The organism is Mesorhizobium sp. WSM4808 (assembly GCF_055811675.1).
On the sequence record NZ_JBVVQX010000001.1, the window covers coordinates 507701 to 553084 of the forward strand.

Here is a 45384-nt window from a genome sequence, read left to right on the forward strand (position 1 = left end):
TCGCCACCTACTTCGATGCGGTGGCATAGCAAAGGGAAAGTGACGGAGTGGCGGAGACATTGGAAAGCAAGGCCTCGAAGGCCGCACCGATGGACCGTCTGTGGGCCGAGAATGACGATTCACGCGTTACCGGCGACCCGTCGCTGGTTGTCGACGTGGCCGGCTTCGAAGGTCCGCTCGACCTGCTGCTGCATCTTGCCCGCACCCAGAAGGTCGATCTGGCGCGCATTTCGATCCTGGCGCTGGTCGAGCAGTATCTGACCTTTGTCGAGACGGCGAGGGCGCTCAGGCTGGAGCTTGCCGCCGACTATCTGGTGATGGCGGCGTGGCTGGCCTTCCTCAAGTCCAAGCTCCTGATTCCCAAGCAACCCGGCGACGAGGGCGAAAGCGGTGAGGAACTGGCGGCGGTGCTGCAGTTCCGCCTGAAGCGGCTGGAAGCCATGCGCGACGCCTCGGCGCGTCTGGTCAACCGCAACCGGCTCGGCCGCGATGTGTTCGCGCGCGGCATGCCGGAAATGGTCATCGTCGAAAAGCGTAACGCCTATTCGGCCTCGCTCTACGATCTCTTGACCGCCTATGCCCAGCAACGCCAGAAGCAGGCGATCAACCATGTGACGATCGCCAGGCGCGGTGTCTGGTCGCTCAAGGACGCGCGCGACATCCTGACCCGCCTGGTCGGGGCTGCAAGCGACTGGACGGCGCTGGAAAGTTTTCTGATCGCATACATGACCAGCCCCGAGGAGCGGCGCACGGCAATCGCCAGTTCGTTCGCGGCAACATTGGAACTGGTGCGCGACGGCACGATGGACGTGCGGCAGGATCAGACGTTCGCGCCGATCTACCTGCGCGGGCGCACGCAGGCAATCAAGGCAGTCGAGGTGGCATCATGAGCGAACGCGCCAACGCTTCGGTTATCCCGTTCAAGGTCGGCGATGCACCCGAAGAGGAGTCGCTTTCCCGGGATCCGGCCGAGCAGCTACAGAACCCGGCCGAGCGGCTGTATCTGGCCGAGGCCGTGCGCATGGCCGAGGCGATCGTGTTCGCCAGCGCCGAACCCGTCAGCGAAAAGCAGCTCGCGGCACGCCTCCCTGACGGCATCAACATTGCCCTAGCCATGGCCGAGCTGCAGCAGATCTATGCGCGGCGCGGCGTCAATCTGGTGCGTGTCGGCGACGCCTGGGCGTTCCGCACCGCCGGCGACCTGGCTTTCCTGATGAGCCGCGATACCGTCCAGCAAAGGAAGCTCTCCCGCGCGGCTCTCGAAGTGCTGGCGATCATTGCCTATCACCAGCCGGTGACGCGTGCCGAGATCGAGGACATCCGCGGCGTCGAAACCTCGAAAGGTACGCTCGACACGCTGCTGGAAACGGAATGGGTGCGCATGCGCGGCCGGCGAAAGACGCCCGGACGCCCTGTGACCTACGGCACGACGGAGACCTTCCTCGACCATTTCGCGCTGGAAGAGATCCGCGATCTTCCTGGCATGGAGGAACTGAAGGGGGCTGGACTGCTTTCGGGCCGCATGCCGTCGAATTTCTCCATTCCGCAGCCGCCGGCCGATCCCGACGCATTGACCGACGACGAGGATGCGCTGACCGACATCGATCTCGAGGAACTCGGCCTGCTGACGCCGCGCGTCACGGAAGATTGACTGGCATTGGCGGCCAACTTGATGAGGATGCGCGGATTCGTAGCGGGCGTTCCCGTCGAAAATGCGTGACATCCGTCACCCTTTCATAAACTCTGTCGCAGTTGTGTTTGAATCCCAACGCGAAAACGCATAGATCATCGCCAGGGAAAACATTCGAGAGAGATTTGCTATGGGTTCATTTTCGATTTGGCATTGGCTGATCGTGCTGGTGATCGTGCTTTTGGTGTTCGGCCGCGGCAAGATTCCCGAGCTGATGGGCGATATGGCCAAGGGCATCAAGAGCTTCAAGAAGGGCATGGCCGACGACGAGGTTGCCGAAGACAAGCGCACCGTCGAACATCGTGCCGACGAGACCGTTGCGGCCGCGAAGGAAAAAGCCAGCAAGAGCTGAGCCCAAGGTTCTAGTCGGAACAGAGTGCCATGTTTGAAGTCGGCTGGACCGAAATGCTGGTCATCGCGATCGTCATGATCGTGGTCGTCGGACCCAAGGATTTGCCCAATATGCTGCGCACCTTCGGCCGCACGACGGCGAAGCTGCGCGCCATGGCGTCCGATTTCCAGAAACAGTTCAACGAGGCGCTGAAGGAAGCCGAGCTCGACGACGTCAAGAAGTCCGTCGACGAGCTCAGGGGCATGAGCCCGATGGCTGAGATCAGGAAGCAGCTCAATCCGTTCGAACAGGCCGCGGCCGACGTTCGCTCCGGCGTCGATGCGGCGATGAAGCCGAAGCCGGCAGCCGATCCGGCAAGCTCTGTCGCTTCGACCCCGCAAGCGGCCGAGCCGTTGAAGAACGGTGCAACGACCATGCCTGGCGTCAACGGGCCGGGAGCAGCGCCAGCAGCGCCGGTTTTTCCGGCAATGACCGACGAATCGGTGGTGACCTCGTCAGCGCCGGCGGAACCCGTTGCGGCGCCGAAGGCGTCCGCGGCGAAGAAACTAATCAAGCCTGCACCGGCAAAAGCGACGCCGGCTGCAAAAGCTTCGGCAAATGGTGCAAAGGTTGCCGCGAAGGCAGCGTCTGCGTCCAAGACGCAGGCGAAGGCCATGACGGCGGCACAGCCTGAAGCGCCCAGGGCCAAGACGCCCGCTGAGGCCAAGGCTGTCGCGGCCAAAGCCGTGGCGACCAAGACTGTAGCGACCAAGATGGGGGCGAAAGCCGAACCGAAGCTTGCAGCGGTGAAGAAGCCGGTGGCCAAGAAGACGGCGGGAGCCGCCAAGTGAGCGTTTCGGACACCGAAAAGGACGAGATCGAGAAATCGTCCGCGCCGCTGATGGAGCATCTGATCGAGTTGCGCCGGCGGCTGATCTGGTCGCTGGGCGGCTTCTTCGTTGCCTTCCTGGTCTGTTTCTTCTTCGCCAAGAAACTGTTCAACCTCCTGGTCGTGCCGTTCAAATGGGCGACGCAGTGGGCAGGGCTCGATCCGCACAAGGTCGAGCTGATCTACACGGCGCCACAGGAATTCTTCTTCACCCAGGTCAAGCTCGCCATGTTCGGCGGCATGGTGATCGCCTTTCCGCTGATCGCCACGCAGATCTACAAGTTCATCGCGCCCGGCCTGTACAAGAACGAGCGCAACGCCTTCCTGCCGTTCCTGATCGCATCGCCGATCCTGTTCCTGATGGGCGCATCGCTGGTCTATTTCTTCTTCACGCCGATGGTGATGTGGTTCTTCCTCGCCATGCAGCAGGCCGGCACCGACGATCAGGTGCAGATTTCGCTGCTGCCGAAGGTGTCGGAATATCTCAGCCTGATCATGACGCTGATCTTCTCCTTCGGCCTGGTGTTCCAGCTGCCGGTGGTGACCAGCCTGATGACACGGGTCGGCATGCTCTCGTCCAAGGGACTGGCCGAGAAGCGCAAATGGGCGATCGTCATTGCCTTCGTCGTCGCGGCGATACTGACGCCGCCCGATCCGATGAGTCAGATCGGCCTGGCCATCCCGACCATCCTTCTCTACGAGGTGTCCATCTGGGCTGCCCGGCTGATCGAGCGCGATCGGGAAAAGCAGCGCGTGGCACGCGAGAAGCAGGACGCGGCGGAAGAGGTGGCGGACAAAGCACCGGACGAGCCCCCGGCACCTGCCTCCTCATAGGCGACAGAGCGGCTGCAGCGGCGGAAAAACACAGTCGTCGCCCCGTCCTCTTGCATCGATCTCGGATGCGGTTTACGCCCTCTGGCTGAAACGCATCGCGCTCAAAGCGATGCGTTTCAGTTTTGTTTTGAGCATGTCGTTGTCCCAAATCGCTGTGCACTTTTGGGCGACATGCTACCCAGGAGCGTTTCAAACCATGCTTGACATCAAATGGATTCGCGACAACCCGAAGGCCCTTGTCGAGGCGCTGGTGAAGCGCTCGTGGTCGGCCGGTGAGGCGCAGTCCATGGTCGACGGGCTGATCGCCTCGGACGAGGCCCGGCGCGAGCACGTCACCGAGCTGCAGACCAAGCAGGAGCGCCGTAATGCCGCGTCGAAGGAGATCGGCAACGCCATGCGTTCGGGCGATGCCGCCTTGGCCGAGAAGCTGAAAGCCGAAGTCGGCGAGATCAAGGTCTTCATCCAGAACGGCGAGGCGCGCGAACGCGAGCTCGACAAGGCGCTGACCGATGCGCTGGCGGTGCTGCCCAATGTGCCGTTCGACGACGTGCCTGTCGGCAAGGACGAGCACGACAATGTCGTCAAGCACCTCGTCGGCAAGGTGCCGACGCGGCCGAACTGGGTGAAGGAGCATTTTGAGATCGGCGAAGCGCTCGGCATGATGGATTTCGAGCGCGCGGCAAAGCTGTCGGGCTCGCGCTTTACGGTGCTGAAAAGCGGACTGGCCCGGATGGAACGTGCGCTCGGCCAGTTCATGCTGGACCTGCATACGACCGAACATGGCTACGAAGAAGTCATCCCGCCGTTGATGGTCAAGGACGATGTTCTGTTCGGCACCAACCAATTGCCGAAGTTCGAGGAAGATCTGTTCTTCGCGCCGCACGGGGAGGGCAGGCTTGGCCTGATTCCCACCGCCGAGGTCCCACTCACCAACCTTGTGCGTGAAGAAATCACCGCGCATGAAAAACTGCCGCTGCGCTATACCGCGCTGACGCCGTGCTTCCGCTCGGAAGCGGGTTCGGCCGGGCGCGACACGCGCGGCATGCTGCGCCAGCATCAGTTCTACAAGGTCGAGCTGGTGTCGATCACCGATCAGGAGTCGTCACTTGCCGAGCACGAGCGGATGACGCAATGCGCCGAGGAAGTGCTGAAGCGGCTCGGCCTGCCGTTCCGCACCATGACGCTGTGCACCGGCGACATGGGGTTTGGCGCGCGCAAGACCTACGATATCGAGGTCTGGTTGCCCGGCCAGAACGCCTATCGTGAGATCTCGTCCTGCTCGGTGTGCGGCGATTTCCAGGCGCGCCGCATGGACGCGCGCTACAAGGACAGAGACGGCAAGGGCAACCGCTTCGTCCACACCCTCAACGGCTCGGGCACAGCCATTGGCCGCGCGCTCATCGCCGTCATCGAAAACTACCAGAACGAGGATGGCAGCGTAACCATTCCTGAAGTGCTGCGGCCTTACATGGGCGGCCTGGAAAAGATCGAAGCGAAATAATGCGTATCCTCCTGACCAATGACGACGGCATTCATGCCGAGGGCCTGGCGTCGCTCGAACGCGTCGCGCGCACGCTGTCCGACGATGTCTGGGTGGTGGCGCCCGAGCAGGACCAGTCCGGCTACGCGCATTCGCTGTCGATCTCGGAGCCGCTGCGGCTGCGCAAGATCGGCGAGAAGCATTTCGCCGTGCGCGGCACGCCGACGGATTGCGTCATCATGGGCGTCAAGAAAATCCTGCCTGGCGCACCCGACCTGATCCTGTCCGGCATCAATTCGGGCGCCAATATCGCCGATGACGTCACGTATTCGGGCACCGTCGCCGGCGCCATGGAAGGCGCGCTGCTCGGTATCCGCTCGATCGCGCTCAGCCAGGGCTACAGCTATGTCGGCGAAGATCGCGTCGTGCCCTACGAGACGACAGAGGTGCTGGCGCCGGCGCTGCTGAAGAAGCTTGTCGCGACGCCGTTGCCGGACGGCGTGCTGCTCAACGTCAATTTTCCCAATTGCACGCCCGAAGAGGTCGCCGGCACGGTGGTCACCACGCAAGGCAAGCTCGTGCACTCCCTGTGGGTCGACGAGCGCCGCGACGGGCGCGGCCTGCCATACTACTGGCTGCGCTTCGGCGGCGAGCCGGTCGAGGGCAAGCAAGGCACCGATCTCTACGCCTTGCGCAACAGGCTGGTGTCGGTGACGCCGCTGCAGCTCGATCTGACCGCGCATGAAATCCGTGACCAATTGAGCAAGGCGCTTGCATGAACCAGGGCCTCCCGATCGATGACCGCGAAGGTTTTGCCGCCTTTCTGCTGCGTCTGCGCGGTCGGGGGACTGTACCGAAAGCGCTGATCGCGGCCTTCGAGGCGACGCCGCGGCGCGGCTTCCTGGCGGCCCAGTTCCATCAGATCGCCTGGTCGGACCGAATGCTGCCGATCGAATGCGGCGAGGCGATCGAAGGTGCCGATATGCAGGCGGCGGTGATCGCGGCGCTCGCTATCGAGCAGGGCAACCGCGTGCTCGAGATCGGTACCGGTTCGGGCTACACCTCGGCGGTGATGTCGCGGCTGGCGGCGCGGGTCATCACCACCGATCGCTACAAGACGCTCGCCGAGCAGGCTAGGCAGCGCTTCGAGGCGCTCGGCATCGGCAATGTCATCGTGCGCCACGCCGATGGTTCCGGTGGCCTGCCGAATGAAGGGCCGTTCGATCGCATCGTTGCATGGGCGTCCTTCGACAGCCTGCCGCGTTTCCTGCTCGACCAATTGTCGAGCGGCGGCATCGTCATCGCGCCGATCGGCCCCGAAGAGGGCGAACAGGTGCTGGCCAAGCTGACCAAGGTCGGCAGCCGCTTCGAGCGTGAAGACATCGGCCTCGTTCGCCTGCAGCCGATCCTGCGCGGTGTCGCCGCTATCATCTAGCGCGTATGCCGATGATCAGGCCGCGCCGCGTCGGGTGCGCGCCCGTCTTCGGCCCCGGCCGGCATGACCTGAAAATCTCCCCTGGGCTCGCTCTCTAATATTTTAAGAAAAATTGCGCCGGATTCCATGGGGTTAACCGTCGAGTAACATTAACGCGCTTTAATCATGCCTAGTTTGTACCGGGTATGTGCGGGTTAGTGCGATGCAACTCAGTGTTTTGAAGACAAGCGGTCGCAATCTGGCGCGAGGCTGCGCCATACTGATGGTCGCGGGTGCTGCTGCGGGGTGCAGTTCCCAGGTTTCGCGGTTCAATGGCGTCGACGACGTCTTTACATCCTCGACCAACAATCAGCGCACCATCATCAACAAGCAGGATGCCGTACAGCAGCCTTATCCGGGCGATGTCGCCGCCGCTCCGATCGATGGCAGCCATACACAGTCGGTCAGCCGCTCCAGCCTCGATCCGGTCTCGACGCGGCCGCTGCCTCCGCCCGTTGCCCAGGCTCCCGAAGTGGCGCCGGTATCGAAGCCGGTGCGCACCGCATTGGCCCCCGCACCGCATGTCGACAGGACCACGACCGGCACGGTCGCCCCGGTGGCATCGCCTTTCAAGGTTTCGCAACCTGACGAACCCCGCGTGGCTGCTTCCGGCACTCCGCATGCAACCGAGATCGTCGTCAGGGACGGCGAAACGATCGGCGGCCTGGCGCAGCGCTACAAGGTGCCGTCCGACGTGATCATGAAGGTCAACGGGCTGAGCGCGACCAAGGGGCTGAAGACCGGCCAGAAGCTGGTCATCCCGGCCTACGCCTATTCGAGCAAGAGCGAGCCGAAGCTCGCGGATGCCAAGCCGGCGAAAGACACCAAGCACAACCTGCCGGCCACTGCGCCGGACAAGGTCGCCGTCCTGCCGCAGCAGCCGAAGCCTAGGGAGGGCAAATCCACCGCTCAGGTCGACACGTCGGCCGCCGCGAGCCAGCCCAAGGAGCCCAAGCCGCAGGTAGCCGCGGCCAAGGCGACCAATGCAGCTGGCACCTATACGGTTCAGTCGGGCGACACGCTTTCCTCGATTGCCAGGAAAACCGGTGTCGGAGTCGTTGCCATCAAGCAGGCCAACGGCATGCAGGATGGCTTGCTCAAGATCGGCCAGACCCTGAAGGTGCCCGCCGGCGGAACCGCGACCGTCGCCGCCGCCAAGCCGGCCAAGGTCGATCCGGTGACGACGGCCACGACACAGCCCGCGGCAAAGACCACGCCGTCGGAAACGCTGGCGTCCTACACGCCGCCGAAGAAGGATTCGAAGGTCATCCAGCAGGCCGAGGCCGACGATGCCGTCGCGCCTGACGCCACCGGCATCGGCAAGATGCGCTGGCCGGTGCGCGGTCGCGTGATCTCCGGTTTCGGCTCCGGCAAAGACGGCGTCGACATCGCCGTGCCCTCGGGCACACCGGTCAAGGCAGCCGAGAACGGTGTCGTCATCTATGCCGGCGACGGCCTCAAGGAATTCGGCAACACGGTGCTGGTGCGCCACGAGAATGGCCTGGTCACCGTCTACGGCCACGCCAGCTCGATCGAGGTGCAGCGCGGCCAGAAGGTCAAGCGCGGCCAGGAAATCGCGCTGTCGGGCATGAGCGGCACGACGGACTCGCCGAAGCTGCACTTCGAAGTGCGCAAGAACTCGGCCCCGGTCGATCCCTCGGGTTACCTCGAATAGAAGAAAAAAAGCAATTTGCGGGCCGTCTGACCTCCAGTCCGGCCCGCCGGCTCAGCCCGTTCCGAAAGGAGCGGGCTTTTTCAGTTTCAACGCGACGCGCCAGTCTTCAAGCTTCAAAGACGATCACGCAGAGTGTCGGCGATCATGACGTCAAGGCCGCTGGCCTTGATTCCGAGAAGCGTCTCCGCGTCGGAGGAATCGACCAGCAAGGGATTGTCGAAGAGATAGCTCATCTCGATGAGTTCATGCATGCCCAATGCTTCCATTTCGGGGATGGAATAGGAACGTGTTTCTGGAATTTCACGGTGAAGCATTGCCGCCGTCGTCAGGATGAGTTCCCGGGGTGAGGCGTGTTGCGATGGAGCATGGAACGCCCGTCGCCATTCGCCCGTGTAGCGGGAAGCGGCGACCAGCGTCCTGGCCACGTCCTTCGTGAAGGACCAGGCATGAGTCGCGTCGAGGTTTCCAATGAAAGCAGTCGGCTTCCCCTCGATTATTGAGGGCAGCGCGACCAGTGAGAAAGAGCTGATCGCGCCATGTCCAAGATAATCGCTGGACCGCACTTCGATTGCCGGCACGTCCGCACGGACCGCCCGCTGCCACATGATCGTGCGGGCGGTCCCTTTCTTCGAAGTCGGATCCAGAGACAGGTCGGAGTGAAGCGGGGTATCGGCATGTTTCCCATAGCCATAGAGGTTTCCGAGAACCACAAGCTTCGCGCCGACCGCTTCCGCGGCACGCACGGTGCCGTCGATGATTGGGAAGAAGTCGGTCGGCCACCGGTGATAGGCGGCCATGGCACACATGAAAATGGCGTCGGCGTTTCGGCAGATACGCGCCAGTTCAACGGCATCGGTGGCATCGGCCTGCACCGCCCGGACGTTCCGCAACGCGTTTGAGCCGACACTCCGGCTCGTGAGAACGACATCATGTCCTTCTTCGCCCAGAAGGCGCGCGGTCTCGTGCCCGACCGGGCCTGCTCCGACAACTACATAAAAACTCATGGCTAACCTCTCGTCCAAGCTCGATGGAGAGGCGTAGGTACATGTCCATGGCATTGAAAATCGCGCGGGAATTGCCAATTCTTGGACAGGTTTTGCCAGGAAGCGAGAGAGCATGCATTCGCAGTCTGTTCCGGCCCGATTTCCGCCCGACGTCACAATGGCCTTCTGGCATATCGAAGCGGGCGTCCATCGTCTCTCCAGGGCGGCCCATCATCGCATCATGGTGCATGCAAGCGCGGCGACGCGTTCCTACTGCAATGAGGTTGGTCGATATTTCGTGAGGCGCGCCGGCGATATTGACCTGGTGCCCGCTGGCCAAGAGGGCGGCTTCGAGACCGAAACCCCGTTCGACACGATCGAGATCGCGTTACAACCAGCCCTGATGGAAAGGGTGGCGGCTGAGCTAGGTGGCAAGGCGCGCGCGTTGCCGCTCGACACACGTCATCTGCTTCGTGATCAGCGCATCCAACATCTCGCCCGTGCACTCGAGAGCGATCTCGGCGCAAACTCACCGAGTGGATCTTTGTTTGCCGACAGCATTGGCGCCGCTCTGGCGGTGAGGCTGCTCGGTCTTGAGAATTCCGATGTCGAGCGAACAAACCGGTTGTCAGATGCCCAGCTCAAGCGCGTGTTGGAGCATATCGAAGCTGGCTTGCACGAGCCCCTTTCAATCCAGCGATTGAGCCGAGTTGCCGGGGCGAGCAGCTCGCACTTGCGGGCTTGGTTCAAGGCGGCGACGGGCGTCACCCTGCACCGCTACGTGGTGCGACGTCGCGTCGAACGCGCACGCGCCCTGCTGCAGCGAGGCGATCTCAGCACAAGCGAGGTGGCGGAATTGACGGGCTTTGCGCACCAGTCACATCTGGCGCACTGGATGCGCCGCGAGATCGGCCAAACGCCGCGTGATTTGCGCCGGGCGCAGCCCAAATGATCTTGTCATTGGATGGCGTTGGCGACGCCACCCAACGTGTCAGTCCCTCAGTGGCTTGCCGAGCCGTCCAGCCAGGTCCTGGGTGAACTGCCAGGCGACGCGGCCCGAGCGGCTGCCGCGGGTGGTCGCCCATTCCAGTGCTTCGGCGCGCAGTTGCTCGGGATCCATGACAAGGCCATGGTGCCTGATATAGCCGTCGATCATGTCGAGATATTCATCCTGCGAACATTTGTGGAAGCCGAGCCACAGCCCGAAGCGGTCGGACAGCGACACTTTCTCCTCCACCGCCTCGGACGGGTTGATGGCGGTCGAGCGCTCATTGTCGATCATGTCGCGCGGCAATAGATGGCGGCGGTTCGAAGTGGCATAGAATATGACATTCGCCGGCCGGCCTTCGACGCCGCCTTCGAGCGCGGCTTTGAGCGACTTGTACGAAGTGTCGTCGTGGTCGAAGGAGAGGTCGTCGCAAAACAGGATGAAGCGGAAGGGGGCTGCCTTGAGCAGGCCCATCAGCTTCGGCAGCGTGTCGATGTCCTCGCGATGGATTTCGATCAGCTTCAACGGCAGGTCGGACTTGGCCCTGGCGTTGATTTCGGCATGCACGGCCTTGACCAGCGACGATTTGCCCATGCCGCGCGCGCCCCACAACAACACGTTGTTGGCTGGATAGCCGGCGGCGAAGCGTTCGGTGTTGTCGACAAGGATGTCGCGGACGCGGTCGACGCCGCGGATAAGGCCGATGTCGACGCGGTTGACCTTGCGCACCGGCTCCAGATAGCCCGGATCGGCCTGCCAGACGAAGCAATCGGCCTCGCCGAGGTCGGTTTCGGGCACCGGCGGCGGGGCGAGGCGGCTCACCGCCTCGATCAGCCGGTCGAGTTTCTGGTTCAGGGCTTCAATGCTGCTGTCGGTCATGTCTGTCTTTTGTTTCGCGGTTTCGACATTTGGGAGCGTGAACGTGCCCGATTCCCTCTGATCCAAAACCGGTGGCAACCTTTTCTTCGAGCGTGATCTCTGGCAAACGGTTTCCGTTTGTCTGAGAAAACCGGCTCCCGCTTTTCGCGATCCTGCTCTAACACGGCTCAACAGGCCGTAAAAGCAGCCGATTTGGCTGGCCGCGCAGTTGCATTGACAACTTTACCGACTATATTCCGGCCAAATTTCAAGGGCCGCCAAATTGGCGGCTGTTTTCAAAAATCAGGAGTACCTCGATGTTCGTGACACCGGCATACGCCCAAGGCGTCGGCGCTTCTCCCGACATGTTCATCAGCATTTTGCCGTTTGTCCTGATTTTCGTGATCATGTATTTTCTGATCATCAGGCCGCAGCGCACGCAGCTGAAGAAGCGCGGCGAGATGCTGGCGGCTGTCCGTCGCGGCGACACGGTCGTCACCGGCGGCGGCTTCGTCGGCAAGGTGACCAAGGTGATCGACGACAACGAGCTCGAGATCGACCTCGGTAACGGCTTGAAGGTGACGGCGCTGCGCTCGACGATCGCCGATGTGCGCGTCAAGGGCGAGCCGGTGGCCAACCAAAACGCCAAGAAATAATCCAATTTTAGGCGGAGCGATCCGCGGACACGCTCTGACGGACGACGCCATATGCTGTATTTTTCGCGCTTCAAGATGATCCTGATCTGGGTGGCCGTGGCCATCACGGTGATCCTCGCCGCGCCCAACCTGTTCTCCGCCAGCACGCTGGCGCAACTGCCCAGCTGGGTGCCGAAGCGGCAGATGACGCTCGGCCTCGACCTACAGGGTGGTTCGCACATCCTGCTGGAAATGAACCAGAACGATCTGATCAAGGATCGGCTGGAGACGACGCGCGATGAAATCCGCACGATGCTGCGCGACGCCAAGATCGGCTATACCGGCCTTGCCGGCACGGGGCGGACCCTGCAGGTCCGCATCACCGATCCCGCCCAGATCGATGCCGCCAAGACGGCGCTGAAGACGCTGACCGATCCGGTCGCTGCCGGCCTGTTCACCGGCGGCTCCGTCCAGGAAATGACGCTCGACGATTCCGAGCCCGGCCTGCTCAAGTTCAACGTCACCGACGCCGGCATCAAATACCGCACGTCGACCGCGCTGACGCAGTCGATCGAGGTGGTCGAACGCCGCGTCAACGAACTCGGCACCACCGAACCGATCGTGCAGCGGCAGGGCGACGACCGTATCCTTGTCCAGGTGCCGGGTCTTCAGGACCCGCAGAGACTGAAAGAAATCCTCGGCCAGACCGCCAAGCTGACCTTCCAGATGGTCGACCAGTCGATGCCGGTGCAGGACGCGCTCAATGGCCGTCCGCCCGCCGGCTCGTCGGTGCTGTATTCGCAGGACGATCCGCCGGTTCCGTATCTGATCGAAAATCGCGTCATCGTCTCGGGCGAAAACCTCGTTGACGCACAGGCGACATACAATTCGCAGAACAACGAGCCGGTGGTGTCGTTCCGCTTCGATTCGAAAGGGGCGGCGCGCTTCGGTCAGGCCACGGCGCAGAATGTCGGCAAGCTGTTCGCCATTATCCTCGACAATCAGGTGATATCGGCGCCGCAGATCCGCGAGCCGATCCTCGGCGGCACCGGCCAGATTTCCGGCAATTTCACTGCCCAGAGCGCCAATGACCTTGCGGTGCTGCTGCGCGCCGGTGCGTTGCCCGCAACGCTGACGGTCATCGAAGAACGCACGGTGGGTCCGGGCCTTGGCCAGGATTCGATCCATGCCGGCAAGGTCGCCGGCATCATCGGTTCTATCCTCGTCGTCGCCTTCATGTTCGTCGCCTACGGCTTCCTCGGCTTCCTGGCCAACATCGCGCTGGCGGTGCACGTGGCGATGATCGTCGGCGTGCTCTCGTTGCTTGGCGCTACGCTGACCTTGCCTGGTATCGCCGGTATCGTGCTGACCATCGGCATGGCGGTCGATTCCAACGTGCTGATCTATGAACGTATTCGCGAGGAGCGACGCGCCGGCCGCTCCGTGATCCAGGCGATCGATACCGGTTTCACCAAGGCGCTAGCGACCATCGTCGATTCCAACATCACTTCGCTGATCGCCACTGTGGTGCTGTTCTATCTCGGTACCGGGCCGGTGAAGGGCTTTGCCATCACCTACGCCATCGGCATCCTGACCACGGTCTTCACCGCCTTCACCTTCACCCGCCTGCTGGTCTCGATCTGGCTGCGCCGGGCTCGCCCGAAGGACTTGCCGAAGGCGCCGGTGACCTTCGTTCCACCCGGCACCAAGATCCCCTTCATGGGCATCCGTCGCTGGACCTTTACGCTGTCCAGCGCACTGTCGATCCTGTCGGTGGTGCTGTTCATGACCGTTGGCATCAATTACGGCATCGACTTCAAAGGCGGTTCGCTGATCGAGGTGCAGGCCAAGAGCGGCAATGCCGACCTCGCCGACCTCCGTGCGCGGCTGACCGAGCTCAACATCGGCGAAGTTCAGGTGCAGCAGTTCGGTACGCCGAACGACGTGCTGATCCGCGTCGGGACGCAGGATGGTGGCGAGAATGCCGAGCAGACCGTCATCGACAAGGTACGCGGCGAGCTGCAGGACAATTACGATTTCCGCCGCGTCGAAGTGGTCGGACCGACCGTTTCTGGCGAGCTTGCCAAGCAAGGCACGATCGCCATGCTGATCGCGCTGCTTGGCATCCTGGTCTATGTCTGGTTCCGCTTCGAATGGCAGTTCGCGGTCGGCGCCATCGTGGCGACGGTGCACGATGTGGTCATGACGCTCGGCTTCTTCGTCATCACCGGACTGGAGTTCAACCAGTCATCGCTGGCGGCGATCCTGACGATCATCGGCTATTCGCTGAACGATACGATCGTGGTCTATGACCGTGTTCGAGAGGATTTGCGAAAGTACAAGCGCATGCCGCTGCCGCAGCTGTTGAACAACGCCATCAACGAGACGCTGTCGAGAACGACGCTGACTTCGGTGACGACGATCCTGGCGCTGCTGGCGCTGGTGCTGTTCGGCGGCGAGGTGATCCGCTCGTTTACGATGGCCATGCTGTTCGGCGTCGTCTTCGGCACCTATTCGTCCATCTTCATCGCCGCACCGCTGCTGATCTTGTTCAAGCTGAGGCCGCAGGCTTCGGCCGACGAGGAGAAGCCGGTCAATGGCGGCAAGGCGGTCGCGACCTGACGCGTCGCCCCGAAGGGGTATAACGGTGACCGGCAAAGGCATCGTCATCCGCGAGGCGCATTTTCCGGGCCGCGCGCCGATCGAAGCCTATGGCAATGGCGGGTTCCGCTTTGCCGACATGTCGCATCGCGGTTCGCTCATGTGCCTGCCATCCGGCATCCATGGCTGGGAACCGGCTGATCCTCTGGTGCTGACGGTGGCGGATTTCGACAAGCTGCTGGCTGAGGCCGGCAAGGTCGAGATCCTGCTGGTCGGCATGGGCAGGGATCTCCGGCCATTGCCCGCCGCACTGCGAGCCGCGCTGAAGGCTGCCGGCATTGCGTCCGACCCGATGTCGACCGGTGCCGCGGTACGGACCTACAATGTCCTTCTGGCGGAAGAGCGCGCCGTGGCCGCCGCGCTCATCGCCGTCGATTGACATGTCCCAGAATGCCAAAATCGTCATGGACGCGGTGCGCGCCGCCGACCATGACCGCTATCTGACCGCGCTCTACGCGCCCGACGACAAGCGCGACGCGCTGTTTTCGCTCTACGCCTTCAATGCCGAGATCGCAGGAATCCGCGATCGCATCCATGAAGCGCTGCCGGGCGAGGTGAGGCTGCAATGGTGGCGCGATGTCATTGCCGCTGGCGGAGAAGCGGGCGCCGGCCATCCCACAGCCGAAGCCTTGAACGCCACGATAGCGACGTTCGGCCTGCCGAAGCCGGCCTTCGAGAACATGCTCGATGCACGCATCTTCGACCTCTATGACGACCCGATGCCGTCGCGCACTGACCTGGAAGGCTATTGCGGCGAGACTGCTGCCGCGCTCATCCAGCTTGCGGCGATGGTGCTCGATCCCGTCGGGGCGCCGCGCTTTGCCGATCTGGCGGGCAGGGCAGGCTGTGCGCAGGCGATGACCGGCCTGTTGCTGCTGTTGCCGCTGCATCGCCAGCGCGGACAGTGTTTTGTCCCGGCCGATATTTTGGCGGCGGCGGGATCGTCGCCGGAAGAATTCATTGCTGGTGATGGCGGACCCGGCGCCAAACGCGCGGTGGCGGCGATGATGGCGCTGGCACGGGAACATCTTTCCGCCTTCGAGCAAGGCGCACCGACCTTGCCTGTCTCGCTGCGTCCGGCATTCCTGCCGCTCGCCCTGTCACGTGCCTATCTCGGCAAGATGGAGAATGGTTCGCCGCTCGAAGGCGTCGCGCGGCTGTCGGCCTTGCGCCGGCATTGGCTGCTGCTGCGTCGCGCGAGCAAGGGCTGGCCTGCGCTTTGACGTAAACGTCAATCATGTTAAGACGTCCCGCGCCAAACTGTTGCCTAAGACAACAGGCCGGCCCGGAGGAGATGAATTCGATAATGGCAGAGTGCTCGAACGGAACCGTTCGCAAGCCTTGCACGATGTCATCGCGCGATCGGCCGCCACGCGGTGCGTCGCCGATGCTCTGGCAGCGGCCTTCGATGCGTAAGGTTAACTTCAGCTCGACGTCAGGACTTCCACCGGCGTTGACGATATGTCTGAAAATGTCGGCCAGATCGGTCCTGGCACTTTCGCCGTATTCAACCTTAAGCCGCTGAATCATCGCTGCGGCTCAAATACTACGCGGCGAGCTCCCGAAGGTGGTCGCGAATCTCTTCTCCCGAATGGTTCGGCCTCGTGTCCTCGATCGACGCCTGTACCCGCGCCCTGATCGACGCCATGCGCTCGGCGTGCTCTTCCTCTTCACGCTGAAAGGCGCGAAGTGCGGCGCGGATGACCTCGCTCGCCGATCCGAAGGAGCCGTCTTCGACCTTCTCGCGGATCATGCGTGCCATGGCTGGCGTGACTGTGATAGACAGTTTTTCGGCGGGTTCCATGGATGCCTCTCAAGGTGTAAGGTAGGATACTATCCTACTTTACACCAGAGTTCCATCAGAACAGCAAACTACTCTGCAGCTTCGGCCGTTTCCGTTTGCGCCGCCAATCCCAGCCATTGCCGGCAATCGGCGCGTGCGCGCGATGTGATGGCGTGCCGCTTGGCAACAGTCTTGTCCTTGCCGCGCATGCGTTTGCCTTCGGTCTTCGGGGCCTCCACCGGCGGGAACAGGCCGAAATTGACGTTCATCGGCTGGAAAGAGCGCTTGCCCGGCTCATCGTCGGACACGATGTGCCCGCCGGTGATGTGGTTGAGCAGCGCGCCGAAGGCCGTGGTCAGCGGCGGCAGCGACGGTGCGTGGCCGAGCCGCTCGGCGGCGGCGAAGCGGCCGGCAAGCAGGCCGATCGCGGCACTTTCGACATAGCCTTCGCAGCCGGTGATCTGGCCGGCGAAACGCAGGCCGGGCCGCGACTTCAGTTGCAGCGAGGCGTCCAGCAAGGTCGGCGAGTTGATGTAGGTGTTGCGGTGCAGGCCGCCGAGGCGGGCGAAATCGGCGTTTTCGAGACCCGGTATGGTGCGGAACACGCGCACCTGCTCGGCATGTTTCAGCTTGGTCTGGAAACCGACCATGTTGTAGAGCGTGCCCAGCGCATTGTCCTGCCGCAGCTGGACGACGGCATAGGCTTTTACCGTCGGATTGTGCGCATTGGTCAGTCCCATCGGCTTCATCGGTCCGTAGCGCAGCGTCTCGACGCCGCGCTCGGCCATGATCTCGATCGGCAGGCAGCCGTCGAAATAGGGCGTGCCTTCCCATTGCTTGAATTCGGTTTTTTGGCCCTCCACAAGCGCCGCCACGAAGGCGAGATATTGCTCCTTGTCCATGGGGCAGTTGATGTAGTCCTTGCCGGTGCCGCCAGGTCCGACCTTGTCGTAGCGCGACTGGAACCAGCAGGTATCCATGTCGATCGTGTCGAAATGGACGATCGGCGCGATGGCGTCGAAGAAGGCGAGCGCATCGGCGCCGGTCGCTTCCGCGATCGACTGGGCAAGCCCGGGGGCGGTCAATGGGCCCGTGGCGACGATCGCCTGGTCCCAATCCGCCGGCGGCAGACCAGGCACTTCCTCGCGCTGGATGGTGATCAGCGGGTGTGCTTCGAGCTTTTTCGTCACTGCGTCGGCGAACCCGTCGCGATCGACGGCCAGCGCGCCGCCGGCCGGAACCTGGTTGGCGTCGCCGGCGCTCATGATCAACGAGCCGGCCAGCCGCATTTCGGCATGCAACAGGCCGACTGCGTTGTTGTCGGCATCGTCGGAGCGGAAGGAATTGGAACAGACGAGCTCGGCCAGGCTGTCGGTCTTGTGTGCATCGGTGCCGCGAACGGGCCGCATTTCATGCAGGATGACCGGAACGCCGGCCTGCGCTGCCTGCCAGGCGGCTTCGGAACCGGCGAGGCCGCCGCCGATGATATGGATGGGGTTTTTGCTCATGAGCGCCGGAATAATCGCTTGGTGCGGCGATTGCAATTGCCGTGCGCGGTGCGGGGCAAACAGCTGCTGATGGGAGCGCCTCCTGAAAACGACAACACCCGCCGGGGGAGGAGGTCCGGCGGGTGTCGTTTTTGGGGTCGACCCTCGGGAGGAGGTGAAGGCCGACCATATTCGTCATCGCCGGGGAGGAGGTCGGCTTTGACGAAAACTCTTTCGCCGTTTGAAAAGGGGCGAAACCTTTGGGGCAAAATTTGCCCCGGGGAAACAACGCCCGCCGCGGGAGGAGGTGCGGCGGGCGCCGTTTTTGTGGTCAACCCTTGGGAGGAGGTAAGGGGTGACCGTATTCGTCAAGGTCGGGGAGGAGGTCGACCCTGGCGAAATTCTGTCTAGATCGCCTGGCGGGCGATCATCTTGATTTCGTCGCGGACGATACCGAGATCATGCAGCTGGCGGTTGGAAAGGCGACCCAGCTCGGTAACCGTCTCGCGATAAACGCGCCAGTTACGATAATTGCGGATCAGGTTCATTGTCGTTCTCTTTTTCAAAACTGGTTCGGACCATTCGCGGTCCGAAGAATTAGACCGCCTTGCGAGCGACGTAAGGAATGTCGCTGCGGCTGATGCCGAGGTCGGTCAGTTCACGGTTGCTCAGGCGGCTCAGCTCGGACACGGTGTCCCTGTAGCGGCGCCAGTTGCGGTAGTTGCGGATCAGGTTCATCGTAGTTCTCGTTTCGTCTTTCTTGCGGATCATTCCGTTTGTGTACGAACTATAAATAGGCGGACCCATATCGATTTAAAAGCGCTATGGCTGCATGGCAGCAATGCAAATTGTGCAATGCAGCATTAACGGGCGTTCACGGACCTGACACAAAGAAACCCGAATCGGAAAATGTCGCCACGTCAACGATTTGACCGGATCGGCTGAAAAAAAGACCAAACTTGGGGGAGACGCAGCATGGCGGGGTATTCGTCGCGGGTCAGGGCGGATATCGCGCGTTGGCTGCAGGCCGGGCTGATTGACGCCGCCATTGCCGATTCGCTTTCGCGCGATGTCGAGGCCAACGAGCGCAAGTCGCTCAGCTTCGGCTCTATCCTGGCGATGATGGCTGCCGTGCTGTTCGGAGCCGCCATCCTGATTTTCGTCGCCGCCAACTGGGACGCGATCCCGCGGCTGGCGCGCGTGGCGGCATTGTTTGCCGTCATCCTTGGTGGCTATGTCGGCGGCGCGGTGCTGAAGGCCCGCGACCATGCGGCGATCGGCGAAGCGCTCTGGATCGTGGCGGCTGCGGCTTTCGGCGGCTCGATCGCGCTGATCGGCCAGATGTATCATCTCTCGGGCGACGAGGCCTCGGCTCTGGTCACCTGGGGCGCCGGCACGGCGCTGGCGGCGGTTGCGCTGCGTTCTAATCCGCTGACGGTCGCTTCGGTCGGCATCGCCGATGCCTGGCTGTTCCTGAAAGGCTTCGACTACTACAGCCGCAGCGAATTTCCGCATGCCTTCTTGATCATGGCGATCGTGCTGTTTGCCGTCTCGTTCTGGACCCGCAGCCAGGCGGCTCGCCACCTGATCATCCTGTCGGTTCTGTTCTATCTTGTGCTGCTGGTCACCAACCACGACACGCTGCAGGTGGCGATCCCGCTGGTCGTCGTCTCGGCGCTGCTGTTCGCGGCCTCGGTCTTCGCGCCGGATCCGGTCGACCGGGTCGTGCAGCTCGGCGGCCGCTTGCCCTTGCACGCACTGCTCGGCTTCCTCACCGGCCTCGCAATGATCCAGTTCGAACTCGCCGACGAGAGCACCTACAACAGCGGTTTTGCCTTCGCTTCGGTGATCGCGCTTGCAGGCATTGTCGCCGCAATCGTGCTGGCAGGGCGGGAAAGCCGTGGGCTGCGCTGGTTTGCCTATCTTGGCTTCGCCTTCGAACTCGCCATCATCTATGTGGTGACCTTGCAATCGATGCTCGATACGGCCGGCTTCTTCCTGGCCGCCGCGGTGCTGCTCGGCATCCTTGCGATCGTCATCATCCGCGTGGAAAAACGCATGAAGGGTCCAGATGCCAAAGGAGCCACGGCATGATCACCGGGAAAAGGCTTGTCATCTCGGCACTGGTGCTGGCGCTCGTTCAAATCGGCTTCCTGAGCTGGATCATCGCCGGCCGCGCGGCGATCCTGCGCAACGGCAAGGAAGTGCTGCTGAAGATCGAACCTGTCGATCCGCGCGACCTCCTGCGCGGCGACTATATTATCCTGGGCTACGATATTTCGCGCATACCGGTGAAAATGATCGCCAACATTCCGCCCGACAAATTTTCAAGCGAGGACACCTCAATTGTCGTGCGCCTGAAGAAGGGCTCCGACAGCTATTGGCAGCCGACGACAGCCTGGTTCGGCAAGGCACCGACGCCGGCCGCTGCCGACGAGGCCGATATATCAGGCCACGTCGCCGAGGGCTGGGACCTTCGCGGCGAAGAGGCGACCATCGCGCCGGACTACGGTGTCGAGCGCTTCTATCTGCCGGAAGGCGAGGGGATGGCAATCCAGAACGACATACGGGTGCGGCCGTTCGGCATCCGTCTTGCGCTCGCCGGCGACGGCACCGCGCAGATCAAGGCGCTGGTGGACGGCGACAAGACGCTGTTCGAGGAACCACTCTACTAAAGCCCCTTAATTCCAGCGGTGTGAAGCATGCCAGTTAGCCTGTCGACGCGTGAGGACATCAACCTCGACACTGTTTTCCGCGTCGCCTGGAAGAAGGACACGGTGGCGATCGGCGAGAAGGCGTTGCAGCGCATCGCCGAATGCCGCGCTTCGTTTCTCAGGCTGATTGAATCCGATCCGCCACCGGTCATCTATGGCGTCACCACCGCCATGGGAGAGCTGGCGAGCCGCAAGCTCGAACTCGACGAGCGTGATCGCCATGCGCGCATCAAGGCGTTTGCCGCCGCCACCTCGTTCGGCGATCCCTTGCCGGATCGCGTGGTCAGGGCGATCGTGCTTGCCCGGCTGACGAATTTCATCGAGGGCAACGCCGCCACAACGCCGCGCATCGCGCTTGCCGTGGCCGCTATGCTCGACGGTGGGCCGATGCCAACGGTGCCGGCCTCCGGCCAGGGCGGCGCCGGTGAGATCCTGGCGCTCTACCCCTTGTTTGCAGAACTTTCGACGCGCTTCGACCTTGAGGTCAAGGAACGCGGCTCGCTGATCAACGGCTCGCCTTGCGCTGCTGCTCTGGTGGCAGACGCAGCGCTCGCGGCGCGCCGCCGGATCCGCATGGCGCATCAGGTGTTCGCGCTGTCGATCGAGGCGTTTCGTGCCCCGCTCGAACACTATGACGCCGCCCTCGACACGCTCTGGGGCGATGAGCATGAGGCCGCGGCCCTGCAGGGTTTGCGGGAATTTCTGGTTGGCGCCGGCGATGGGCGACGCAATTATCAGGCGCCGGTCAGCTACCGCATCGTGCCGCGCGTCCTCGGCCAGGCGCATCGTGCGCTGTCGTCGACCGAGCAGGCAGCCACTGTGTCGCTGGCCTCTATATCGGACAATCCGGTCTACATCCCGCCCGACGATGCACATCCGCTCGGCCGCTGCATCTCGACCGGCGGCTATCACAACGCCATGGTGACGCCGGCACTGGATGATCTGGCGGCGATATGGGCCGACATCTGCCTGCTTTGTGATCGCCACGCCTCCAAGCTGCTCAACGGCAAGGTGTCGCTGCTGCCCGATCTGCTGATGACCGCACGTCACTCAGCCGACAGCGACGGCCACGGCAATGTCGGCTACGTGCCGATGGCGATCACCGGCTATCTTGAGCAGGCCAAGCTGGCCGCACAGCGCACCTTCATTCCAGGAACGGAATCGGCCGGCGCGGGGCAGGACGATGTCGCCACGACGGCGTTCTTCGCATGGACCAAGGAGGCAACCGCCGGCCGCTGCGTCGATGCCGCCATGGCGATGCTGGCGATGATCGCCTCGCAGGCGCTGCACGTCACCGAACGGACGCCGCCGCCAGCACTGCGCTCCTTCGTCGATCAAATCAGAGCTATCGTGCCGCCTGTCGGCGCCGATCGTGTGCTGGGGCCGGAACTTGCCAGGCTGGCGGAATGGTTCACACAGAAAGTGTTCGAGGCGTAGAGATGCCAACAAGCCGTGGCTGGTGAAATTGGTGCGCCTGAACGGATAAAATTCGAACCGGTCCTCCTTCGCCAAGGCTTCGGAGGACGCTCCTTCGCTCTTCGAGCTTCAGGTGGCCCGCCACCCGAAGCTCGAAGAGAGAAAGGTGGTGCGGACGACGGGAATCGAACCCGTACGATCAGAGATCGAGGGATTTTAAGTCCCTTGCGTCTACCAATTCCGCCACGTCCGCAGGCCAGCCCTTTTCAGACGCCTGACACAGGCCGTCAAGTCGTGTTGTTGAGCGTTCGCCGAACGTGCAAACAGACGGGGCGGCTTGATGATACTGGCGCGATCACGGAATTATCGGCGCGGCGGGTAATGGTAGGATGCCTGTGTGGTGGATTTGATCCGCCAAGGCCGGCGCCTCTCAGGCCCAACCCATTCCCCCCGCCCACTGGGAGCGTCGGCCACCCTTCCATGAAAGAGCCCTTTGAGTGGTTGCCTGGTCCGGCAGCGTCGCGATTGTGGCCCTGCTCAGAACTTGTAGCTCAAATTGATGCCTACCGTGTTGAGCTTCACGTTCTGATCGCGATCGTTGAAGGGTTCCGCTACGTCGTAGTGCTCGGAGCCGAAATCATAGTAGCGATACTGTGCGCCGACGACGAACTTGTCGGTCAACGCGTAGTCGACGCCGGCACCCACGGTCCAGCCGACATTCGTGCGCGTGCTGGCGAACGCCGGACCCGCGACTTGCGATGTTTCGATGCCGGCAAAGGCGACGCCGCCAATGCCGTAGACCAGCAGGCGATCCATGGCGTAGCCGGCCTTGGCGTTGACCGACCCGAACCACTTGATGTCGGTGCCGAATGTGCTTCCCAGGGCCGATATCGTCGTTCCGTCGATCGAGGAATAGTTGAGGTCTGCCTCGGCGCCCAGCACCGCCTGGTCGAATTGCCACAGTCCGGCGACATGGCCGCCGACAAAACCGCCGTCAACGTCAGGTGTGGCCGAAAACGGCTCGCCCTCTGTTCCTGATATGTCGGACCGACCCCAGCCATAGCCGGCTTGCATGCCGGCATAGTAGCCGGTCCAGTCGAAGCCGGGCGCGGTCATCGGAACATCGGCCGCTGGGTCGGCGGCGAAAGCCGGCACGACCAGAGCGGCAAGAAAACCGGCACTTGCGACCATCAGGCGATACATCGAACTCCCCGAAATGACGATTCAGAAAGATCCTCGCCAGAAGGATAACCGCATTCGCCGCAATCGCAATCCCCCTGTCGCCGCACAGAATCCTCTATTTGGCGTCGATGAAATCCAGCACAGCCTGGTTATATTCATCCGGCGCTTGCAGCATGGCGAAATGACTGGCGTTGGGCAGGATAATCAGCTTCGCGCCCGGGATGGCGGAGGCGATATATTCGGTGTGTTCGCGCTTGATCGCTTCGTCATGGTCGCCGGCAACGATCGCCGTCGGCGTGGTTATCGCAGCGAGCTGCTCCTTGGTCCACGCCGGCTCGGTCTCCCACATATGGCTCATCTGCGCCACGAAGGCGTCATACTGGTCCGGTGTTTTCGACATCTTCTTGTAGTCGCGGCCGGAGCGGTCGATGTAGGCGGCAAAGGTCTTGTTGGTCATCACGCCCGGATCGACGCCGTCGGTGGTTACGTTGGCGGCTTGCGCAAAGAGCCTTGTCAGCCGCTCCGGATGATGCAGTGCGATGTCGATACCGATAATTCCGCCATCGCTCCAGCCCACGAGCGCGGTCTTGTCGATCTTCAGGTAATCGAGCAGCGCCAGATAGTCCGACGCCATCAAGTCATAGCCATAGGGCTGCTCGGTGCGGGTGGAGCGGCCGTGACCACGGCTGTCGGCGACTATCACCTTGTGCGTCTTGGAAAACGTGGCCACCTGGCTGGCCCAGATGTCGGCGTGGCCGAGGCCGCCATGGATGAGCAGCACGGGGTCGCCCGCTCCGAAAACGGCGTAGTACATCTGGATGCCGTTCACCGGCGCATATCCGCTCTGATCGGGTTTGGGCATGGCCGCAGGCTCCGGCAAGGTCTGCCAACGTTCCTCGGCGGCGGCAAAAGCGCTCGAGGCGGCGAACAAGATGACGATGGCGAACACTTTGCAAAAACGGGTCATGTTTCCCCCTTACGGCTCGGTCCGTAGCCAGCATCGCGCTTTGGCCAGATTAGTCAACAAGCTCAGTCTGCCGCGGTGTGTTGGCCCGACGGCTCTGGCGGCGCCCGCCGACATTTGCGAGACTGGCAACAACCGAAGGAATCGCGAATGACGAAAGCAACGCCCGCAAAACCCAGACCGTGGACCGAGATGGCGACACATCTGGTCGATGTCGCCATGGGGCGCAAACCCGCTGACCTGGTCGTCCGCAACGGCCGTTGGGTGAACGTCCATTCGGGCGAGATCATCGCCGGCACCGACATCGCCATTGCCGGCGGTCGTTTCGCTTATTGCGGGCCGAACGCCAGCCATGCCATCGGCCAGGGCACCAAGGTGGTCGACGCCGGCGGGCGCTATCTGGTGCCCGGCCTCTGCGACGCGCATATGCATGTCGAGAGCGGCATGGTGACGGTGACCGAGTTCTGCCGGGCCGTTATTCCGCACGGCACCACCTCTATGTTCATCGACCCGCACGAGATCGCCAATGTGCTTGGCCTGCCGGGCGTGCGGCTGATGCATGACGAGGCCGTCGCCATGCCCATCAACGTGCATGTACAGATGCCGTCCTGCGTGCCCTCGGCGCCCGGGCTGGAGCATGCAGGCGCCGAGTTGACGGTCGCCGATGTCGCGGAGGCAATGAGCTGGGAAAACATCATCGGTCTTGGCGAAGTGATGAATTTCCCCGGCGTCGCCGCCAACGATCCTGTCATGTCGGGCGAGATCGCCGCGACGGTGAAAGCGGGGAAAACGGTCGGCGGCCACTATGCCTCGCGCGATCTCGGCCTGCCGTTCCATGGCTATGCCGCCGGCGGTCCCGAGGACGATCATGAGGGCACACGCGCCGAGGATGCCATCGCCCGTGTGCGCCAGGGCATGAAGGCGATGCTGCGGCTCGGCTCGGCCTGGTACGACGTCGCCTCGCAGATCAAGGCGGTGACGGAGAGCGGCATCGACCCGCGCAATTTCATCCTGTGCACCGACGACAGCCATTCCGGCACGCTGGTCCAGGAAGGCCATATGGACCGCGTGGTGCGCCACGCCATCCAACAGGGGTTGAAGCCGGTGACGGCGATCCAGATGGCGACGCTCAACACCGCCCAGCATTTCAGACTCGAGCGCGAGATCGGCTCGATCGCGCCGGGGCGGCTGGCCGACCTGCTGATCGTCTCGGATCTCGCCGCAATGACCATCGACGAGGTCTATGCACGCGGCGTCAGGCTGGCCAAGGGCGGCAAGCTCGAAATCGACATTCCGGCCTATGATTACCCGAAGACGGCGAAGAACACCGTCAAGCTCGGCAAGAAGCTGAAGGGCGGCGACTTCGATATCGTTGCTCCCAAAGGCGCCAACGAGGTGCGGGTGCGTGTCATCGGCGTCATCGAGAACCAGGCGCCGACGCGCGCGCTGGAGGCCGATCTGCCGGTCGAGGACGGGCTGGTCGCCATGGACCGCCGCAACGACATCTGCCAGATCGCGCTGGTCGAGCGCCACCGGGGCACGGGCGGCGTCACCAACGCCTTCGTTTCCGGCTTCGGCTATATGGGCGACTGCGCCATGGCGTCCAGCGTCGCGCATGACGCCCATCACATCATCTGCGTCGGCACCAACAAGCAGGACATGGCGCTGGCCGTCAATCGCTTGGGTGCGGTCGGCGGCGGCGTCGTGCTGTTCTCCAAGGGCAAGGAACTGGCGCTGGTCGAAATGCCGATCGCCGGGCTGATGTCGGACGAGCGGGCCGAGATCGTCGCGGCCAAGGCAGAGAAGCTCACCGAGGCGATGCGCAAGATGGGCTGTTCGCTGAACAACGCCTACATGCAGCACTCGCTGCTGGCGCTGGTCGTCATCCCCGAACTCAGGATTTCCGATGTCGGCCTGATCGACGTGACGACATTCCAGAAGGTCGATCTGTTCGTCTAGGATTGTTGATATTCAGGCCATGCCGGCCTGCAACTAGCGATTTTCTGCGCTTCCGGTGCTCACGTACTTAAGTACGCTCCGCTCCGGTTCTCGAAAACCACCACTTTCGGCTCGGCCTGACCCGAACTCAACAATCCTAGGGCCAATGTCGCCCGCTGGCTCACCCGCCGGTGGCGATGGTCAGCACCTTGAACGGCGTGGTGATGACGATTTCCGCGACCGACCCGACGGCCTTGCCGAGGCCCTGGCCGAGATTGTTGAGCTGAGTCGGGACGGGCTCGTCCGAGGCAAGGCCGGCAGGCGCCCGCAGCCGGTCGCCGAGCAGTTGCACCAGCATCGGGTTGTCGGCGAATTTGGCGTGGTTGAGGCGGTCGCCGCCCTTGGCCTGGGAAAGGTCGACCACCGACACGCCATAGCTGGCGAGGTCGGCCGCATCGCCGTAATCGCCGACGCGCGGCTTATCGCCCGAGATCAGGGAGGACAGCTTGAGAGCCCGGTCATCCGCCGAGAGCAGGATGGCGAATGGCTTGTCGGGTTTGCCGTAACGGATCATCTGTTTCTTGAACACGTCGACATCGATGTCGGGCGAGGCCAAGATGACGTAACCGAGTTTGTCGTCGAGATCGCGATCGCCGGTGATGGCAAGCTGGCGCAGAGCCTCCATGGTCACCCAGGTCCCCATCGAATGGGCGATGATGTCGATGCTCTTGACCTTGGTCTTGGCCAGCATCCTGAGCGTCGCCTCGAGGTCGTCGCGCGCTGCGTTGGCGCTTTCCTTGTCGTAGATGTAACCCGTGGTCTTGCCGCTCGATGCCCACGAGAACAGCACCGGCGTGCCGGGATATTTCGTGTCGTGGGCGATCTGCGTCAGCCGGTAGATGCCGTCATCGAAGCCGTTGTTGAAGCCGTGCACGAAAACCAGCGCACGGTCGCCGCGCATCGCGATGTCGGCGCCGACCGCCTTGGCGAATTGCGGCGCGCCTTCATAGAAGGTGACGTCCTTGGCGGTGAAATCCTTGGCCGGATTGCTGTTCGCGGATCCCTTGGCCCGCTCGATGGCGCCGACCTGATGGTTTTTCGGGACGGTGACGTCGACACGGGCAAAGCTGGTGGTCAGCGAGCGATCGCCGTCGAACACCTGTCGCGGGTCCTTGGTTGCCCTCTGGCGTGTCGTGGCGACGAAGATTTCATGCGTGGCCACGATGTCGGAAGCGGGCACCGTGACCGTCGTCTTGTTGAGCAGGTCGTGCGTTTTGCCGCCGGCGCAGCCGGTGACAGCGAGCGCCAATGCAACGACGAGATAACTCTTCGAACGCATGGTCATACGCCGGCTCCCGCAAAGGGGGACGTCAAACGCATGACGTCGCTGGCTATTCCGATAAGGCCGGAGACCGGCGCGGTCCAGTTCAAAGTGAATCGATACATCCGCAATGGTGAACAGGCACGGCGAAAACCGCGGGACCGCATCTATTGTCCAAGCAGGCTGATGCGGTCTGTCACGTCACGGTCGCTGGCAAAGCCGTCATCCTCGCGTAGCCGCTGGCCGATCATCTTCACCAGCGTCGGATTGTCGGCGAACTTCGTATGGTTGAAGCTGTCCGATCCCGTGACCTTGGACAGGTCGACGACCGTCACGCCATAGGAGGCGAGATCGGCGGCATCCTTGTAGTCGCCGACGCGCGGCCGGGATCCGGCGATCAGGCCGGAGAGCCGCAGCGCGCGGTCGTCGTCCGACAACAGCAGGATGAACGGCTTGTCGGGCTTGCCATAGCGCCGCATCTGGCTCTTGAACACGTCGACATCGATGTCGGGCGAGGCCAGCACCACGTCGCCGAGCTTGCCGCCGAGATCGCGGTCGCCGGTGATGGCCATCTGCCGCAGCGTTTCCATGGTGACCCAGGTCCCGAGCGAATGCGCGACGATGTCGATGCGCCGCGCGCCGGACTGCTCCAGCATCCTGAGCGTCACCTCCAATTGGTCGCGGGCGGCGCTGGCGCTTTCCTTGTCATAAACGTAGTCGGTGGTCCTTGCGCCCGATGCCCAGGAAAACAGCACTGGTGTGCCGGGATAGCCGGAATCGTGGACGATCTGGGTGAGGCGATAGACGGCGGCATCGAAGCCGGTGTTGTAGCCATGCACGAAGACCATGACGCGACCGCCACGCGCCGCGATGTCGGCGTTGAGCGCGCTGGAGAATTTCGGCTGCGTGTCGTAGCCGACGACCTCGGAAGCCATGAAATATTTGGCCGGGTCGTCCGACTTGCCGCGCGAGCGGCGCTCGATCTGGCCGGTCTTGTGAAGCCCCGGAACGGTGACGTTGACGCGGGCATAGTTCAGCGTCGCCGAGCGTTCGCCGTCGAAAACCTTGTTGGGATCGTCGGATTTCTTGCGCGTCGTGGCGATGAAGATCGAGTGATTGCCGGCGATCTCCGTCACCGGCGCGGACACCATGGCGCTGCCCAGCAATTCCTGTGTTTGCTGGCCGGCGCAGCCGGCGACGAACAAGGCCAGGAGAACGGCAAAAATCTTCTTCAAAGGCACGCCTGAATTTCCAACTCCGGCCGAAAGGCCTGTCTATTCTCACGATACCTCCCGGACAGGCAGAGTGCGGCAGAACTAAGTCATGTCCAGTCGAAATGTGATCGGCGCCCCGCTGCGGCCATCGCAGTGTTGCGCGAAAGCAAAAATGGCGGGAAACGGCTGCGTGATGCGTGCAATGAGCGGCGCCGTCGCCGGCTTTCCAATTCCCGCAGAGATAGCGAGTTCAAGCCGCCCGATACGAAGGGGCATTAGAATGCACCCACAAGTAGCTGAAAATATTCCGCAGAATTTCCGCTCGGAACGACGCACATGATGGACGATGGCGCCACGTAGCCGGATATGCAATAGGCTGGCTCGCGCCGCACCTTGTCCCGGCGCTCAACAACCGAACGTGCGCGACCCGATCAATGATAGAGGTCCGCGGACAGCGTGCAACACAAGGTGGCTTTCCCAAGGGTGGTTTCCGATGAACAGTTTCTCTTCCCGCGTTGCTGCCGCTGCCGCCGCGATCCGCCAGATCTTCCCTGAAACGCCGCTGCAGGAAAACGATTATCTGTCGAAAAAGACCGGTGCGCGGGTGCTGTTGAAGCGCGAGGATCTGTCGCCGGTCCGCTCTTACAAGATCCGCGGCGCCTTCAATTTCTTCCGCAAGACACTGGCGGCCGGCAACGAGGCTGAACTGTTCGTCTGCGCGTCCGCCGGCAACCACGCGCAGGGTTTTGCTTTCGTCTGCCGCCATTTCGGCAGGCGAGGCGTTGTGTTCATGCCGGTGACGACGCCGCAGCAGAAGATCGACAAGACCAAGCTGTTCGGCGGCGATTTCATCGAGATCAGGCTGGTCGGCGATTTCTTCGACGACTGCTATCGCGCGGCCCTGGAATTCACTGGCAGTTCCGGCGCCCATATGGTGCCGCCCTTCGATCACAAGGACATTATCGAGGGCCAGGCAACCGTCGCCTACGAGATCGCGGACCAGATGCCGGGCGCCCGCATGCCCGATATCGTCATGCTGCCGGTCGGCGGTGGCGGACTTGCCGCTGGCGTCACCCATTATTTCGCCGATCAGGGCAGGGAAGCACGCTTCGTCTTCTGCGAACCGGCAGGCGCGCCGAGCCTGCGCGAAAGCCTTGCGGCGGGAAAACGGCTCAAACTCGCCAAGGTCGACAATTTCGTCGATGGCGCCGCGGTGGCCGAGATCGGCCGCGAGCCGTTGCGTCATCTCAAGGATTTTCCGGCCGAAACGGTGCGGCTGATCCCGGAAAACCGGCTCTGCGCCACCATGATCGAAATGCTCAACGTCGAAGGCGTCGTGCTGGAGCCGGCCGGCGCGCTGGCGATCGATGCGCTCAAGGATTTCTCCAAGAAGGAGATCAGGGGCAAGACCATCGTTGCCGTGGTTTCGGGCGGCAATTTCGATTTCGAGCGGCTGCCGGACGTTAAGGAACGGGCGCTACGCTTCGAGGGGCTGAAGAAATACTTCATCATCCGCTTTCCGCAGCGGCCCGGCGCGCTGCGAGACTTCCTCGAACTGCTCGGGCCCGACGACGACATCGCCCGTTTCGAATATCTGAAGAAATCGGCGCGCAATTTCGGTTCGGTGCTGATCGGCATCGAAACCAAGGACCGCCGCAATTTCGATCTGCTCAAGGCGAAGTTCGAGGCCGAGGGCGTCCAGTATCAGGACATCACCGACAACGAGACATTGGCCGGTTTCATCATATGAGCGGCAAGGAGGCAGGAAAAATCTTCGTCGCGCTGTTTTCCGGCATCAATGTCGGCGGCAACCGCATCGTCAAATGGCGGAGCTGCGGTCGTTCTTCGAGGGTCTCGGCTTTTCCGATGTCGCCACCTACGTGCAGAGCGGCAATGCCGTGCTCCGGGCGAAGAAGGGCGACGCAGCGACACTGGCGAAACAGATCGAAGCAGCCTTCGAGAAGAAATGGGGTTTTTATTCGCGCATCATGGTGCGCGATCTTTCCTGGTTCGAGCGGCTGGTGAACGAAAACCCTTACCCGGAAGTTGCCGGGGAACATACCAAGCTGCATGCCTATGTGCTGGAGCGCGAGCCGACAGCGGACGAGGTGGCGCGACTGACCGAAAAGTGCACCGGCCCCGAACGCTTCGAGATCAAGGGCGATGTGCTCTACTTGCACGCGCCGGACGGGCTGGGCAAATCGGTGTTTGCCGGGCTGATCCCGCGCGTGCTGAAAGTGCCGGGCACCGCGCGCAACTGGCGCTCGGTGCAGGCGCTGCTGGAGATGGCCGCTCCGGCCGGTGGGAAGTAATTCGCCGCCTAAGCTGCCGGAGCGGGTTTCCAATCGAAGGTCAGTTCTTCGCGGAAAGCAAAGCGCTTGATGTGATCGGCGACAACGCCTTCCAGGCGCTCGATCGATCCTGCTTCGTCAGTCGACACCGTGATATGCAGTGTCGCCGCATCGGCATCCATGACGGTAGGGCCCATTGAAAGATCGATGGTGCCGTGGGTGGGATCGAACTCGACCGGGAATTTGTGCGCCCAGTGCTTGCACAGCTGCTGCAGGTAGCGGCTGGCATGTTCGGTGGCGACGTCGGCATGGCTGGTCGGCATGAATTCTCCTGGGCAAGCGCCGGTTGCATGGCTGGGCGCCGGCCCAAGCCTGGCGCCTCAGCCAGACAGATAGGCGCCGCCCCTGAAAAACCAAACGGTGCCGGTCCATCAGCCTGGTATTGTCCGCTCAAGACAGCGTGATCGGCTACCAGCTTCCGGTGTTCGCCATCGAAGCCCAGGGCTCCGCCTTGGCCTTGGCCGGGCCTTTCTGCAGAAGCTCGATCGAGATGCCGTCCGGCGACTTGACGAAAGCCATGTTGCCGTCGCGCGGCGGCCGGTTGATGATGACGCCATTGTCCATCAGATGCTGGCAGGTGGCGTAGATGTCGTCGACCTCATAAGCGAGGTGGCCGAAATTGCGTCCGCCCTTGTAGTCTTCCGGATCCCAATTGTAGGTCAGTTCGACCAGCGGTGCCTTGTCGGCGATGCCGCTTTGCTCGTCTTCGGAGGCCGCGAGGAAGATCAGCGTGAAGCGGCCTTGCTCGTTTTCGTAGCGGCGCACTTCCTTGAGGCCGAGCTTGTTGCAGTAGAAGTCGAGCGAGGCATCGACGTCGGTGACGCGGATCATGGTGTGCAGATAGCGCATGTGATTTCCTCGATAAATTGCGTTGCGGCGCAACATAGGGTCGGCCCTGTCAAAGGGCAATCGTGCGGCGGTGCGCAATGCCGGCAAAGAACAAATCCGGTATTGCCCAAATGAACCGTGAAAAAAGGCACGGCAGGTCTTGCACAGACCGGAAGCCGCAGTGTTAATCTGTTGGCAAGAATCAGTTGCGGTGTTCTTGAAAAAAGGGGGCATTCTTATGGGGGAAAAGGCCTCTTTGACGGGGCGGGACGGACCCCTCGGCGACGCCTTGCAGCGTGACGAAGGCGGCGATGCCGCGGACTTGCTTGAAATAGCCGGCGCCATCAAGTGGTTCGATGTGGCCAAGGGCTATGGTTTCATTTTGCCGGATGACGGCATTTCCGGCGATATCCTCCTCCATGTGACATGTCTTCGAAGGGATGGCTTTCAGACGGCCCTGGAGGGCGCACGCGTGGTCTGCCTCGTCAAACATGGCGACCGCGGATTGCAGGCCTTCCGGGTGCTCTCTATGGACGTCACCACCGCGGTCCACCCGGCCGAGATGCAGGAGCAGCGCACCCATGTCGCGGTGACGCCGGAGAGCGGTCTCGAACGCGCCCTGGTGAAATGGTTCAACCGCACCAAGGGGTTTGGTTTTCTCACCCGCGGCGAGGGCACCGAGGACATCTTCGTCCATATGGAGACCTTGCGCCGCTACGGTATCACCGAGCTCCGGCCCGGACAGGTCGTGCTGGTTCGTTTCGGGCGCGGCGACAAAGGCCTTATGGCCGCCGAAATTCACCCCGATATGGGGACCTTGCCGGTCTCGCACTAGGGCGTTTCCGGCCGAGGATCTCGAATGGCTTACAGGAACTGGCTGACCGCGGGCGCGATGTGCGCGATTGCCTTCATCGCCGCCGCCGGTGGTTATTTCTATTCCGAAAAGCCGACCTCGGCGGACAGCCGGGCGATGATCCTTCCGGCCGATCCGACGCCATTGGTCGTGGTGACGAAAGGCGGTGATCGCTCTTTTTCCATCGAAGTGGCCGACACCGCCGCGGAGCGCGAGGCCGGCTTGATGTACCGCCAGGACATGGCGGACGACCACGGCATGCTGTTCGTCTTCGAGGTCCAGCAGCAGGTCGGCTTCTGGATGCACAACACGCCAATGCCGCTTGATCTGATTTTCGTCGGCCAGGATGGCAAGATCCGGGCGGTCAAGCACGGCGAGCCGCAATCGGACGCCGTCATTTCGCCCGGCGTACCGGTTCGCTTCGTGCTCGAGCTCAAGGCCGGCACCGCCGCCAGGAACGGCATCGAGTATGGCGACCTGTTGCGCCATCCGGCCGTGGGCACGGTATCCGGCCCCGGCATGCCACCAGCCGACAATGGCGATTCGCCAAATGACGGTGGCGGTTGAGCACACAGGCGGGATCGCAGATGCAGTCTTTCACCCATGACGGCTTCGAGCTTGCCTTCCTCGACCGCCAGCCGGCATCGGGCGAGGGCGATCCGGTGCTGATGATCCATGGCTTCGCCTCGAGCCATTATGTCAACTGGGTGTCGCCCGGCTGGTTCAAGACGCTGAACGATGCCGGTTACCGCGCTATCGCCTTCGACAATCGCGGCCACGGCTCGTCGTCGAAGAGCTATGAGGAGGCCGACTACACGCCGGTCAAGATGGCTTCCGATGCCGCTGCCTTGCTCGGCCATCTCGGCATCGAGCGCGCCCATGTCATGGGTTATTCGATGGGCGCTCGCATCGCGGCGTTCATGGCGCTGTCCGATCCGGACAAGGTGGCGACGCTGGTCTTCGGCGGTCTCGGCATCGGCATGGTCGACGGTGTCGGCGATTGGGATCCGATCGCCGCCGCCCTGCTTGCCGATGATCCGGCCGCCACCAGCCATCCGCGCGGCCGGTCGTTTCGCGCCTTCGCCGACCAGACCCGCAGCGATCGCCGGGCCTTGGCCGCTTGCATCGCCAAATCGCGCGAATTGCTGAGCGAGCAGGATATCGCCCGCATCGCCCAGCCGACGCTGGTCGCTGTCGGAACGACCGACGACATTGGCGGCTCGCCCGATGAGCTTGCAGCGTTGATGCCGAACGCCAGGGCCTTTCACATCGAGGGCCGCGACCATATGCTGGCCGTCGGGGACAAGACCTTCAAGCAGCGCGTGCTGGAGTTCTATGCCGAGAATCCGCTCTGAGCGGACGGCGATGCATCAGGCGGATTTGATGCTTGTGCTCAGTCCGGCGCTCTCGCTGCTTGAACCGACTTCGCCATCACGCACAGCAGCTCGAACATCATCGTCGCGCCGGCAAGAGCCGTCATTCCGCCCAAGTCGAAAGGCGGCGCCACCTCGACGACGTCGGCACCGACAATGGTCAATCCGTCGAGCAGGCGGACCATTTCCTGGGCCTCGCGGGTGGTGAAGCCGCCTAGCTCGGGCGTTCCGGTCCCAGGCGCCATCGACGGGTCGATGCAGTCGATGTCGAAGGTCACATAGATGGGCGTATCGCCGACGATGCCGCGCGCCTCTTCCATGACGCTGGCCGCGCCCCGCCTGACGAACTCCTCCATGTAGATGATGCGAATGCCCTGGGCGACCGCCCAGTCATGTTCGCCGGGTTCGTATATCGAGCCGCGGATGCCGATCTGGACGATGCGCTTGGGATCGAGCAACCCCTCTTCGATGGCGCGGCGGAATGGCGTGCCATGCGTATAGGGATTGTCACCGAAATAACGGTCGTTGGTGTCTGAATGCGCGTCGAAATGGATCATGCCGACGGGCGCCTTGCGGGCCACGGCGCGCAGCACCGGCAACGTCGTCAGATGATCGCCGCCCGCTGCAAGCGGAATGGCGCCCACTGCCATGATCGCCGCGATGCCGTCCTCGATGCGCTTCAGCCCGTCCAGCAGGTTGATCGGATTGACCGAGAGATCGCCGACATCGGCGACGTTGGCGATGCTGAACGGCTCGGTCCCCGAGACGTGATGGGCACGCCGCATCAGGCTCGACTGGTTGCGGATTTCGCGCGGACCATGCCGCGCACCGGCGCGATTGGTGGTGCCACCGTCCCACGGTATGCCGACGAGCGCGATGTCGAGCCCCTCCGCGCTTGCCACGGCCGGCAGTCTCATGAAGGTCGAAAGTCCGGCGAAGCGAGGAACGGCGGAAGCGTCGATCGGCTGGAAGAAATTGCTGCTCATGGTGTCGGCACCTCAGAAGAATTCACGTTTGACGATTTCCGCAATGCGGGTCTCGCAGTCGTCGAGCAGCCACCGGCCCTTTTCGGCTGATGAGCCCTCGGTCAGCGACAGCACGCCGGATGGCGGCACTTCCTCGGCCGGCTTGGGATAGCGATCATATGGCCTGAACTGCGCCGGGCCGTCATGCAGTGCCTTGCCGAGATCGACGAACTCGGGACGCAGCGCCAGCATCATCGAGGTCTCGATGACGCTCGCATGTTCCAGCTCGATGCCGGGATAACCATCGGGGAACACTTTCGCCAGCGTCTCTGTGCGCACCATTTCCCAATGATCGATGCGCAGGATCGTCAGATCCGCCGCACGCTCGCGGCCGATGGCGTCGAGCGCCAGTTCGATGCCTTCGATCGACGGGCCGATGTTCTCGTAGTGGCCGTTGAGGACGACGATGCGCCGGACCTTCTGGCGATAGAGATCGCAGATCACATCCTTGACCAGCAGCGAAAACGTATGCGCCGTGATGTTGATCGTGCCGGGGAAGGCCGGGCCGCCGCCTGTTCTCGGCTGCGAGCGGTTGCCGTAAGCGATGGTCGGCGCGACGAGGCCGCCGACCTGCTTCGCCACTGTCTCGGCGATGGCGGTGGGAAGCACGACATCGACATTCATCGCCATGTGGTGGCCATGCTGTTCGGTCGAGCCGAGCGGCAGGAAGATAGGCGCGCCGGCGGCGATCCTCTTCTCGGCTTCGGGCCATGGCAGTTCAGCGAGGAAAACTCGGTCTTTCATGATCATCCCATTTCAAAGCATCGCCGCGCCACCATTGGCGCCCAGGCATTGTCCGGTGAAGAAGGTGGCGCCGGGGCCGGCAAGGAAGACCACCGCGGAGGCGATCTCATCCGGGCGGCCGATCCGCCCCAGCGGGTGTGTTGTTTCAAGCGCGCGCTGGCTCTCGCTCAGCGCCTCGAAACCGAGAAGCGGCGTGTCTGTCGGCCCCGGCGCCACGGCGTTGACCAGGATGCGAGGCGCAAGCTCGCGCGCCCAGGAGCGGGTCAGGCCGAGCAATGCCGCCTTGGTCGCGCAATAGACCGAGACGCTCGCCCGGCCGAGATAGGCGAGCTCGGAGGCGATGTTGATGATGCGGCCGCCATCGGGAAGGTGCGGCAGGACTTCCCGTGCCACGATGATGGCGCCGCGCACATTGACGGCGAACATGCGGTCGACATGGTCGAGCGAAATCGCCTCAAGCGCTGCTTCCTGGAGGATGCCGGCATTGTTGACCAGAATGTCGTAGCCGCCGATCCGTTGCGCGCCCTGCCTGACCGCGGCAATGATGTCGGCCTCATTGGCAAGGTCGCAGGCAAGGATCGGGATATCGCCTTCAGATGCCTTGAGATCGAAGCCGAGAACCATGGCTCCGGCGTCCCGTAAGGCGAGCGCGGTCGCGCGGCCGATGCCGCTGGCCGCACCGGTGACCAGCGCGCGTTTTCCGTGCAATGGAGTTACCAAGGCACTTCTCCCCTGTCGACGCCGAGCGACTGCCCGGTGATGTTGGCCGCGAGATCCGACGCCAGGAACAGGTAGGTGCCGGCCATGTCGGCCGGCTCCATCAGGCCGGGCAGGGCTTGCGCGCCGACGATGTCTTCGAGCAGTGCTGCTTCACTGACGCCGCCTTGCTCGGCCATGCGGCCAAGCGAGCGCATCGATGCTTCCGTGCGGACCCATCCCGGACAGACCGCATTGACGCGGATGCCCCTCGATCCAAGTTCCTTGGCCCAGGTTTTCGTCAGCCCGATGATGGCGTGCTTGGATGCGACATAGGCGCCGAACCGCGCTTCGGCGACGCGGCCCCAGATCGATGCGGTGTTGATGATCGAAGCGCCGGCCTGCATGCGCGGCAAGGCGCGCGCGGTGACAAGCGCCGTGCCGATGACGTTGATCTCGATGATGCGCCGGAAGGCGGCTTCGGCCTCGTCGCTGCTGTCAGTGATCGGCGTCATCAGCTCGAGGCCGGCATTGTTGATGAGCACGTCGATCCGGGAGATCGGTTCGAGGGCCGCGCCGACCGCCTCGCGGTCGGCGATGTCGGCCTCCGTGCCTGTGGCGCCCAAGTCGTGGGCCCGTTCGTGCACGGCCGCGTCGTTGGCAATGAGGTGCAGGCTGGCGCCGGCCTGGGCGAAGCCCTTGGCGATGCCGAGCCCGATGCCTCGGCTCGCTCCGGTGATCACGACCGTCTTTCCGGAAAAGGAGAGGCTCATACGACCACTCCGGTTTCGTTGCGGATCAGATGCAGGACCTTGTTGCGCAGCTCGAAGAATTTCTGGGTTTCGCGAATCTCCAGCGGCCGGTCCGGGCCAAGCTCTGCCGCCACGTCGATATCGGCGACGATCGAGGCTGGACGGCGCGAGAACAGGATGATCCGGTCGGCGAGAAATACGGCTTCTTCGACGTCGTGGGTGACGAAGATGATGGTCTTTTCCTCGCGGATCTGGATCTGCCGCAGCTCGACCTGAAGCCGCTCGCGCGTCAGCGCGTCGAGCGCGCCGAAGGGCTCGTCCATCAACAGCACGTCCGAACCCGCGGCGAGCGTGCGGGCTATGGCCACGCGCTGGCGCATGCCTCCCGAGATACGGTTTGGATAGGAGTCGGCAAAGTCTGCGAGCCCGAACAGCTTGAGATAGTGGCTGATACGCTCGGCTCTTTCGGTGGCACCGAGGTCCTTCCTGTAGCGCATACCGAAGGCGATGTTGTTTTTGACCGTCAGCCAGGGAAACGACGAATAGGACTGGAACACCATGCCGCGCCGACGGTCCGGCCTGACGACCTTTTCCCCACCGAGCAGGATCGAGCCCGAACTCGGTTCGTCGAGGCCGCCGACCATGCGCATCAGGGTGGTCTTGCCGCAGCCCGAGGGGCCGAGGAAGACGACCAGCGAATTGCGGTCGAGGCCAAGGCTGGTGTTTCGCACGACATCGACGGGGCCAAAGGACTTGGCCGTGTCGACGAATTGAACATATCCGGTCATGTCATGCTCCTCACAGATACCGGAACAGCCGGCGGTGAAGCAGGCGCAAAAGCTGGTCGGTGACAAGGCCGATCAAGCCGATGACGACGACGCCGGCCATGACCTCGGGCGTCTTGACGAAGCGCCGGGCCGTCCAGATCACATAGCCGATGCCGGAATCGGCGGCGACGATCTCGGCGATGATCAGATAGGTCCAGCACCAGCCGAGCGTGATGCGCAGATTGTCGAGCAACGTCGGGCCCATCCAGCGCAGGGCGACGTCGACCATGACCTGCCTCGAATTGGCACCGACGGTGCGGGCGACCTCGACGAACTCCTGCGGCACGCGCCGCATGTCGTCGGCGACGAGCAGCACGAGCTGGAAGAACGTCCCCAGCCAGAGCAGGAAGATCTTGGTCTCCTCGCCGACGCCGAACCAGATGATCGACAGCGGCACGAGTGCGGGGACCGGCAGGTAGCGGATGAAATCGATCATCGGCTCGAGGGCGGCGCCGACGATCCGGTAGCTGCTCATCATGATGCCGATCGGGATCGCCATGACGGCGGCCAGCAGGAAGGCAATCCAGACACGGGTGGTCGAAACCGCGACGTGCCACAGCAGGTTCTGCTCGGTCAGCATCGTCCACAGGGCAATGACGACGCGGCTCGGCGAGGGCAGGAACTGCGGCGCAATGATGCCCGCGCGCGCCGCCAGCTCCCACAGGGCAACGACGAGCACAGCCGCGGCGACACTGACGGCAAACTCCAGCATCGGCGATGCGCGACCGCGGAAGACAAACAGGCTGCTGAACAAATCACTATCCCCGGATGATCGAAAGAACGGCCGTCACCGGCGCGAGCCGGAATGACATCGCTGCCGACAGCCGAGACAAGCTGCCGGCCCGGCCGCGCGGCCGCTATTTCGCCGGGATCTTGTTGATCGCTGAACTGTCGATCTGGTCCGCCGCCACCAGTCTGTTGTCGGCGGCGCCGTTCTCCAGGTTTAGATCCATCACCGTGTCGAATATCCCGTGCAACGTGCCTTTTTCTCCCGGCTTGCCCATGTAGGCCAGGGATTCTGCAAGCGTCGTGTAGGACAGGCTGGAGTTGACGATGTCGGTCACTTCGGCAGGCGTCAGGCCGAAATGCTTGGACGCCATGTCGGCGAATTTTTCCGGCTCGGCCTTGATGAAATCGACCGCCTCATAGATGCAGCCGAGAAATTTTGCGTATTTGTCGGGGTTCGCCTTGAAGTCGTCGTTGCGGGCGATGATCGCGTCGATGATGATGCCGCGATGATCCTTGGACGAGATCAGCATGCGGGCACCGGTGCGGGTCGAGGCCTTCAGCGCCTGCGACATGAACGGTTCGTAGGTCGCGATCGCCGCGATCGATTCATCGACGAAAACCGCACCCGTATCGGCCGTCGCGATGTCCTTGATCTGCAGATCCTTCAGCGACAGGCCCGCCTGCTTCAGCTCCATCTGCAGCAGCAGGCGCGAGGGGATGTTGGGCTCGGCCGCGACAACCTTGCCCTTGAGATCGGCAACCGACTTGATCTTGTCATCGGTGATGACGCCGTCGCCACCGACGGATTCGTCGATCGTGCCGATGATGATGCCGGGCGTCGAGGCGTCGCGCGGGCGGCCCTGATATTCGCCGACCGAGCGCATCTGCATCTCGATGTCGCCGCGCGCCATCGCTGCCATGACGTTGGTCAGGTCGTCCTCGAACTTGATGCTGACATCAAGGCCCCTGGCGGCGAAGCAGCCAAGGTCGCTGGCGATATGGACAGGCGCGAATCCCAGCCATGTCGGCGCAAGGATGCGGATTTGGTCGGCGCTGAAGGCGAGCTGCGAACTGGCGAGCATGAGGGCTGCGGACAAGGCGGTGCCGAGTAACGGTTTCATGATTGTTCCCCAATTTTGTTCCGTACAGGCTCGCGATTTCTGACATTGATGTAAATGAGTTTATTTAGAACGATACATCGAATAACATCGATGTATCGTTCTGTGCATCATGGGGAATGGCATGCGCCGGCTGGACAATATCGATATCCGCCTGCTGCGCGTTTTCGTGGCGCTGGCCGATTCAGGCGGGTTCGCCGCTGCGCAAATCACGCTCAACCTGTCACAGCCGACGCTGAGCACGCATCTGGCGGAGCTGGAGAAACGCATCGGTGCCCAACTCTGCCATCGCGGGCGCAAGCAATTCCGCCTGACCGAGGTTGGACAGGCAACCTACGATGCGGCGCAGAAGCTGTTCCGCGACCTTGACGATTTCGGACATCGCATCAATGCAGCCAGCGGCAGCCTGTCGGGCCGCTTGCGGGTCGGCACGTCTGATGGGGTCTTCACCAGTGGCGAACTGGGTATCCAGCACGCGCTTAGCCGCTTCATGGGGCCGGATTCCGACGTCTTCATCGACCTTTCGGTGGGTACGCCGTCCGAACTCGAGCAACAAGTCGCCGATGGCGGTCGCGACGTTGTCATCGGGCCGCTGTCGCAGAAAGCGCCTGGGGTTGTCTATCGCGACTATTGCGGCGAACCGCATCTTCTCTATTGCGGCCGCCGGCACCCGCTCTTTGCGATGCTCGATTCAAGGATCGATCAAGGCGCCGTCGACGCCGCGCGGTTCTCGGTGCGCAGCTATCGGCATTTCGACGACCTCTACCTGGTCGGCCATCCCAAGGCGAGTGCATCGGTCGTGCACATGGAAGCGCAGTTGATGCTGATCCTGTCGGGCAACTTCATCGGCTTTCTGCCGTGCCATTTTGCCGATCCCTGGGTCGCGGCCGGAGACATGCGGGCAATCAAGCCAAGGGCCTATTCGTTCAGTTCCATACACCGCGTCGCCTATCGCAAGACCGACGCCCAGCGCTCGCTTGTTCAGGCGTTTCTCGGTGCATTGTTCGATGCAACGCCCGTGGCGGGATAGGGAGACATGCAAGCGCGCCACCGGCGAAGATCACAAAGGGGTTTGCAGGGCCTGCAATGACCGCGTCATGTTTTCCCTGGCCTGCGGTTCGAAGCGCTGGCGAAACTCTTCAGTGTGGAAGATGTGCGGGCGGGCGAGGAAAGTCTTCAGGACAGCACTGCGTCCGGCCCGCCACATCGGCTCCTCCACCCAGTGGTACTCGCGCCGCACGGCGCGCTCATAGGCGTCGAAGGCGTCCGGCGCGGCTCCCAGGATCGACAGATCCATATCCAGGAAAAGACTTGCGTCCCGTGTGGCCGCCGCGTCTTCGAACGGCGACACCTGGTGCGTGGCGGTGGCGACGATCATTGCCGAGATGCGGTTGAGGCGTGAAGGATTTGCGCGGCCCGCCAGCTTTTTCTCGGCAAGGGCAGCACTTTGCGCCTCATTGTCCTTGGCCTTGCTGTCATAGACGGCATCGTGGAACCAGATCGCCGCTTCGATCGCCTCGGGGTCGCCGAGCAATTCTCGACAGTCGCCAGCGAGCGCCAGCATTGCCTCGATATGGAAAAGGTTGTGATAGTGGCGGCCTGGCGCCCGGTAGAGAGCCGAAAGCTCGCTTTTCAGCGCGTCGTCGATCAAGGGTTCGTTTTCCATGGCTGCTTGAATTCCCGCGAACCAAATCCATTTGACAAAGCACTAAGGAAAATTGAGTTCAATCGTGCTATCATCTGGCTTATATGTGCGGCCAGGCAACAGGCAAGCACAACAGGCAAGCCAGGCAGGACGCAGGACGAGACGGCGATGAACAGCATCAGCATTTCCCGACACAGCGCATTGAAGCCCGTCGATCCGATCTGGCGTTCGATCCGCGACGAGGCCATGGAGGCTGTCAACCGCGACCCGCTGCTCGCTGCATTCCTCTATTCGACCATCCTCAACCAGGACAGCCTGGAGGAAGCAGTCATTCACCGGCTGGCCGAGCGGCTGGCGCACCAGGACATCGGCTCCGATCTCATCCGCCAGACGTTCAAGTCCATGCTGGCCGACGACAAGGAGTGGCCGACGACGGTGCGTGTCGACATCCAGGCCTATTATGATCGCGATCCGGCTTGCGATCGCTTCATCATGCCTGTGCTCTATTTCAAGGGTTTCCACGCCATCCAGACCCATCGGCTGGCGCATTGGCTGTGGAATCAGGGGCGCAAGGATTTCGCGCTCTACCTGCAGAGCCGCTCGTCTTCGGTGTTCCAGACCGACATCAACCCGGCCGCCCGCATCGGCAAGGGCATCTTCATCGACCATGCCACCGGCCTCGTGGTCGGCGAGACCGCTGTCATCGAGGATGACGTGTCGATCCTGCACGGCGTGACACTGGGCGGCACCGGCAAGGCCGGCGGCGACCGCCACCCCAAGATCCGCTACGGCGTGCTGATCGGCGCCGGCGCCAAGATCCTCGGCAACATCGAAATCGGCCATTGCTCGAAGATTGCCGCCGGCTCGGTGGTGCTGTCGCCTGTGCCGCACAACAAGACAGTTGCCGGCGTGCCGGCCCGCGTCGTCGGCGAGACCGGCTGCGATCAGCCGTCGCGCCAGATGGACCAGCTTCTGCCGTCGCAGACGATGGATCAGGTCGTCAGCTTCGACATCTGATTTTCACGAGGCCGCCGCCTGCTGCCGGATTCCGGCCGCTGGCATGAGTAGGTGGTTGTCTCGCCTTATCAGGCCGCTTGCCTTTACATCGCCATTGTCGACGTGCCAGAAGCGCGTTCGAACGAGCAAGCCCGATGATCGGAGAAGACTGTTGAAGCCGGACGAAATCAGAAAGCTGGACGCCTATTTCAAGCGCGTCTTCCAGAACCCCAAGCTCGAGGTCAAGGCACGGCCGCGCAAGGACGATTCGGCCGAGGTCTATGTCGGCGACGAATTCCTCGGCATCGTCTTCAAGGACGAGGACGACGGCGATTACAATTTCTCGATGGCGATCCTCGACATCGATCTGGCCTGAGCCAGCGATTTTGCGCTCGGCCGGCTCCGCCTCGAATGCGGCCGGCCGGCCGCACCTTCCGAGGCTTTCTTACTGTCCTGTTTTCAGGACGCGCCCGGCTTCAGTGGCGATTGCCGCGTCGAGCGCCTGCCAATCGCCCAGAAACTCCCTTGGGAAGCGATAGGTGAGGCTGAGCTCGTCGCCGACCTGGATGTCGCGCTCGCAAGGCGCCAGCGATTGGTCGGCACTCGGTCCGCTCAGGCAACGGGCCACGAACGGCTCCTTGCCGGGGCGATTGCCGACAACCAGCACCTCGTTCAGATAGCCTGATTTCTCGTTGAAACCATAAATCATCGTGCCGCCAGGCCCGACAATGCCGGGTTGGGTGATCAACGAGCTGTAGATCGGCGCGAAGCGGCCACTCATGTCACGCGACATCATCTGCTGTTCGAAGGCCAGAAAGACGATGCTTTTGGCTGTCCCCGTATGGTTGAAATCATCCCGCGCCGCCTCGCTGTAGCCGTCCATCTGGGGATAGCGCAGATAGAGGTCGAGCCGCGAGGCGATGCCGTCGCGCCGGGCCTGGGCGAAACGGATGGCGTTGGCCGGGACCGTGATGACATTGTTGCCGATCACCACCTGGTGCATCGTTGCGTCGTCGGTGTATCCGGCCATGGCGATCGAATGGCCGAACCATTTGCCTGCAAGGCTGATCGCTGCTGAAAGCAGGGCCAGCGCCGCGAATCCGTAGAGCACCCGCTTCATCAGCCTAGAATCGACCACAGTGAGTTCGTTGGCGAGCACTGCCTGCTTCATCTCAGTCCTCGGATCTCGGGCCGTCCGTCCGCCTCCAGTGTCCCTGGGCGGCACACATCGTACGGCACGGCTCTTGCAGCCTGCGTGGAACGACTGTGCAATTTCATGGTAAATGGAAAGTTAAGATGGGACCGCTGGAACTCACACTCTTTGCTTTTGCCGTCGGGTTGACGGCCTGCGGGCTGGCCGGATCGGCTATGGAACTGGTGTCGGGCCGCAAGGTCGCCTTCACCGAACCCTATGTGTCGCCGTCACATGTCTTGCGCTCGCTGCTCGCCACGGCCTGTGCCGGACCCTTCATGCTGGTCAATGATGCCATCGATGCCCGGCGTCAGCGCCGCATTTCAACGTTGGCGCTGATGTCCTGCGGCTGCACGGCAATTGCGTGGACCTTGGCGCTGGGCGTCGTCGTGCTTGCCATTGCCTCATGGACGGTCCGTCTCCTAGGGTCCGAGCTGCCAGGCTGAGACGATTCGGAGAGCAGAAATGCCGCTTTATGCGATCGATGGAACAGAGCCCAGCTTCGCCGATGCGGATTCGAACTGGATCGCGCCCGATGCGACGCTGATCGGCGACGTCAGGGTCGGACGCAATGCCGGCTTCTGGTTTGGCGCCGTCATCCGTGGCGACAATGAGCCCATCGTCATCGGCGCCGATACCAACGTGCAGGAACATACTGTCATGCACACCGATCCCGGCTTCCCGCTGACGATCGGGGAAGGCTGCACGATCGGCCACCGCGCCTTGCTGCATGGCTGCACGATCGGCGACAACAGCCTGATCGGCATGGGCGCCATCGTGCTGAACGGCGCGAAAATCGGCAGGAATTCTCTGGTTGGCGCCGGTGCGCTGGTCACCGAAGGCAAGGAATTCCCGGACAATTCGCTGATCGTCGGCTCGCCTGCCAAGGCGATCAGGGTGCTGGACGACGCGGCCGTGGCAAGGTTGCGCGGCTCGGCGGCGCACTACGTTGCCAACGGCAAGCGCTTCCAGGCGGGGTTGAAGAAGGTCTGAGGTCAGCCTGGCATTTGCTGGCGGTGGTTCGTAGCGCCCCAACTCACTGTCTGTCGGAGTTGCGCCCGGCCATCGCATCGCGCAGCAAGGAGGCACCGGCTTCAAAGCCGGCAATCTCGGCTTCCTCGATCACGTTCCTGTAGTCATCGATGCGGGTTTCGAGCACCGGGTCGGCGCCCGCCGCCAAAAGCAGGCCGATCGCATCGACACTGCGGATGGCCACCGAATAGTGCAGCGGAGTCCAGTCGTTGACGCCCCGCATGTTGGGGTCGGCACCGCCGTCGATCAACACCCGCACGATGTCCAGCCGGTCGGCGCGGTCGGTGGACAGCGCTGCAATGATGGACGGAAACCCGCCGTGATCCTGATAGTTTGGATTCGAGCCGGCATCCAGCAAAGACGAGATGAAGCCGACGGGGCTCCAATAGATCGCATATTCCAGCGGATGCCCGAGGCCGAGCTCGAACGGCATGCGCTCGTCGAACCAGCGGGAAGAGCCGCCCAACGCCACGCCGAGGCCCTCGAAGTCGCCGGCCTTGAAGGAATCGTCGATAACGTTGAACAGGCGATGGCGCTCGCATCGATCTTCCGGGATTTCCAACATGGCCGTGATCCAGAAGGCGAAACTGACGGCCTATAGTGCCTCGATCTTCCGGGCGTGGGAAGGCGGGACGATTCGACTGAATGAGATTGGGATCTTCAGCCTACCGCAGGCTGATTGGTTTTCGATTCTCCGCCAGAAATT

At 62.7% G+C, this 45384-nt stretch carries 50 protein-coding genes, 1 tRNA gene and 2 pseudogenes (1 of these 53 running past the window's edge); 29 read left to right on the plus strand and 24 right to left on the minus strand.

Annotation, left to right across the window (positions count from 1 at the left end; genetic code table 11):
* From nagZ to AC0L2U_RS02445, 10 genes are all read left to right on the plus strand, one after another.
* On the plus strand, positions 1 to 29 hold the end of the coding sequence (gene nagZ / locus AC0L2U_RS02400) for a beta-N-acetylhexosaminidase (protein WP_128289448.1). 991 nt of this gene lie to the left of the window's left edge; only the last 29 of its 1020 coding nucleotides appear in the window; the start codon falls outside the window, past its left edge; its stop codon occupies positions 27 to 29.
* A 60-nt stretch (positions 30 to 89) separates the two neighbouring features.
* Positions 90 to 890 carry a segregation and condensation protein A gene (locus tag AC0L2U_RS02405; protein WP_127811389.1) on the plus strand — a complete coding sequence of 267 codons (801 nt, stop codon included), beginning with the start codon at positions 90 to 92 and terminating at the stop codon, positions 888 to 890.
* Positions 887 to 1651: an SMC-Scp complex subunit ScpB gene (gene scpB, locus AC0L2U_RS02410; protein WP_127329507.1), complete on the plus strand. Its 765-nt coding sequence runs from the start codon at positions 887 to 889 to the stop codon at positions 1649 to 1651. The genes AC0L2U_RS02405 and scpB overlap by 4 nt, the downstream gene beginning before the upstream one ends.
* A 169-nt stretch (positions 1652 to 1820) precedes the next feature.
* Positions 1821 to 2042 carry a twin-arginine translocase TatA/TatE family subunit gene (locus AC0L2U_RS02415; RefSeq protein ID WP_023812188.1) on the plus strand — a complete coding sequence of 74 codons (222 nt, stop codon included), beginning with the start codon at positions 1821 to 1823 and terminating at the stop codon, positions 2040 to 2042.
* A 29-nt stretch (positions 2043 to 2071) separates the two neighbouring features.
* Positions 2072 to 2872: a Sec-independent protein translocase protein TatB gene (gene tatB / locus AC0L2U_RS02420; RefSeq protein ID WP_128289446.1), complete on the plus strand. Its 801-nt coding sequence runs from the start codon at positions 2072 to 2074 to the stop codon at positions 2870 to 2872.
* Positions 2869 to 3744 carry a twin-arginine translocase subunit TatC gene (gene tatC / locus AC0L2U_RS02425; RefSeq protein WP_127320714.1) on the plus strand — a complete coding sequence of 292 codons (876 nt, stop codon included), beginning with the start codon at positions 2869 to 2871 and terminating at the stop codon, positions 3742 to 3744. Before tatB ends, tatC begins: the two co-directional genes overlap by 4 nt.
* A gap of 196 nt (positions 3745 to 3940) precedes the next feature.
* A complete protein-coding gene (gene serS, locus AC0L2U_RS02430) occupies positions 3941 to 5245 on the plus strand; it encodes a serine--tRNA ligase (protein WP_127380881.1) in 1305 nt (434 codons plus the stop codon).
* Entirely contained in the window at positions 5245 to 6003 is a 759-nt protein-coding gene (gene surE, locus AC0L2U_RS02435) for a 5'/3'-nucleotidase SurE (protein ID WP_023812184.1), read from the plus strand. Before serS ends, surE begins: the two co-directional genes overlap by 1 nt.
* On the plus strand, positions 6000 to 6659 hold the full coding sequence (locus AC0L2U_RS02440) for a protein-L-isoaspartate(D-aspartate) O-methyltransferase (RefSeq protein ID WP_127380882.1): 660 nt from the start codon (positions 6000 to 6002) through the stop codon (positions 6657 to 6659). The genes surE and AC0L2U_RS02440 overlap by 4 nt, the downstream gene beginning before the upstream one ends.
* Positions 6660 to 6861: 202 nt before the next feature.
* Positions 6862 to 8373 (plus strand): peptidoglycan DD-metalloendopeptidase family protein, encoded by a 1512-nt coding sequence (locus AC0L2U_RS02445; RefSeq protein WP_127267602.1) that lies wholly within the window; start codon positions 6862 to 6864, stop codon positions 8371 to 8373.
* A 113-nt stretch (positions 8374 to 8486) separates the two neighbouring features.
* On the opposite strand, the gene AC0L2U_RS02450 is transcribed toward AC0L2U_RS02445, so the two are convergent.
* Positions 8487 to 9377: an NAD-dependent epimerase/dehydratase family protein gene (locus tag AC0L2U_RS02450; RefSeq protein ID WP_128363299.1), complete on the minus strand. Its 891-nt coding sequence runs from the start codon at positions 9375 to 9377 to the stop codon at positions 8487 to 8489.
* Between the two features lie 112 nt (positions 9378 to 9489).
* Here AC0L2U_RS02450 and AC0L2U_RS02455 point away from each other — a divergent pair, with 112 nt between their 5' ends.
* A complete protein-coding gene (locus AC0L2U_RS02455; protein ID WP_127408836.1) occupies positions 9490 to 10308 on the plus strand; it encodes an AraC family transcriptional regulator in 819 nt (272 codons plus the stop codon).
* A 39-nt stretch (positions 10309 to 10347) separates the two neighbouring features.
* Here AC0L2U_RS02455 and AC0L2U_RS02460 read toward each other — a convergent pair whose 3' ends face one another.
* Positions 10348 to 11223 (minus strand): ATP-binding protein, encoded by an 876-nt coding sequence (locus AC0L2U_RS02460; protein WP_128289443.1) that lies wholly within the window; start codon positions 11221 to 11223, stop codon positions 10348 to 10350.
* 296 nt (positions 11224 to 11519) lie between these two features.
* On the opposite strand from AC0L2U_RS02460, the gene yajC reads away from it, so the two are divergent.
* The 4 genes from yajC to AC0L2U_RS02480 are packed head-to-tail and all read left to right on the plus strand — an operon-like array spanning position 11520 to position 15721.
* The gene (yajC, locus tag AC0L2U_RS02465) at positions 11520 to 11858 is read left to right on the plus strand and encodes a preprotein translocase subunit YajC (RefSeq protein ID WP_127270542.1); all 339 of its coding nucleotides are present in this window, start codon (positions 11520 to 11522) and stop codon (positions 11856 to 11858) included.
* Between the two features lie 51 nt (positions 11859 to 11909).
* A complete protein-coding gene (secDF, locus tag AC0L2U_RS02470; RefSeq protein ID WP_473601352.1) occupies positions 11910 to 14459 on the plus strand; it encodes a protein translocase subunit SecDF in 2550 nt (849 codons plus the stop codon).
* The gene (locus AC0L2U_RS02475; RefSeq protein ID WP_164873838.1) at positions 14434 to 14877 is read left to right on the plus strand and encodes an Mth938-like domain-containing protein; all 444 of its coding nucleotides are present in this window, start codon (positions 14434 to 14436) and stop codon (positions 14875 to 14877) included. The genes secDF and AC0L2U_RS02475 overlap by 26 nt, the downstream gene beginning before the upstream one ends.
* Position 14878: 1 nt before the next feature.
* Positions 14879 to 15721, plus strand: coding sequence for a phytoene/squalene synthase family protein (locus AC0L2U_RS02480; RefSeq protein WP_164873839.1), 843 nt, complete (start codon positions 14879 to 14881; stop codon positions 15719 to 15721).
* 106 nt (positions 15722 to 15827) lie between these two features.
* Here AC0L2U_RS02480 and AC0L2U_RS02485 read toward each other — a convergent pair.
* The 5 genes and pseudogenes from AC0L2U_RS02485 to AC0L2U_RS02505 form a co-directional block, all read right to left on the minus strand.
* Positions 15828 to 16028, minus strand: a pseudogene (locus tag AC0L2U_RS02485) (type II toxin-antitoxin system RelE/ParE family toxin); the annotation flags it as partial.
* A 16-nt stretch (positions 16029 to 16044) separates the two neighbouring features.
* Positions 16045 to 16302 carry a type II toxin-antitoxin system ParD family antitoxin gene (locus AC0L2U_RS02490; RefSeq protein ID WP_128289439.1) on the minus strand — a complete coding sequence of 86 codons (258 nt, stop codon included), beginning with the start codon at positions 16300 to 16302 and terminating at the stop codon, positions 16045 to 16047.
* Between the two features lie 68 nt (positions 16303 to 16370).
* A complete protein-coding gene (trmFO, locus tag AC0L2U_RS02495; protein ID WP_473601353.1) occupies positions 16371 to 17789 on the minus strand; it encodes a methylenetetrahydrofolate--tRNA-(uracil(54)-C(5))-methyltransferase (FADH(2)-oxidizing) TrmFO in 1419 nt (472 codons plus the stop codon).
* Between the two features lie 386 nt (positions 17790 to 18175).
* Complete coding sequence (locus tag AC0L2U_RS02500) at positions 18176 to 18316, minus strand: DUF1127 domain-containing protein (protein WP_127323233.1); 141 nt, start codon at positions 18314 to 18316, stop codon at positions 18176 to 18178.
* 49 nt (positions 18317 to 18365) lie between these two features.
* A complete protein-coding gene (locus tag AC0L2U_RS02505; RefSeq protein ID WP_013531315.1) occupies positions 18366 to 18506 on the minus strand; it encodes a DUF1127 domain-containing protein in 141 nt (46 codons plus the stop codon).
* Positions 18507 to 18743: 237 nt separating this feature from the next.
* Here AC0L2U_RS02505 and AC0L2U_RS02510 point away from each other — a divergent pair, with 237 nt between their 5' ends.
* Genes AC0L2U_RS02510 through AC0L2U_RS02520 form a run of 3 tightly spaced genes read left to right on the plus strand, consistent with a single transcriptional unit; the run spans position 18744 to position 21919 of the window.
* A complete protein-coding gene (locus AC0L2U_RS02510) occupies positions 18744 to 19862 on the plus strand; it encodes a DUF2157 domain-containing protein (protein WP_473601354.1) in 1119 nt (372 codons plus the stop codon).
* Positions 19859 to 20443, plus strand: a complete 585-nt coding sequence (locus AC0L2U_RS02515; protein WP_473601355.1) for a GDYXXLXY domain-containing protein — start codon at positions 19859 to 19861, stop codon at positions 20441 to 20443. Before AC0L2U_RS02510 ends, AC0L2U_RS02515 begins: the two co-directional genes overlap by 4 nt.
* 27 nt (positions 20444 to 20470) lie before the next feature.
* On the plus strand, positions 20471 to 21919 hold the full coding sequence (locus AC0L2U_RS02520; RefSeq protein WP_128289438.1) for an aromatic amino acid lyase: 1449 nt from the start codon (positions 20471 to 20473) through the stop codon (positions 21917 to 21919).
* Positions 21920 to 22065: 146 nt separating this feature from the next.
* Here AC0L2U_RS02520 and AC0L2U_RS02525 read toward each other — a convergent pair.
* From AC0L2U_RS02525 to AC0L2U_RS02535, 3 genes are all read right to left on the minus strand, one after another.
* Positions 22066 to 22151, minus strand: a tRNA-Leu gene (locus tag AC0L2U_RS02525).
* Between the two features lie 284 nt (positions 22152 to 22435).
* Positions 22436 to 23101 carry an outer membrane protein gene (locus tag AC0L2U_RS02530; protein ID WP_128290002.1) on the minus strand — a complete coding sequence of 222 codons (666 nt, stop codon included), beginning with the start codon at positions 23099 to 23101 and terminating at the stop codon, positions 22436 to 22438.
* Positions 23102 to 23195: 94 nt separating this feature from the next.
* On the minus strand, positions 23196 to 24047 hold the full coding sequence (locus tag AC0L2U_RS02535; protein WP_127810271.1) for an alpha/beta fold hydrolase: 852 nt from the start codon (positions 24045 to 24047) through the stop codon (positions 23196 to 23198).
* Positions 24048 to 24194: 147 nt separating this feature from the next.
* On the opposite strand from AC0L2U_RS02535, the gene ade reads away from it, so the two are divergent.
* Positions 24195 to 26003 (plus strand): adenine deaminase, encoded by a 1809-nt coding sequence (gene ade / locus AC0L2U_RS02540; protein ID WP_127397165.1) that lies wholly within the window; start codon positions 24195 to 24197, stop codon positions 26001 to 26003.
* Between the two features lie 160 nt (positions 26004 to 26163).
* Here ade and AC0L2U_RS02545 read toward each other — a convergent pair whose 3' ends face one another.
* Together AC0L2U_RS02545 and AC0L2U_RS02550 are read right to left on the minus strand one after the other, a co-directional pair.
* Complete coding sequence (locus tag AC0L2U_RS02545; RefSeq protein WP_128290003.1) at positions 26164 to 27327, minus strand: alpha/beta hydrolase; 1164 nt, start codon at positions 27325 to 27327, stop codon at positions 26164 to 26166.
* A gap of 143 nt (positions 27328 to 27470) precedes the next feature.
* Positions 27471 to 28544, minus strand: coding sequence for an alpha/beta hydrolase (locus tag AC0L2U_RS02550; RefSeq protein ID WP_473601356.1), 1074 nt, complete (start codon positions 28542 to 28544; stop codon positions 27471 to 27473).
* 466 nt (positions 28545 to 29010) lie between these two features.
* Between AC0L2U_RS02550 and ilvA the strand changes: the two genes are divergently transcribed.
* Both ilvA and AC0L2U_RS02560 read left to right on the plus strand, forming a co-directional pair.
* Complete coding sequence (ilvA, locus tag AC0L2U_RS02555) at positions 29011 to 30267, plus strand: threonine ammonia-lyase IlvA (protein WP_128290005.1); 1257 nt, start codon at positions 29011 to 29013, stop codon at positions 30265 to 30267.
* Positions 30264 to 30829 (plus strand): annotated as a pseudogene (locus AC0L2U_RS02560) (DUF1697 domain-containing protein). The gene ilvA and the pseudogene AC0L2U_RS02560 overlap by 4 nt, the downstream one beginning before the upstream one ends.
* A gap of 8 nt (positions 30830 to 30837) precedes the next feature.
* Here the strand turns inward: AC0L2U_RS02560 and AC0L2U_RS02565 are convergent.
* Together AC0L2U_RS02565 and gloA are read right to left on the minus strand one after the other, a co-directional pair.
* A complete protein-coding gene (locus AC0L2U_RS02565; protein ID WP_128290007.1) occupies positions 30838 to 31131 on the minus strand; it encodes a DUF2218 domain-containing protein in 294 nt (97 codons plus the stop codon).
* A 145-nt stretch (positions 31132 to 31276) separates the two neighbouring features.
* Positions 31277 to 31717, minus strand: coding sequence for a lactoylglutathione lyase (gene gloA, locus AC0L2U_RS02570; RefSeq protein ID WP_127332092.1), 441 nt, complete (start codon positions 31715 to 31717; stop codon positions 31277 to 31279).
* Positions 31718 to 31934: 217 nt separating this feature from the next.
* Here gloA and AC0L2U_RS02575 point away from each other — a divergent pair, with 217 nt between their 5' ends.
* Genes AC0L2U_RS02575 through AC0L2U_RS02585 form a run of 3 tightly spaced genes read left to right on the plus strand, consistent with a single transcriptional unit; the run spans position 31935 to position 33904 of the window.
* Positions 31935 to 32531: a cold-shock protein gene (locus AC0L2U_RS02575; protein WP_032901396.1), complete on the plus strand. Its 597-nt coding sequence runs from the start codon at positions 31935 to 31937 to the stop codon at positions 32529 to 32531.
* Positions 32532 to 32555: 24 nt separating this feature from the next.
* Positions 32556 to 33116 carry a DUF192 domain-containing protein gene (locus tag AC0L2U_RS02580; RefSeq protein WP_292660523.1) on the plus strand — a complete coding sequence of 187 codons (561 nt, stop codon included), beginning with the start codon at positions 32556 to 32558 and terminating at the stop codon, positions 33114 to 33116.
* 20 nt (positions 33117 to 33136) lie between these two features.
* Entirely contained in the window at positions 33137 to 33904 is a 768-nt protein-coding gene (locus tag AC0L2U_RS02585; protein WP_473601357.1) for an alpha/beta fold hydrolase, read from the plus strand.
* Between the two features lie 38 nt (positions 33905 to 33942).
* Here AC0L2U_RS02585 and speB read toward each other — a convergent pair whose 3' ends face one another.
* The 7 genes from speB to AC0L2U_RS02620 all read right to left on the minus strand — a co-directional run bounded on the left by speB (position 33943) and on the right by AC0L2U_RS02620 (position 39816).
* Positions 33943 to 34908, minus strand: a complete 966-nt coding sequence (speB, locus tag AC0L2U_RS02590; protein WP_473601358.1) for an agmatinase — start codon at positions 34906 to 34908, stop codon at positions 33943 to 33945.
* A gap of 12 nt (positions 34909 to 34920) precedes the next feature.
* Positions 34921 to 35691 (minus strand): creatininase, encoded by a 771-nt coding sequence (locus tag AC0L2U_RS02595; protein WP_127396855.1) that lies wholly within the window; start codon positions 35689 to 35691, stop codon positions 34921 to 34923.
* 12 nt (positions 35692 to 35703) lie between these two features.
* Complete coding sequence (locus AC0L2U_RS02600) at positions 35704 to 36411, minus strand: SDR family NAD(P)-dependent oxidoreductase (protein ID WP_473601359.1); 708 nt, start codon at positions 36409 to 36411, stop codon at positions 35704 to 35706.
* Positions 36405 to 37160 carry an SDR family NAD(P)-dependent oxidoreductase gene (locus AC0L2U_RS02605; RefSeq protein ID WP_256746165.1) on the minus strand — a complete coding sequence of 252 codons (756 nt, stop codon included), beginning with the start codon at positions 37158 to 37160 and terminating at the stop codon, positions 36405 to 36407. Before AC0L2U_RS02605 ends, AC0L2U_RS02600 begins: the two co-directional genes overlap by 7 nt.
* Positions 37157 to 37927 (minus strand): ABC transporter ATP-binding protein, encoded by a 771-nt coding sequence (locus tag AC0L2U_RS02610; protein WP_127396858.1) that lies wholly within the window; start codon positions 37925 to 37927, stop codon positions 37157 to 37159. Before AC0L2U_RS02610 ends, AC0L2U_RS02605 begins: the two co-directional genes overlap by 4 nt.
* A gap of 10 nt (positions 37928 to 37937) precedes the next feature.
* On the minus strand, positions 37938 to 38720 hold the full coding sequence (locus tag AC0L2U_RS02615) for an ABC transporter permease (RefSeq protein WP_236383447.1): 783 nt from the start codon (positions 38718 to 38720) through the stop codon (positions 37938 to 37940).
* Between the two features lie 103 nt (positions 38721 to 38823).
* Positions 38824 to 39816 carry an ABC transporter substrate-binding protein gene (locus tag AC0L2U_RS02620; protein ID WP_292701494.1) on the minus strand — a complete coding sequence of 331 codons (993 nt, stop codon included), beginning with the start codon at positions 39814 to 39816 and terminating at the stop codon, positions 38824 to 38826.
* A gap of 121 nt (positions 39817 to 39937) precedes the next feature.
* On the opposite strand from AC0L2U_RS02620, the gene AC0L2U_RS02625 reads away from it, so the two are divergent.
* Complete coding sequence (locus AC0L2U_RS02625) at positions 39938 to 40843, plus strand: LysR family transcriptional regulator (RefSeq protein ID WP_256746167.1); 906 nt, start codon at positions 39938 to 39940, stop codon at positions 40841 to 40843.
* Positions 40844 to 40873: 30 nt separating this feature from the next.
* On the opposite strand, the gene AC0L2U_RS02630 is transcribed toward AC0L2U_RS02625, so the two are convergent.
* Entirely contained in the window at positions 40874 to 41479 is a 606-nt protein-coding gene (locus tag AC0L2U_RS02630; RefSeq protein WP_245481723.1) for an HD domain-containing protein, read from the minus strand.
* A gap of 147 nt (positions 41480 to 41626) precedes the next feature.
* Here AC0L2U_RS02630 and cysE point away from each other — a divergent pair, with 147 nt between their 5' ends.
* Positions 41627 to 42475 carry a serine O-acetyltransferase gene (gene cysE / locus AC0L2U_RS02635; protein WP_013531333.1) on the plus strand — a complete coding sequence of 283 codons (849 nt, stop codon included), beginning with the start codon at positions 41627 to 41629 and terminating at the stop codon, positions 42473 to 42475.
* Between the two features lie 151 nt (positions 42476 to 42626).
* Entirely contained in the window at positions 42627 to 42830 is a 204-nt protein-coding gene (locus AC0L2U_RS02640; protein ID WP_013531334.1) for a DUF3126 family protein, read from the plus strand.
* A 69-nt stretch (positions 42831 to 42899) separates the two neighbouring features.
* Here the strand turns inward: AC0L2U_RS02640 and AC0L2U_RS02645 are convergent, their stop codons facing one another.
* Complete coding sequence (locus AC0L2U_RS02645) at positions 42900 to 43625, minus strand: hypothetical protein (RefSeq protein ID WP_127810285.1); 726 nt, start codon at positions 43623 to 43625, stop codon at positions 42900 to 42902.
* A 125-nt stretch (positions 43626 to 43750) separates the two neighbouring features.
* Between AC0L2U_RS02645 and AC0L2U_RS02650 the strand changes: the two genes are divergently transcribed.
* Both AC0L2U_RS02650 and AC0L2U_RS02655 read left to right on the plus strand, forming a co-directional pair.
* Entirely contained in the window at positions 43751 to 44092 is a 342-nt protein-coding gene (locus AC0L2U_RS02650) for a DUF6949 family protein (RefSeq protein WP_127291442.1), read from the plus strand.
* Positions 44093 to 44111: 19 nt separating this feature from the next.
* Positions 44112 to 44639 (plus strand): gamma carbonic anhydrase family protein, encoded by a 528-nt coding sequence (locus tag AC0L2U_RS02655; RefSeq protein ID WP_127332112.1) that lies wholly within the window; start codon positions 44112 to 44114, stop codon positions 44637 to 44639.
* 43 nt (positions 44640 to 44682) lie between these two features.
* On the opposite strand, the gene AC0L2U_RS02660 is transcribed toward AC0L2U_RS02655, so the two are convergent.
* Positions 44683 to 45243 carry an ankyrin repeat domain-containing protein gene (locus AC0L2U_RS02660; RefSeq protein ID WP_473601361.1) on the minus strand — a complete coding sequence of 187 codons (561 nt, stop codon included), beginning with the start codon at positions 45241 to 45243 and terminating at the stop codon, positions 44683 to 44685.
* Between the last annotated feature and the right edge of the window lie 141 nt (positions 45244 to 45384).

Excerpts from the sequence above, each read along its gene's own strand:
- AC0L2U_RS02565 (WP_128290007.1), bottom strand. The coding sequence starts at position 31,131 with ATGCCGACCAGCCATGCCGACGTCGCCACCGAACATGCCAGCCGCTAC.
- serS (WP_127380881.1), top strand. The coding sequence starts at position 3,941 with ATGCTTGACATCAAATGGATTCGCGACAACCCGAAGGCCCTTGTCGAG.
- AC0L2U_RS02585 (WP_473601357.1), top strand. The coding sequence starts at position 33,137 with ATGCAGTCTTTCACCCATGACGGCTTCGAGCTTGCCTTCCTCGACCGC.
- AC0L2U_RS02460 (WP_128289443.1), bottom strand. The coding sequence starts at position 11,223 with ATGACCGACAGCAGCATTGAAGCCCTGAACCAGAAACTCGACCGGCTG.
- AC0L2U_RS02595 (WP_127396855.1), bottom strand. The coding sequence starts at position 35,691 with ATGAAAGACCGAGTTTTCCTCGCTGAACTGCCATGGCCCGAAGCCGAG.
- cysE (WP_013531333.1), top strand. The coding sequence starts at position 41,627 with ATGAACAGCATCAGCATTTCCCGACACAGCGCATTGAAGCCCGTCGAT.
- AC0L2U_RS02620 (WP_292701494.1), bottom strand. The coding sequence starts at position 39,816 with ATGAAACCGTTACTCGGCACCGCCTTGTCCGCAGCCCTCATGCTCGCC.
- AC0L2U_RS02405 (WP_127811389.1), top strand. The coding sequence starts at position 90 with ATGGACCGTCTGTGGGCCGAGAATGACGATTCACGCGTTACCGGCGAC.
- AC0L2U_RS02660 (WP_473601361.1), bottom strand. The coding sequence starts at position 45,243 with ATGTTGGAAATCCCGGAAGATCGATGCGAGCGCCATCGCCTGTTCAAC.
- AC0L2U_RS02520 (WP_128289438.1), top strand. The coding sequence starts at position 20,471 with ATGCCAGTTAGCCTGTCGACGCGTGAGGACATCAACCTCGACACTGTT.
- AC0L2U_RS02450 (WP_128363299.1), bottom strand. The coding sequence starts at position 9,377 with ATGAGTTTTTATGTAGTTGTCGGAGCAGGCCCGGTCGGGCACGAGACC.
- AC0L2U_RS02535 (WP_127810271.1), bottom strand. The coding sequence starts at position 24,047 with ATGACCCGTTTTTGCAAAGTGTTCGCCATCGTCATCTTGTTCGCCGCC.
- AC0L2U_RS02650 (WP_127291442.1), top strand. The coding sequence starts at position 43,751 with ATGGGACCGCTGGAACTCACACTCTTTGCTTTTGCCGTCGGGTTGACG.
- AC0L2U_RS02415 (WP_023812188.1), top strand. The coding sequence starts at position 1,821 with ATGGGTTCATTTTCGATTTGGCATTGGCTGATCGTGCTGGTGATCGTG.
- ilvA (WP_128290005.1), top strand. The coding sequence starts at position 29,011 with ATGAACAGTTTCTCTTCCCGCGTTGCTGCCGCTGCCGCCGCGATCCGC.
- AC0L2U_RS02440 (WP_127380882.1), top strand. The coding sequence starts at position 6,000 with ATGAACCAGGGCCTCCCGATCGATGACCGCGAAGGTTTTGCCGCCTTT.
- AC0L2U_RS02580 (WP_292660523.1), top strand. The coding sequence starts at position 32,556 with ATGGCTTACAGGAACTGGCTGACCGCGGGCGCGATGTGCGCGATTGCC.
- AC0L2U_RS02500 (WP_127323233.1), bottom strand. The coding sequence starts at position 18,316 with ATGAACCTGATCCGCAATTATCGTAACTGGCGCGTTTATCGCGAGACG.
- AC0L2U_RS02545 (WP_128290003.1), bottom strand. The coding sequence starts at position 27,327 with ATGACCATGCGTTCGAAGAGTTATCTCGTCGTTGCATTGGCGCTCGCT.
- AC0L2U_RS02625 (WP_256746167.1), top strand. The coding sequence starts at position 39,938 with ATGCGCCGGCTGGACAATATCGATATCCGCCTGCTGCGCGTTTTCGTG.
- AC0L2U_RS02475 (WP_164873838.1), top strand. The coding sequence starts at position 14,434 with ATGGCGGCAAGGCGGTCGCGACCTGACGCGTCGCCCCGAAGGGGTATA.
- secDF (WP_473601352.1), top strand. The coding sequence starts at position 11,910 with ATGCTGTATTTTTCGCGCTTCAAGATGATCCTGATCTGGGTGGCCGTG.
- AC0L2U_RS02630 (WP_245481723.1), bottom strand. The coding sequence starts at position 41,479 with ATGGAAAACGAACCCTTGATCGACGACGCGCTGAAAAGCGAGCTTTCG.
- AC0L2U_RS02610 (WP_127396858.1), bottom strand. The coding sequence starts at position 37,927 with ATGACCGGATATGTTCAATTCGTCGACACGGCCAAGTCCTTTGGCCCC.
- scpB (WP_127329507.1), top strand. The coding sequence starts at position 887 with ATGAGCGAACGCGCCAACGCTTCGGTTATCCCGTTCAAGGTCGGCGAT.
- AC0L2U_RS02505 (WP_013531315.1), bottom strand. The coding sequence starts at position 18,506 with ATGAACCTGATCCGCAACTACCGCAACTGGCGCCGCTACAGGGACACC.
- AC0L2U_RS02530 (WP_128290002.1), bottom strand. The coding sequence starts at position 23,101 with ATGTATCGCCTGATGGTCGCAAGTGCCGGTTTTCTTGCCGCTCTGGTC.
- gloA (WP_127332092.1), bottom strand. The coding sequence starts at position 31,717 with ATGCGCTATCTGCACACCATGATCCGCGTCACCGACGTCGATGCCTCG.
- AC0L2U_RS02605 (WP_256746165.1), bottom strand. The coding sequence starts at position 37,160 with ATGAGCCTCTCCTTTTCCGGAAAGACGGTCGTGATCACCGGAGCGAGC.
- ade (WP_127397165.1), top strand. The coding sequence starts at position 24,195 with ATGACGAAAGCAACGCCCGCAAAACCCAGACCGTGGACCGAGATGGCG.
- AC0L2U_RS02575 (WP_032901396.1), top strand. The coding sequence starts at position 31,935 with ATGGGGGAAAAGGCCTCTTTGACGGGGCGGGACGGACCCCTCGGCGAC.
- trmFO (WP_473601353.1), bottom strand. The coding sequence starts at position 17,789 with ATGAGCAAAAACCCCATCCATATCATCGGCGGCGGCCTCGCCGGTTCC.
- AC0L2U_RS02490 (WP_128289439.1), bottom strand. The coding sequence starts at position 16,302 with ATGGAACCCGCCGAAAAACTGTCTATCACAGTCACGCCAGCCATGGCA.
- AC0L2U_RS02515 (WP_473601355.1), top strand. The coding sequence starts at position 19,859 with ATGATCACCGGGAAAAGGCTTGTCATCTCGGCACTGGTGCTGGCGCTC.
- yajC (WP_127270542.1), top strand. The coding sequence starts at position 11,520 with ATGTTCGTGACACCGGCATACGCCCAAGGCGTCGGCGCTTCTCCCGAC.
- tatB (WP_128289446.1), top strand. The coding sequence starts at position 2,072 with ATGTTTGAAGTCGGCTGGACCGAAATGCTGGTCATCGCGATCGTCATG.
- AC0L2U_RS02480 (WP_164873839.1), top strand. The coding sequence starts at position 14,879 with ATGTCCCAGAATGCCAAAATCGTCATGGACGCGGTGCGCGCCGCCGAC.
- AC0L2U_RS02645 (WP_127810285.1), bottom strand. The coding sequence starts at position 43,625 with ATGAAGCAGGCAGTGCTCGCCAACGAACTCACTGTGGTCGATTCTAGG.
- AC0L2U_RS02655 (WP_127332112.1), top strand. The coding sequence starts at position 44,112 with ATGCCGCTTTATGCGATCGATGGAACAGAGCCCAGCTTCGCCGATGCG.
- AC0L2U_RS02510 (WP_473601354.1), top strand. The coding sequence starts at position 18,744 with ATGGCGGGGTATTCGTCGCGGGTCAGGGCGGATATCGCGCGTTGGCTG.
- AC0L2U_RS02445 (WP_127267602.1), top strand. The coding sequence starts at position 6,862 with ATGCAACTCAGTGTTTTGAAGACAAGCGGTCGCAATCTGGCGCGAGGC.
- surE (WP_023812184.1), top strand. The coding sequence starts at position 5,245 with ATGCGTATCCTCCTGACCAATGACGACGGCATTCATGCCGAGGGCCTG.
- AC0L2U_RS02455 (WP_127408836.1), top strand. The coding sequence starts at position 9,490 with ATGCATTCGCAGTCTGTTCCGGCCCGATTTCCGCCCGACGTCACAATG.
- speB (WP_473601358.1), bottom strand. The coding sequence starts at position 34,908 with ATGAGCAGCAATTTCTTCCAGCCGATCGACGCTTCCGCCGTTCCTCGC.